The following is a 45,876-nucleotide window of genomic DNA, read 5'->3' on the forward strand; positions in this document are numbered from 1 at the left end:
GCGCCGCCTCGGCCGCGGGCGGCGCGGCGGCCGCCTTCAGGTTCCGGTTGGCGCGGGCGGCCCGGGAGCCGACCAACCCGATCGCCTCGGAGGCGAAGTACACGTCCTTGGCCGTGCCCGCCTTGCCCAGCTCGGTGCTGATCGGATCCAGCGCGTCCTTCAACGCCGCGCCGAAATCGGCCGGACCCGAGGACGCGGAGGACGCCGTCGGCGCCGCCTCGCCCCCGCCGCCGCCTCCACTCGAACAGGCCGCCAGCAGCAGAACCCCGCCGAACGCCAGAGCGGCCTTACCCCTGAACTCCACAACCCCACCCCGAGGAAGATGAACACCTCTTGCGCACGGACCGTGCACACACGGGGAAACATCGTGCCGATCATGCAATGGCATGGTCAAGTGACTATCAGGTGATAGCGGTGATCGCTCCCAGGGCCCGTCCAGGAGCCGCCCAGGTGGTCAACTACCATCGGGCGGGTACTCAGTCTCACCGGCCTTCCCCTCCAGATCATCACCTCGGTCCTCGGCTGCAGCCGACAGGCGCTGAGGAAGACCCCGTCACAGGTTCGGTTCGCCCGAATAGGAAGGCTGACCGAACACACGGGCCACCCAGCCGTCGAGCTGGACGCCGAACTCCCGAGCTGAAGCGATACCCGAGGCCGGAAGGGCGCCAGCATCGTCCATGCCGTCGAAGTAGTCGACGTCGGCCCAGCCGCCACGGAACAGCACCACCGACAGCTCAGCCTCCTCCGGGCCCGAGACGAGCACACCAACGGAGTCGGGATCGTTCACCACCGACCTGTCCGTCTCAAGTCGCTGAGGCCAGGGAGCGGCTCCATCGCGCCAGGTCACCCGACCCACTGTCAGACCGCCAGCCCGCCACCCCGGCGCTCGATCAGCTACTTCTGCAGCCGCCTCATCAAGATCAATAATTCGTTCCATGGACAGATCATGGTCCATGCCCGGCGCGCTGTTCATCCAGAAGTTGAGCCAGAGCCAGGTCTCACCTACGCAGCCAACCAGGGGTCGTCCTCGGGTGGCCCGTTCTTCTCGGCCCGTCGCAGGGCGCGGGCGGTGGGCAGCTCCAGGATGATCGGCCGCCCCTTGGCAGTGCGACGCTGGCGGTCGCAGGCCTGGCGCTCCAGGCGGTCCGGGTGGGCGTTCTCGTCCAGCTCGCGTCCGTACGGGATCCGGGCCGGGAACCTCACCAGGTACGTGGGAACGGCGCAGGACGAGGAAGGTCCAATAGCCGCCGCGGGCCCGTTCCGCCGGTCGGCGGAACGGGCCCTAGAGATGTACTGAGGTCTCAGAAGCCAGAAGCTAGGAACGTGGCGGAGCGGGCAGTACGGCCGTCCGCAGGGTTGGGATGTTCCACTGCTGGTTGGCCTCGTACTTGCAGTCCCACAGTTGGAGCCGGGCACCACTGGTCGCCTGCCCGAATGGAAGGTCGAGGCAGCGGCCGGAGGCCGGGTGGTACAGCGCGTTGTTCGCGAGCGGGATCCACTTCTGCGCTGCGGTGCCGTCGCAGGTGTGGTACTCCAGCTGCGTGCCGCCGGCGGTGGCGGCGTTCACCGGGGCGATGCACCCGCCCTTGACCCGGACGGTGCCGTCGTTTCCGAAGGCGAGCTGCTGTGCGTCGGTCCCGTTGCAGTTCGCCAGCGTAATCGGGTTGCCGTTGGCGGTGCTCGCGTTGATGTCGTCGATGCACATGTTCGAGTCGACGTTCGAGCGGACGACGCTGGTGAGGCCCGGTGCGGTCGGGGCCACCGCGAACGGGTAGACGGCGGTGCTGCCGATGCTTCCGTCGAAGCTCGTGGACGGCTTGGACTGGTACTTGTACCGGCCCAGCGTGAACGGCCCCGAGGACGCCGGGCTGGTGCTCGCCCGGTGGACCTTGGTGCCGGCCAGGACGCCGTCGACGTAGAGCGCCATCGCTCCGGTGTCGGCGTTGTAGGAAGCGGTCAGCCGTGTCCAGACACCGAGCCGGGTCTGGGCGGCGGCGTTCAGTGTGTCGGTGTAGTCGTACGACCAGTTGTCGTCGTCCGCGTACGCCAGGGCGAAGCGCCAGTTCCTGTCCGGGCCGTCGGTGTAGAGCAGGAAGTTGCTGCCGTGCCCGGTCTCCTGGCTGGCGATCACGCCACCGCCCGGACTGGCCTTGACCCAGGTGGAGACGGTGAAGCTCTTGCGGGTGTCGACCACCGGCCCCGTCATGGTGACGTTCGAGCCGGCGCCGGGGGTGAAGGCGCCCACGGTGGCCGTCCGGCCGTCCACGGTGTCCTTGACCCAGCCGACGTTCGTGGCCCACCCGTCGGCGCGCTTCTGGCCGTCCCGGACGGTGTTGGTGCCGTCGGGCGCGGCCAGCCAGTTGCCGGCGGGGCGGTTGAGGTTGCCGAGCGCGACCGGGGTCTTCTCCAGGCCGGTCACCGTCGGGCCGCTGTTGGCGTCGGGCGCCTTGGTGCCGATGCCGGCCCAGGCGACCAGCTGGTTGTTGGTGTCCACGGCCCAGAGGTCCGGGATGCCGTCACCGGTGACGTCGCCGTTGGAGCCGACCTTCGGGTAGAGCTTGGGGTCGATGCCGTCGGCAAACCTGCCCGTGGTGGGGTCGGCAAAGGCGGAAGCGTCGAACTTCCTCGGGGCATTGCCCTTGGCCAGCTGGTAGGCGTGGATCGTTCCGTCACCCTTGGACCGGCCCCAGACCGTGGGGATGTTCGTGCCCTTGGCCGGGCCGGGGGTGATCAGGTCGTAGAAGTCCCAGTTGCGGTCCTGCGACAGCAGATAGGCTGGCCCGTCAAGGGTCTTGGCGCTGGACGATGTCGCGAGCCACAGTTGGCCGGCCTCGACGTAGAGGAGGGACGTGCGGGGAAGCCCGAGCTGGCCCGTACCGGGGTCGCGCGGGTTGTCGTTGTAGGGCGATCCGAAGGCCGCGATCTGGGTGACTCCCGACCAGTCCGGCTGGCCGCATTCGGTCGGGGTGTAGTCGGGGTTGTAGCAGGTGTCGGGCTTCGGGAGCGGTACCCCGCTCTGGTTGTCCAGGGTGGCGGTGTTGCCGTCATTGGCGTACAGGTACAGCTCGGCCGCGCCGGGAACGTGCGCGATCAGGTCATCGACGTTCCTCTCACTGAGGGAACCCCGGTGGGTGATCTGGACGTTGCCCCAGCCGGTGGAGCCGGGGGCGGAGACCGGCTTGGCACTCGGAGCCGTGTACGGGTCGGCGCTCGCGCCGATCATGCGGAGCGCACCGGTGCCGTCCGACAGCAGGACGTCGGCCTTCCGGTCGCCGTCGATGTCGCCCATGATCGGGTCGCCCGCGGCGGGGTTGCTGGGCACGAAGAAGGTGTAGGCGACCGGCTGGGACATGTTGCCGGCGTTGTCCTGGGTCTGCAGGTAGAGGAAGTTGGTCCCCCAGTGCGTGGCGGTGTACTTCAGCTGGAAGCTGCCGTCGCCGTTCATCTTGACGACGTTGCCGCCGTCGTTGCAGTTCCAGCCGGTGGCCGCGGCCTGGATCGGGTCCGTGGTCCAGCGGGCGCAGGCCAGGCCCGAGGAGCGGCCGCCGGTGGCCGGGGCCGGGTCGGTGCCGGTCAGGGTGAAGTAGCCCTCCTCGCCGACGCGCTTCGGGTGCCCGCCCAGGGTGCCCGACTCGGGGAAGTCCGTCGAGGTGATGCGGGCGGTCGGCGGGGTCCGGTCGACGCGCAGGAAGCACATCCGGCTGTTGTCGCTGGGGAGCGTGCCGTCGGTGGTGGAGGCGAACCAGCCGTACTGGTGGCCGTCGATCAGCGACCCGACGCTCGCGTTCTTGCGGCCCGAACTCGCCGCCCAGCCGGTCTCGTAGAGCTTCGAGGAGCCGTTGTCGTCGTCGTCCCAAATCTTGAACGCGGTCCAGAGCTGTTCGCCGGTCGGTGACCAGGTGTCCACGCTCAGGTTGATGTCGGTGTTGATTCCGACCCAGCCCGGGTTGTCCCAGGGGTTGATGGTGCCGGGGGTCTGGCACTGGCTGTACGCCGCGTCACGCGCGAAGCCCGGGGCCGGGCTGGTCGCCGGGTCGCCGACGTGGGGCGTGAAGTCGTAGGTCACGACGACGTGCGGGTTGTTGGCGAACCGCTGGTGGTAGTACTTGTTGCCCTCGTCGTCGGGGGCGAACATGAAGGTCCAGCCGTCCCAGTGCTCGCGGGCGGCCTGCACCATCTGGCTGTAGACGTCGAACTCCTTGCCACCGCCGCCCTTGATCCAGTTCATGCCGACCTTGGCGCAGTTCCACGGCTCGGGACAGGGCTGGGCTTCCCAGCGCGTCCACTGGTTGATCGGGTTGCTGTTGGCCGACCCGGTCGAGTAGAGGCCCATCGGGGTGTCGGTCGAGGGGCTGGACGACTGCGCGACGGTGGCGTAGAGCTTGGCGGTGATGACGGTCGAGTCCCAGAACGCCAAGTTCAAACCCACCTGGAAGTAGGCGCGCTCCTTGCCTTCCTTCACACAGCGGTTGTTCGTGTCGATGTAGCCGCAGTAGCCGGCCGCAGGCGTGTCCTGGCCGTACTGCGTGCCGTTGTACTCCGGCGTGTCCGGGTAGGCCGACTGCACCTGGGCCCAGGCCTGGGTACCGTTGTCGACGCTGGGGTTCCAGCCCGGGTCGATGAACCAGGGGCCGGTGCCCTGTTCGAGGACCGAGCCGTCCGGCACCAGGTCGATGCCGCCGCCGCTGACGGTGGTGGCGACCGGTGCGGTCCGGGCACCGGGGCCGGGAGCCTTGCTGTCGGACCCGGCCGTGGCCGCGGCACCGTCCGCGGCGGACTTGGCCGCGACCGTGGGCTGCGCGGCCGGGGCCGTCGTGGAGGAGTCCCACATGACGGGCGCCGGAGCGGTGAAGCGGGCCTTGCCGGAAGCGTCCTCGGCCGACAGGTTGCCGTTGGCGTCCGCCTTGACGGTCAGTCCGTCGGCGGTGGTGTCGAGGTGCAGTTTCTTGATCGTCGGATCGGCGGCCGCCTGTGCGGTGCGCACGATCAGGACCTGGCGCCAGCCACCGGCGGGGGTGGCGCTTAGCTCCAGGTCGACGTCGGGCAGAACGGAGCGGTAGAGCGCGCTGCTGCCGGTGAGTTCGGGCTTCGGCAGGGTGAACGGCGCCTTGACCGACAGCTTCTTGCCGTCGGCCGTGGCCATGGTGGCCAGCGGGCCGGTGCCGCCGCCGGAGAAGGTGAGCCCGGAGGGCACGGCGGTGGGCGCGACCGTGCCGTCGGGGTTGGTCCGCAGCGTCGCGTCCACGGCGCGCCAGGTGCCGTCGGCGTTCTTGACCCGCTCCACCACGGGGGAGGAGTCGGTGGTCAGCGTGCCGTCCGGATTGGCCGTGGTCTGGCTGCCGCCCGTGGTCATGGAGTCGACCACGACGGGCTTCCCGGTGCTCTTCGCCTTCGCCTGGGCGGCGCGTATCGCCGCGGTCTGTGCCGAGCGGGAGTCGGGCTGCCCCTTGGCCGGAGGTGCCGGCCACGAGGCGTCGGCGGGACCGTGGTTGCGGTCGGCGGGAGCCGCCACCGCGATACCGGGCACCGCCAGCAGCCCGGCGCCCAGGGAGAGAACGGCCGTGCAGGCGAGCGGAAGGAGTCCTGCGCGGACTGTCCGGGATCTCACAGGCCGTCCGGAACCGGATGGAGAGGGAGGATGTGACATCGACATGAAGGCCCTGTCCTCAATGGTGATGTGATCAGGAATCAGGCGCACGCTGCCTTCACGCTTGCTTCGCTGTCAAAGCGTTTTATCGACAAGGTGTCCGACTTGTCGGGGTGGTGGCGCATTGCTCAGCGGGTGATTTTGATCACACATTTCGCTTTCACATCTTTCCCACCTTCGATAGGTCGTGTGCGCCTAGGGTGCCGGAGACCTGCGCCAATGCGGTCGACACGATTCAATCTTTGACAAAGTGTGGGGGGATCAGTTGTCTCGTCCTGTCCGCTTGTTCACCCGTCCGCGAAGTTTGCGGGTGGCCGTGGTGGCGGCTCTGGCCGTCACCATGTCCGGGGTGACGCTCCCTTCGGTCGAGGCGGTCGCCCAAGCGGCGGCCCCGCCCGAGGTGTGGGTGCCACCGAATACGCCGGTACCGGACGCCCAGCCGGTGAAGGGAGCCGACGGCAAGCCCGCCGGCCACACGCCGGACCCGGGCAAGAAGTGGTCGCCGCCGGCCGACTCCAACCCGCCGGCCGGCACGGCCACCGCCGTCCTCGGCGGCGCCGGAGCCGGGGCGGCCATGGCGCCGACGGCGGCTGACGCGACGCCGACCAGCGTGCCCGTCCAGGCCGGTTCACTGCCGGTCTGGATCGCCCCGGCTCCCGGTGCGAAACCGGCCGCCGCCCGAACCGCGCCCGCGGCCAAGGACGTTGCCCCCACCCTCCAGGCCCCGGCACTCCAGATCGAGCTGGCCGACCGGGCCCGGACCGGTGCCGCGGGCGTGAACGGTGCCCTGCTGGGTGTCACCGACACCGGCGAGGGCGCCGGTGCCGGCCGGGTCCAGGTCGGGATCGACATCCAGGCCTGGGCGAAGAACGCCGGCGCCAACTGGGCGTCGCGCGCCAGGATCGTCCAGCTGCCCGGCTGCGCCCTGACGACTCCGGGGGCCGCCGGCTGCAACACGCGCACCCCGGTCCCGTCGCACCGGGACGCCTCGACCGGCCGCCTGGTGGCCGAGGTCGACATCCCGCAGCCGACCACCCCCGCCGCCGCCAAGTCCTTCGCCTCCGGGGCCTCCGGGAGCCCGGCCGGCACCTCTTCGACCGTGGCGCTCGCCGTCGAGGCCGACGCCAAGGGCAGCGGCGGTGACTTCACCGCCTCGCCGATCACCCCGTCCGCCTCCTGGCAGGCCGGCGCCAACGCGGGCAACTTCACCTACGGCTACACCGCCGAGCTGCCCTCCGCGCTGGCCGGTGTGGCCCCCAACGTCTCGCTCGGCTACGACTCCTCCTCGGTGGACGGCAAGACCGCCTCCACCAACGCCCAGCCGTCCTGGATCGGCGAGGGCTGGGAGTGGCACCCGGGCTCCATCGTCCGCGCCTACAAGAGCTGCAAGGACGCCGGGATCGACAAGTCGGGCGACCAGTGCTGGGGCGGCGACCTGCTCCAGCTCTCGCTCGCAGGCCACGCGGGCCAGCTCGTCAAGGACGACAAGTCCTGCGAGTGGCACCTGCAGGGCGAGGACGGCACCAAGGTCGAACGGCTGACCGGCCAGAACAACGGCGCCTGGAACGGCGAAGCCTGGCGGATCACCACCACCGAGGGCACCCAGTACTACTTCGGCGCCAACCACCTGCCCGGCGGCGACGGCACCGACCAGGCCAGCAACTCGGTCTCCACCGCGCCGATCTACTGGCCCGGCGGCCAGGACCCGTGCCTGAAGGACGGATCCCCGGCCACCAACTCCTGGAACCAGATGGGTTGGCAGTGGTCCCTGGACTACGTCGTGGACCCGCACCAGAACCTGATCACCTACCGGTACGACCAGGAGCAGAACTACTACGCCCGGGGCGGCGGTCAGAACAACGGCAACGGCACCCGGACGCAGTACCAGCGGGCGAGCTACCCGACCTGGGTCGGCTACGGCCAGCGCCTGCCCGACCAGATCGCCGCCAAGGGCAAGGCCAACCCGGCCGCCCAGGTGTGGTTCCGCACCGCCGAGCGCTGCCTGCCGGACAAGGACTTCACCTGCGACCCGTCCCTGCGGAACAAGGACAACGCCAAGCGCTGGCCGGACACCCCGATCGACCAGAACTGCGACGCGACCGGTGACTGCACCGTCTACTCGCCGACCTTCTGGACCACCAAGCGCCTGACGAAGATCGACACCGAGGTCTGGGACGGCGCCAAGTACCGCCCGGTCGACTCCTACGCCCTCAACCAGTCCTTCCAGGACCCGGGCGACGGCACCTCGCCGTCGCTCTGGCTGGACTCGGTCCAGCGCACCGGCACGAACAACCGCACGCCGATCACCCTGTCGGCCGTGTACTTCCAGCCGCTGCAGATCGCCAACCGCGTCGCGGGCCAGATCGTCCAGCCGGACGGCACCTCGGCCTCCGTCGAGCCGTACAAGCGTCCGCGCATCCAGAAGATCACCACCGAGACCGGCGGGCTGATCAACGTCGTCTACCGGCCCGCGGAGTGTTCGCGCGAGGCCGGCGGGAAGATGCCGGCGTCCGAGGACAGCAACACGATGGCCTGCATGCCGGTCAAGTGGTACCTGCCCGGGCAGACCGCACCGGATCCGGTCAACGACTGGTTCAACAAGATCATCGTGAAGTCGGTCACCCAGGAGGACTCGGTCGCCGGCGGCCAGCCCGCGGTCGTCACCGACTACGAGTACGGCGGCGGCGCGGCCTGGCACCGCAACGACTCCGAGATGGCCGACGCCAAAACCCGCACCTGGGACCAGTTCCGCGGGTACGCGACGGTCACCACCCGCAGCGGCAGCGGCAGCGACGTCGAAGCGCCCCGCACCAAGTCGGTCGCGACCTTCCTGCGCGGTATGGACGGCGACGTCCTCGCCAACGGGAAGGCCCGCCAGGTGTCCGTGACGGACGCGCACGGCGGCACCATCAAGGACGAGAACGTCCTGGCCGGATTCATCCGCGACTCCGCCAACTACAACGGCGACAACGGCGAACTGCTGTCCACCGTGGTGTCCGACCCGTGGCTCGGTCCGATCACGGCCACCCGCAACCAGTCCGGCGGCATGCCCGCGATCACCGCCCGGGCCGTCAACGCCCTGAAGGTGACCAACCGCGAGAAGCTCGCCAACGGCGGCTGGCGCACCCGTGAGCGCTCCACCACGTACGACTCGACGTCGCTTGCCCGTCCGCTGACGGTCTACGACAACGGGGACACCACCCATCCCGAGCAGCTGCTCTGTACCTCCTTCGAGTACGCCACCGGCCCCGGCGGCGCGCCGACGCAGCTGGCCTCACGCACCCTGGTCCTCAAGGGCGCCTGCGGGCAGACCGCGACCAAGGACAACACGGTCGCCGACACCCGGGCCTACTTCGACAACAAGCCGCTCGGCCAGGCCGACGCCAAGGCCGAGCAGACCTCGACCGAGGTCCTGGAGCGCTACGACGCGGCGGGCAAGCCGGTCTACCGGGCCACCGCCCGGGCGAGCTTCGACGACTACGGCCGGGTCACCAGCACCGTCGACCCGACCCGCACCGACGCCGCCCACCCGTCCGGCGCCGAGACCAAGACCGCCTACTCCCCGGCCACCGGCCAACTGCCCACCCAGGTGACCCACACCAACCCGCTGGGTTGGCAGACCGTCAGCACCCTCGACGTGGGCCGTGGCTCGGCGCTCAAGATCACGGACGAGAACGGCCGGATCAGCGAGCAGGAGTTCGACTCCCTCGGCCGCGCCGTGGCCGGCTGGAGCCCCGGCAACGAGCGGGCCAAGTTCCCGGACCGTCCGAACCGCAAGTTCTCGTACTCGGTGAACGGCTCCGACGCGCCCTCACAGGTCCTCAGCCAGGCGCTGATGAAAGACCTGAAGACGTACACCTCCAGCTTCACCATCTACGACGGCCTCGGCCGGATCCGCCAGACCCAGGCCAGCACCCCCTCGGGGGCCACCGGCCGCATGATCACCGACGCGCTGTTCGACTCGCACGGCTGGCAGATCAAGACCAGCGCCGCCTACTACAACGACCAGGGCCAGCCCAGCGGTCAGCTCTTCCTGCCCAACGGCGGAGTCGAGCCGGACGGCAAGATCCCGTCCCAGAGCGTCCAGAAGTACGACGGCATCGGCCGGGTCACCGACTCGATCTTCCAGTCCCACGGCGTCGAGCAGTGGCGCACCCACACGGACTACCCCGGCGCCGACGAGGTCCGCACCACCCCACCGGCCGGCGGCTACGCCACCGCGACCGTGTCGGACGCCCGCGGCAACACGGTCGCCCTGCGCCAGTACAAGGCCAACACCCCGACCGGCGCGTACGACGAGACCACCTACGGCTACACGCCGGAAGGCAGGGAGGCCTGGCGCAAGGACGCGGCCGGCAACCAGTGGACGTACGAGTACGACCTGCTGGGCCGGCCGGTGAAGTCCACCGACCCGGACTCGGGCACCGGGACGACGGCGTACGACGACAGCAAGAACCTCGTCACCGTCACGGACTCCCGCGGCAAGAGCGCCACCAGCGTCACCGACCTGCTCGGCCGTAACATCGCGGCCTACGAGGGGACGGCGGTCGACTCGACCAAGCAGGTCGCCGCCTGGACCTACGACACTCTGGCCAAGGGCAAGCCGACCTCCTCGACCCGCTACGTGGGCGGAACGCTGGGAGACGCCTACAAGTCGGAGATCACCGGCTACGACATCGGATACCGCGAACTCGGTGCCAAGACCACCATCCCGGCAGTGGAGAAGGAACTCGCCGGCGTCTACCAGACCGACAACACCTATGACAGTGCTGGCCGGTTGAGAAAGACGCTGTTGCCGGACGTGGCCGGCATGGGTCAGGAGGAACTGACCTTCGTCACGGACACCATGGGCCAGTTCGCGGCCCTGTCCAGCTCCTTCGGGGCCGAGTCCACGACGTTCGTGGCCGATGTCCGCTACGACCCGTACGGCCGGCCGTACCGCACCACCGTGGGCCGAGCCGGTGCGCAGGTGGTCGCCACCATGCTGATCGACGACGCCACCGGCAGGGTGACGCGCTCGATCCTCGACAAGCAGACCGCAGAGACCGCCCACATCGACACGGTCGACTACACCTACAACCCCCTCGGCCAGGTCACCTCGGCCCGCAACGCGCAGGACGGCCAGGTCGCCGACCTGCAGTGCTTCACCCACGACTACCTCGGGCGGCTCACCCAGGCCTGGACCGACACCGGCACCCAGACCACCAAGCCGCAGCCGAACGTCCCCGGCGTCGGCGCCTGCACCAACACCGACGGCCCGTCGGTGAGCGGTGGCAAGCCGAGCGTCGGCGGCCCGGCCCCGTACTGGCAGCAGTACGAGTACGACCTCATCGGCAACCGCACCAAGCTGGCCCAGAAGGACGTCACCGGCGACGCCACCAAGGACGTCACCACCACCCAGACCTTCGGCACCGGCCCCAACACCCCGTCCTCCGACCCGAAGACGGGCGGCGGCACGGGCGGTCCGCACGCGCTGATGAAGTCCACCCAGACCGGCCCGGCCGGCACCGCGGTGACCTCGTACACCTACGACGCGGCCGGCAACACCACCGCGATCACCGACACCCCGGGCACCAGAACGCTGACCTGGAACGCCCAGGGCAAGCTCGACCAGATCACCGGCACCGGCCAGAGCGGCGCGACCAGCTACCTGTACGACATCTCGGGTAACCAGCTGATCCGCCGTGACCCCGGCAAGACCACGCTCAACCTGGGCGCGGACCAGATCACCCTGGACACCACCACCAAGGTCGTCACCAACGTCCGCAGCTACGCGGCGCCCAACGGCCTGTCCATCACGCGCACCACGACCAACGGAACGTCCAAGCTGGCGTACCAGGGCGCGGACCCGCACGGCACCAACGGCGTCCAGTTCGACTCGGCGACCCTTGCCCATGTCCGCCGCCCCACCGACCCGTTCGGCAACGAGCGGGGCACCCAGCCTGCTGGGGGCGTTTGGGCCGGAGACAAGGGCTTCGTCGGCGGCACCAAGGAGAAGTCGACCGGCTTCACCCTCCTCGGCGCCCGCGAGTACGACCCCAAGACGGGCCGCTTCATCAGCCCCGACCCCATCACCGACGCCGGCGACCCCCAGCAGTGGAATGCCTACGCGTACGCCAACAACAGCCCCATCAACAAGTCCGACGCCAACGGCCTGAAGGTCGGGTGCGACACGGCGGCGGAGTGCAAGAACAACCAGACGGACCGGATCGACCTCCCGTTCGGCCTCCGCGACACGCCCACGCCTGAAGTGCGGAAGGCGGCTGATGACCTGGACGCCGCGAACAAGGCGGTCAACGAGAACAAGCGCAAGCGCGACGAGCTCGTACACAAGGTGGTCGACATCGTCGGCGACCTGATCGGCTTCAACGACGCCCGCGACTGCTTCACCAAGGGCGACGTGATGGGCTGCATCAACACCGCCCTCAACGTGGTGCCCTGGGGCAAGCTCGCCAAGGTCATCAAGGCCGGCATCAAGACCCTCAAGATCTACCAGGAGCTCGAGAAGGTCTACACCGCCATCCGCTTGGGCGAACGCACGGCCCGGGAAGCCGAAACCGCCTACGTATCCGCCAAGACTGCAGCAGCCGAAGCCCGGGCAGCCGAAAGAGCGGCAGCCAAGGCAGCGGAAGAAAAAGCAGCAAAGGAAGCCGCACCAGATGCGCCCGGCACGGAGCCTATGGCAACCAAGGCTGAGGCGGACGCAACCAAGGTCGAGGGGTGCAACAGCTTCCCGGCCACAACCCTGGTTCTGATGGCGGACGGCAGCACCAAGCCCATCGGCGATGTGCATGATGGCGACGTCGTCATGGCGACCGACCCACAGACCGGCGAAACCCGTCCCGAGACCGTCACCACCACCATCACCACCCCCGACGACAAGGACTTCACCGACCTCACCCTCACCGACGACGCCAGCCCGCGAGGCCCCCCGGCCGCCGACCAGGCGAACATCACCTCCACCTACCACCACCCCTACTGGAGCGAGACCCGCCAGCAGTGGGTCGACGCCGGCGAACTCACCCCCGGCGAACACCTCCGCCAGCCCAACGGCACCACCCTCACCATCCAGTCCGTCCGCAACTACCCCTACTCCGTCACCACCCACAACCTCACTGTCGAACAGCTCCACACGTACTATGTGGTAGCTGGCGGGACTTCAGTACTCGTTCACAACTGCCCCACTGCGGATGAACGGGCGCATGCCAGAGCATCGGAGAATGCCGCATATTCCAGCAGACCGGACGTTGCTACCGGTGGGTACCTTTGGATTAAGGGACATGGAGAGTTTGACCTGTCTTCCGATAAGCTCCATCGGTTGATCAGAGCCAACATGGACGAGATTCCTGCTGCGGCGAGCCCCGGCGGCGGTAAGTTTTTCGGCTCGCATGTTGAGGTTCAGGCTGCCACTATAATGAGGATTCTGGCTAAACAGTCGGGATCCGGGAGTGAGGGTTTGGTTGGTCGGCTGATGGTTTCAAAGCCTGGCGGGCCATGCGGTTTCTGCATGCGAAACGTGGCAGGAATGCTGCCGGCGAACTCATCGCTAGCGGTTCGATCTCAGCGCGGCCAAGTTTTCAGCGAGGTACCCTTCTGAAGATTTGCCAAGGCGCGGTCCCTGTTGCCGCGCCTTGGCTGCTTTCCTGCAGGCCACTATGGTGGCGTTATAAATATGAACGGCGATAATTTGAATCCATACGCGATCGTCAATCTCACCGATTGGGCTAATCTCGAAAATGCTGATGGCTCAGCCTTCCCGGATACTCCGGCCAAGCTTCGCGACTTGGCGTCGGGTGACTTTTCGGCGGTAACGAGTTCACTCAATCACCTTTACAACACTCTCCTCAACGATGGGGTGGTGTATTCTGCAACCGTGCCAGCTTTCAGGTATGTTGCCGCGCTTTTGGGTGACCGGCCAAGTCGAGCCGCACTTGCCCCTCCATGGGAAGTGGGAAAATTCCCACTTCGGGGCAAACTTCTTACATGGCTAGCCAACGTGGCCTTTGATGTCAGCATTGGCCAGGAGCAGCGCATTCGAGAGTGGGGAAAATATTCACCGACCGAGCCATTTCCCAATTTCGTAGATATTAGGAGTATTTATCCGGAAGCTTTTCCGAGCATTGCTTCCTACTTTGATGACTCTGATTCGAGAGTAGTGGAGGCGGCTCTTGTTGTCGCCGTTCGATTTTTGGAGTCCCCGGCATTGGCAATGCATCACAGGAGATTGACTCCTTTGGTGGAGAATATTCTAGCGCAAAGCTCCAGTGAATGGCATAGAAGTTTGGCCTCCGAGGCACTGAATGCTTGGGGGCAAGGGCGCATGTTGATTGAATCGCATACTGATCCGCTCCCCTCCGGGGAGTATGGGAGGGTTCATAATTCGCAGGAAAATCGGGGATCAGTTGACGAGCCGCCTTTTTAGTAGGTGGGGAGTTGATTGGCCGGTTCTTTCTGCGGCCGAGGCAGAATGTGAGAGCCCACACCGGTAGTCGGGTCGCCCCGGAAAAATCTCACGTCCGGGAGATCCGGCTACCGGCGACCTTGAACTTCAAGGGGTATGCGCACTTCAAGGACGAGTACGGGCTACGCATTTTTGGCGCTCTCGCTCAGCAAGCTATGCAGTAGCAAATCAGAAGCCCTGCCAGGTGCGTCTTGACGCGGTCTTGGCGGGGCTTCTACGTGGGGTGACGGCTGTACACCGTCGGACTATACGGCCCCGACCCGTTGCCCCATCAAGTCGCTCCGAAACCTGATAGCCCACCAGATTCCCCCGGCTGTCGGCGGAGCCCTATCCCTCCCCTCTGGCACCAGCCCCAAGCCGGGAAGGCCACAACAGCTCCCCTTCCTTCCCGCCCGTCAACCGTCCTACGACCCCGCCGGCCACCCACAGTCGACGAGGTCCAGCAGCGGCTGCGCAGTGTCCGGGCCCGCTACGGCGGCGGCGCGCGGCACGTATGGTTCTGGGCGACGGACCCGGCAGCCGCAGGCCGGCTCGCCGACCTCCAGGTCGCACCGCAGGGCCGCGGCGGCCTGCTGGTCGACCACATGACGATCGCACCAACCGAGCAACAGCTCACGGTCATCGCCACGGGCGGCGGCGTGTACTTCCTGGACGGTGCCAAGGTCCTGGTCCCCTACGGAGTCCACGACTTCACCCACCCGGCCAGGCCCGGAGAGGACTGGAACTTCACCGGCGGCCGCCGGAACTGGCGCTACGACTGGCGGATCAGCCACCCGGTGCCCGCCCCAGACGCGTCCCGCTGGGGCCTTGCCCCGACCTCGTTCGACGAGCTCACCCGTACTCGCGGCGTGTTCACCCTCACCGCCGTCCGGGACCTGATGCACACCTTGGAACGGGTCCAGACCGGGCGGTGGAACGCTCGGCGACGGGCAGCCGCCGCGCTCTACCAGGAACGCCACCAGCCGCCCCTGCCAACGGCACCCACTCCCGTCGTCGCACCCTGCCCGGAGCCGCCGGCGTCACCCCTGGCCACCGGGCAAGTCGAACCCGCCCCGGCCCCGGCCGAACACCACGATGTTCCGACAACGCCGGATCCCACCACCGGCCCCGTTCCTTCGGCGTCCCGCACCGCGCCGACAACCACGACGGCGCAGCCCCCTCTGGAAGTCGCGCAGGCGGTCGACCGCGTCAGGTCCGACGACGACTACCTCCTCGCCCCGCCCGCACCCACCGGCTCCCCGGCTCGGCAGGCCCGGATCCCTCCCCCGCCAGCGTACCCGCCCACCGTCCACCTGCCCGGCCACCATACCGCCGGGCGCTGGCCTCCACGGCTGACGCCCGACACCATCGACCGCCCCCACGACGCCCAGCCCCTGCCGGGCATGCAGGCGACGCTGCCCTCAGCGCTCGTCCGGCTCGCCCAAGCTCCAGCCACTGACCGCCGCGATCGGCCCACGCCAGGCCGGCAGCCTCCGGGCAGTCCGGCCCGAGCGGACCGTGACATCCTTCAGGTGCAGAAAGCGCGGGTCAGGCGCTCGGCGGCGGCGCCCGTCCTCGGCGGCCTGGTCCAGGTGCCCGATCACCTCCCGCACGACTTTCCGCAGTCCGTAGTAGTCGGCCTCTCCGACCTGACGGAAGTACAGGTCCTCCCACGCCGAAGCCGAGATCACGGTCCCCGTGACGAGCACCCCGTCCATCACCAGCGTCACGACGACGGCTTCGGCGACCTCCCGGTGCTCCACCCCGACGCGCAGCAGCTCCAGGTAGGGGTCCGGGTAGGCCTCCCCCTGCAGCATCACCCGCAACGCCGGCTGTACCGCATCTCGCCACGACACCGTGTCGGTCTCCTTCCTGGGTGTGGGTCCGGGGGGACTATGCCCTGGCGGAGGTGTCGGTATCCGGCCCGGCAGCAGACGGGTCGCGCGCTCCGGGGTGGTGTGATGGGACCAAAGACGTGACCTAGTAATGTTTGGTCTAATGAGCAGCCCTACGGCCGGTTTGAAGCGAGAGAAGCTAATTACTTCTCTTCCGCCGCAGTTGAGACGTCAGTTGAAGATCCGCGCATTTGAGCATGGTTTGGACATCCAGGACGCAGCCGAGTACGCGATCCGGGATTGGTACGAGTCCTCGGAGCTTCCGACGGTGAACACCGACGGCGCGAAGACGTGGGGGACGTTTTTGCCCGTCGGCGAGGCCGACCGGTTCAAGGGCGCGCGCAACGATCGCGAGATCACCTACGTGCAGGGGCTGGCCCAGGCGCTGACGCTGTGGCTGGAGAAGCACCCCTCGCCGTCCGCGCCGCTGGTCGCCCAGCCCGTCGTTCGCGTCATAGTGGCCAACCAGAAGGGCGGGGTGGGCAAGACCTTCATCTCGTCCGGCATGGCCCAGGCGCTGGCGGAGGCCGGACGTCGCGTTCTCCTGGTCGACTACGACCCTCAGGGGCACCTCACGGCGGAGCTGGGCTTCGAGGACCTCATGTACGAGGACGGCGTCGAGACGCTGATGATGCACATGGACGGGACCGCGCGTGGTGACATCCGCGACCTGTTGGTGTCCCTCGACGGCGCCCGATTCGGCGAGCGGCTGCATCTGCTGCCTGCTTCGGACGATGCGTTCCTGCGCGACATCGCGCTGTCGAAGGTCAGCTTCAGCGAGGCCGCGCTGGAGCCCGCTCTGGAGCCGTTGGAGGCGGACTACGACGTCATCATCATCGACGGGCCGCCCAGCCTCGGGCTCAACATGGACACCGCGCTCTACTACGTGCGCCGTCGTGAGGGCGAGCTCGCCGACCGGTCCGGGGTCATCACCCCGGTCTGGGCGAACAAGGCCTCCCATCGGGCGTTCCGGCTGCTCAAGTCCCAGATGGACGACCTGTGCCGCAAGGGGCGTATCCAGGTCGACTACCTCGGGCTGATCATCAACGCGTACGACAGCCGTCGCGGCAAGCTCGTGAAGGAGAACAAGGACCAGTGGGAGAAGAGCAGCTCGCCTGCGGTTCTAGCCGTCATCGGTGACTTGAAGGAAGGTCGCGAGGCCGCAGACGGCGAGATCCCGCTGCTGGAGTACGCGCCGGACAGCGAACACGCGCAGGTGATGCGCGACTTGGCGAAGGAGCTTGCCGTATGACCTCTACTCAGCGGGTCACCCGTGGCTTCAGCATCGGTGACGGCGGCCAGGACGATTCTCCGGGGCCCCGTCGCGTCCGGACGCGCCAGCAGATCATGAACGGCGAGGGCCGGCGTCCTCCGACGTCGGTCGAGCTGAAGCTGCTTGCCCACAATCCCTTCAACCCGCGCGACGAGCTCACCGAGCTTGAGGAGACCGCCGAGTCGCTCAGGCAGAAGGGGCAGATCCAGCGCGTCGCCGTGGTCCGGCGGGCAGCGTTCCTGGCCTCTCACCCGGGTCTTGAGGAGAAGCTGGGCGAGGCCGAGTACGTCGTCATCGACGGCAACCGCCGCCTGGCCGCAGCGCACCTCGCGGAGCTCGCAGAGCTGCGGATCGACGTCAACGACGACCTCGCGGCAAGCGCGGCAGACCTGCTGGAAAGCGCGCTGATCGCCAATGTGCACCGGGTGGACGTTCCCCCGCTGGACCAGGCGAAGGCCATCCAGGAGCTCGTGACGGTTCACGGCTCGCAAGGGCAGGTGGCGAAGCGTCTGGGCAAGACGCCGGCCTGGGTCTCCCAGCGTCTCGCGCTCCTGGAACTCACACCCGACCTTCAGGAGAAGGTGGAGTCCGGAGAGCTGAGGGTGGAGCCGGCGCGCCGCATTGGCCGGATGCCCAAGAAGCAGCAGGCGCCGGCCGCAGCGGAGGCTATTAACGCCGTTAATACCCCTCGGCAGCGGGCTCCTCGCCGAGAGCTTGCCAGACGGGAGTCGGCTCCGGCCGTTAACGCCGTTAATACCCCTTCGGCAGACAACGAGGCCGGGGGAGCAGGGTCCTCCACCGTTAACGCCGTTAACGGTCCGGCCGAAGCGGCGTCCCAGCCGCAGGCGGCACCGGTCGTGGCGTGGGACGACCCGGCATCGGTCTACAGGCTGCTTCGGGACCACATGCCGGCTGAGCAGCGGACCGCCCTGGCAGGCCTCCTGATCGATGACCTGGAGCCAGCGCAGAACGTAAACGAATAGTTCCCGCACGACGAAGGCCCGTACCCCAGCTTGGGTTCTAACGGTCCTCGCAACACCCGCGATCTGTGGGAGTTGCGAGGACCGTGGGCGTTGGGCGTAATGATCTTGCTGGGTTGCGGGAGCGCTTCCTCGCACGGCTGGATGTCGTAGGCAGCGTGACCGTGGCGGCGCACGACAGGCTGGATGAAGTCCTGGACACAGGACCCTTCGTGTCAACGCGGCAACCTCGCTTCTGCGCAACCCCGGCACACGCCGCCGCGCCGACAGCCTTTCGCCTCGACCTGGCGTTCGAGCAGGGCCGACAGGACGCGGGCAGGGAAGAGCGTGGATGTGAACGTTCAGCAAAACCGGCGCCAGCCATGAGAGAGGACCGTACTCTCGCGGCATGAATCGTGTGACCCTCACCGGCAACGATCTGGACCATTTAGGCGAGGTGCCGAACCATGCCACCACCGCCATGACCCTCACGCCACAGTGCGTGTCTGCACCGGCTGCTGGCGAGTCGCCGCGGCCAAGGCACATCACTCGCCGCTCAGCGTTGCGGCTCGGACTCGGCGCCGCTGCCGCAGTCGGTGCCAGCATCACCGCCGTCGGCTGCAGTGGCGGCGGGACTGCCGAGCGGCCACGTTCCAGTGGCAGCGCGGCTGCCGAGCGGCCACGTTCTTGGTACCACGCCACCGGCCGCTGGGTGGCGTCGTCGCCGACGGTGGTTGGTGGTGTGGTGTACGTCGGCAGCAACGACATGAACGTATATGCCCTGGACGCGGCCACCGGCACCAAAAAATGGGCTTTCACCACCAGCTCAAATGTCACCTCGTCGCCTGCAGTGGTTGGTGGTGTGGTGTACGTCGGCAGCGACGACATGAACGTGTATGCCCTGGACGCGGCCACCGGCACCAAGAGGTGGGCCTCCACGACGGGGGGCTGCGTGGAGTCGTCGCCTGCGGTGGTTGACGGTGTGGTGTACGTCGGCAGCGACGACAAGAAGGTGTATGCCCTGAACGCGGCCACCGGCACCAAAAAATGGGTCTTCACCACCGGCGGCAACTGGGGGGTGATCTCGTCACCGGTAGTGGTCGGTGGTGTGGTGTATATCGGCAGCGACGACAAGAAGGTGTATGCCCTGGACGCGGCCACCGGCACCAAAAAATGGGCTTTCACCACCGGAAGCTCAGTGGCGTCGTCGCCTGCGGTGGTTGAAGGCGTGGTGTACGTCGGCAGCAACGACAACAACGTGTATGCCCTGGACGCGGCCACCGGCGCCAAGAAATGGGCTTTCACCGCCGGCGAATCAGTGAGATCGTCGCCTGCCGTGGGCGGTGGTGTGGTGTACGTCGGCAGCGAAGACCGGAGCGTATACGCCCTGGACGCGGCCACCGGCACCAAAAAATGGGCTTTCGTCACCGGAAGCTCAGTGAGATCGTCGCCTGCGCTGGTTGACGGCGTGGTGTACGTCGGCAGCTTCGACAGCAACATGTATGCCTTGGATGCGGCCACCGGCGCCAAGAAATGGGTCTTCACCACCGGCGGCTGGGTGCTGTCATCTCCTGCCGTGGTTGACGGTGTGATGTACGTCGGCAGCAACGACAACAACGTGTATGCCCTGGACGCGGCCACCGGGGCAGGCCCGGTGCTCTTTCCGACCCAAACCGCGACCCGCACCGCGACCCCTGGATCGGCGTAGCCTTCCAGGCTCGCCTGCCGGGTTGTGAGCGCTCACCGGAGCGGCCGGTTTGCGTTCTCCCATGAATGACGATTCCGGAGAAATCCATGGCTGCGACTCCACCCGTTCCACCACCGTCTTCGGGCGCGGGTGGAACGGATCCCGATGAAGGCGCCACAGCTCCAGTCTCCGCAACGCCGGCCGACCCGGCCCACAACGGTGAATCGCAGCCCGCTCCGGTCCCCTCCGCCCCGCAACCCGGACCGACCGCTTGGCGAATCTTGGCTGACGCACGCCTGCCCGGACTGCGCCTGCTCCCCCTGAAGCACCGGGCGCTGTACATGGCGGCCGCAGCAGTCATCGCTCTAGGTGGTCTCGCGTTCGCCTACTATGCGAACTACGTGTTGGACCGAAGTACGGCCACTGACCGAGCTCGCTCGGACAAGAAAGCCGAGAAGGCCGTCGATGGCGAGCAGCCCGCTTTCGTCTCCACCGTCACCCCTCGTGACTACCAACAGGACATGCCCGAGTCCATCGTCGTGCTGTTGGACCGGCCACTGACCGAGAGCGAACAGGCCACCCTCACAGCGATGAAAGGCAACGCGTCGCAGGTCTGGACTTTTATGAAGCCTCTCGGTGGCCGGGTCGTTGAGTACACGCCAAACCTTGAGAAACCTCTGGAGGATCGCCGTCAACGGGCCAGTGGCATGGCGCAGACGTTCAACCTGAATCTGAACAGCGACCGCGGCGCCGGCCTCACGATCAACGGCATGACTGCCGTGAAGGACGCGTGCAGCGCAACCACCGCGCAGACCGTGGTCGCTATACCGCCGAGCGGCTCCGCGCTCCGGCAGGGCCTTATGTGGGACCTAGCGGGAGGAATGGCGGACCAGCCGCATGGACCGTACGTTCTCGACGAGGGTGAGTCCCAAGGGAAGTTGTACTTCCGTCACAACGCGATCGATCTGGGTAACGGCCAGGCAAACATGGCCTTGCGTGTCCAGTCAGAGGTGTCCACCGAGACGTGTCAGTGGCACATCACCGCCTCATACACCGACACATCCGGCTCCCACACGCAACGCATCCCGAGCGGTACCGGCACCTTCACCGCCGAGGCCGTACCGCAACAGCCCGTCCAGTACTTCGCGTATGTCCCAACCACCGGGTGGGGTTGCATCGGCCAAATGAGCCAGAGGGGCTGCCCGGCCACCAGTTCACTTGAGCAGGCGCAGCCCAGGCGGTGAGCCTGGGCTGTTTCTAACCGTCGGCCACGGCGGATTGGAGGACCGAGGCGGCAGGGGCGCGGTGGCCGCACACCCCCGGTACGTTCGGTGTCATCTCCTCTCTCTCCATCATGCTCCCGGTGCGCACGTTACGGTCACCGAGCTTCAGTCGGGGCGGTTCGGGAATGTTCGACCAGCTGCACGGCCGGCCCGTCAGGCCGCGGCAAGGAGCGCAGCTCCGGCGAGGACAGCCAGGACGGCGTGGTGACGTCCGGCGGTGTGCAAAATTCGCCTTCATCGCATCCTCCTGGCGGGCGAGGGCCAGGTCCCGAATGAGCCCCTGCTTCGTACCCCACGCCTTCGCATGGTGCGTCCACTCCCGCGGGTATCTCGCCTCCCACTCCAGGAAGAGCAACGCATAGGGCAGCCCCGGCCAAGTCGCCAGATCCCCAGTTGCAGGGCGACCCCACAGCCCATCAGGCAGCGAACGCCTCCGGGCTTGGTGATACATCCGACGGGGCCTGCAGAAAGGCCGGCTCCCGGTACTGCTCTTGCGTTCCCAAGGGCAACGTCAGCCGCCACATCTCGTTGGACCGACCGAGCGCGTCTGCGACCTTCTTCCGGGCCTCAGCCAGACGAACCAGCGCTGCAACCCTCTCAGCCGGATCATCCGCTATCAAACCGAATGCCCAGCCCAGTCGCTCATCCCATGCACGAGCGTCGTCCGCACCTGCAACCGCTTCCTCAGCCACGCAGGAGATCATCCCCCAGCGCGGTCGGCTCGCTCCACCCGACGGTGTGGAGAGACACAACGGCTCCGAGGACAACGCCCGTGATCAGGAACCGTCCGCTCGCCCTCCTCAAGCTCACATGATCACGAAACGGACATCACCCGACTTTGCCGAAGCCCTGGGCTCTGGAGCCGGGTTGGAAAGGAAAATCGCCGAACGGAAGGCTGGGACAATCCGCAGGTGAACGACGTGAACGAGACCTCCCGCCAGACCCTGCTCCGCCGCGGCTTCGCCCTCGAATACGCCACCTTGGGCTGGAACGTGATCGGCATCGTGGTGCTCGCGATCGCCGCGATCAGCGCCCGCTCGGTCGCGCTGGCCGGGTTCGGCCTGGACTCCCTGATCGAGATCGGCGCCTCCACCGTGGTGATCTGGGAGCTCTCCGACACCGGCGAGGAGCGGCAGAAGCGGGCGATGAGGCTAATCGGTACCGGCTTCGGGATGCTCGGCCTCTACCTGCTCACGCAGTCCACAATCGTCCTGGTCAACGGCTTCCGCCCGCACCACTCGCCGCTCGGCATCACCTGGACCGCCGTCACCGCCGCCGTGATGTTCGCCCTCGCCTTCGGCAAAGCCCGCACCGGCGCCGCCCTGGACAACCCCGTCCTCAAGACGGAGGGCCGGGTCACCCTGATCGACGGCCTACTCGCCGCCGCGGTCCTGCTCGGCCTGGTCCTCAACAGCACCCTCGGCTGGTGGTGGGCCGACCCGGCGGCCGGCTATGTGCTGGTCTACTACGCCGCCCGCGAGGTCCGCGAGATCTTCTTCGGCAAGCACTGATCACGCTCAGGACGGGCGGTCGTCAAACTTCGACGAGACAGACCGCTGCCAGTCCTGGATGGGTGGTCGCAGCCCTCGCAGTGGCCTTGCTGGCCGGCTTCGTGGTCTGGCAGCGCCGGGCGGCGCAGCCGCTGGTCCCTCCGGCGGTGTGGAAGCGGCCGAACCTCGCCGCGGCCCTGGCGGTCGCCGTCTTCATGTACGCGGGTTGGGTCGGGGCTAACTACTTCCGCTGGCCATCGGCGGCACGGTCCTGCCCCTGGTCGCAGGGCGCCTGGTCCCGCGGGTGGGTGCGCGCCGGCTCATGCTGTTCGGCCTGACCTTCTACACGATCGGCCTCGCCCTGTTCTCCCTGGTCGGCCCTGGAGCAAACTACTGGGCCGTCATCCTGCCGCTCCTGGTCATCCTCATCATCGGTCTCTCGCAGACCTTCGTGCCGGCGAACATCACCGCGCTGTCAGGTGCGGGAACCGACGAGCAGGCGCTGGCCGGCGCCATGTTCAACACCGCGCTCCAGATCGGGGGGCGGACTCGGCCTCGCGGTCCTGTCCACCGTAGCCGCCGCGGCCGGTGGCGACGTGCTGGGCGGCTACCGGGCAGCCTTCCTCACCGCCGCCGGCCTCTCGCTCGCAGGGCTGCTCACCGTCGTCGCCGGTATCCGCAGCCCCCGCAGCCTGAACGGCTGACAGTCGCAGCAGCTGGGCGCCCCGCGGCGCAGGCACCGCAGAGGGCCGCGAAACCGCGAAACGGATCGCAGCCCTCTGCCTCTAATCCGGAAAGACCATTCATGCATCACCGCAATTCACCCTGTCCTTCGAAGGACGCAGGCGCCTCGTGGAGCGCTGCCAGACTCGTCCGATCTCACACGTCGCCGCCGAGATGGGCATTTCCCGGGCGTGTGCGTCGAAGTGGGTGAACCGCTACCGCCGCTACGGCGAGCTCGGCTTGTACGACCGGTCCTCGGACCCGCACCGTCAGCCGACAGCCATCCGGAACGAAGTGGTTACCCAGATTGAGAGACGCCGGCGCACCCACAAATGGTCAGCAGCCAGGATCGCGTTCGAACTCACCAGCGCCGGAACACCGATCAGCCGTCGGACCGTCACCCGATACCTTGCCCAGCTCGGCCTAAACCGGCGACGCTACATCGACCCGAACGGTGAGTCCAACCGGAGACCCAGCGGATCATCGCCCGGCCCTCTCTGTCAGCCGACGCGGCAGACTGGCTCTGACCGGAGTTCCGAGAAGTTTTGATCATGTGCAGTGGACGTTCGACAGGGGGATCTGTCAGCGAGGACGTGCAAAATGCGGCCATGAGTTACGACCTGGCTGTGTGGGAAGGCGAGCGTCCTGACAGCGACGCTGCGGCGCGTGTGATGTTCACGGATCTCTACGGCGAGTTCATGGGCGGTCGGGGCGTCGAGCCGACAGCGCGTATCAGGCAGTACGTCGAGGCGTTGGTGGCACGGTGGCCTGACTTGAGCCCGGACGACGAGGACGAGGACGCGAGCCCCTGGTCGGATGGACCGCTGATCAGGAACGCGAGCGGCCCGCTGTTCTACTTCGGGATGGTGTTCAGCAAGTACCAGGAGACCGCCCCGTACGCCGTCGATGTCGCGCGGTCCTCGGGGCTCGTCTGCTTCGATCCGCAGGGCGGACGCCTGCTGACCTGAGCCACGTCCGCCTTGGCGTTCACGACCGCGTGAGGATCCGGATGCGAAGGAGTCGGAACGAGGCTCGGCCGTACATGGCGTGCTTGAGCGTTTTGATCCGGTTTACGTTGCCTTCGACCGTGCCTGAGCTCCATGGCGCACAGCTTCCCAGTCGCCGCCGACACCACGCGGGGCGGGGTCACCACCAGGCCGGTTCGACGTCGGCGGCCAGGTCGTCGTCCTGGCCGCGGTCGGCGCGGTGGCCGGCCTCCAGTGCCTGGGTCTCGTCGCGGAGCAGCTCGGTGATCCAGTCGGCGGCGCCGGTGGGGAGGCGGACGGTGTGTTGTTCAACAGCCGGGAGAAAGGCATCCGCTGGGGCGGACGGCCACTGGCCATAGCCGCATAGCCCGGGCAAAGCGGCGCGGTGTTCTCCCGCTACCTTTCTGGCATGGGTAGCAAGCGGAAACCGTACTGGTGGACCTTCGGAACTCCGACGACGCTCGTTCTGTACCGGACGCCGGAGCGGTGGCGGTACGCCGTCTACTTCACCGGACCGAAAGGCGTCGCCGACGGGGCACTCGACCATCCCGCTGCCTCCGGCGAGCCCGAGAGCGCACAGGCAGCCATGCACCGCAAAGCCGAAGAGCTCACCCGCCGCGAACTCGAGGTCACCTGGCAGGAAACCGATCAACCAGGATGGTGGACCGGCGTCGTCACCAACGCTGGCCCAGTTCCTGCCGCCTGACGACTGGGCTCACCTCGGGCGCATTCGATGGACCCGGCGAACGTTGTCGCTCACAGCAGTAGCACCACCAGACGGGGCCCATCAGGCCGTGTTCGGCCAGTTTGTCGGGCGAGGCGACCAAGACCGGGACGGCGTCGGCGCAGTCCCGCTACCAGTCGTCCGGGTACTGGGTGCGGTGGCGCTGCCCACGCCAGAACTCGGCGGCCAGGTCGCCGGCTGGAGCAGTCGGTCTGGCCCGCCCCGGGCCGGATGCTCGGCGCGATGCTGGCGAACGCCGGCTCCGGGCCGACCGTCGCCGCGGTGCTGTTCCTGGCCCAGCATGTCCGAGGTCGTCTGGCACTGACACCTCGGCTGGGGACCGGTCCGCTACCCGCTCGGGGGTTCGGGCGCGGACCGGTCCTCCCAGTGTGTGCGGACGGGCGCAACGGGGCCCCTGGGGTTGCTCCGGGGTGGTGTCAGGGGGTGTCCCCCTGCCAGCTCCAGCGGCGCGGGTCCACGAGCCAATTTCCCTATGAGGAGCCTCCCTACGGGATCACCTGGTGGCAGAAGCCCTGGAACGGTGTCCTCGTCAGGGTGGACCAGATCCCCTTCAAGGCTGGAGACGAGCTCACCTTCAACGTCACGGTCTGCAGCGACTTCCACGGGCAGACCTCGGCCGCGACGATCCAGGGCGTTGTGAGCATCACCGCTGACACCACCACGGTCGACTACACCATCCCCTGGAACGGCGTCCTGGACGCCGTCACCGAGGGTTCCATCACGGTCTTCTACACCCTGACCCCCTCCGACGGCAGCGAGCCAACGACCTCGGAGGGCACCATAGTCCAGTACTCCCGCCGGCAGCCCGGCGGTGCCGTCTGCGGCCCGGACAGCTGAACAACCACCAGCCGGCACGTCGATGAGCAGCCACCATCCGTGCCGGCCTTCGCCGTGACTGACAGCTAAAGCAACGGCATTGGCCGCACAGCCCCCTGGAACCCATGGCTCACCTGCTCGATCGAGTGCTTCGACCGCGACCGCGGCACGGTGGAGGAACAGCAGGCCATGATCGACAGCGCTCCGGAGGCGATCGCCTACTTCCTCGGCCTCAACCCGGGCACCCCCACGGACGACACCGGGTAGCACGACCACCGGACCCGGCATCCGTGAGAGCGGGCCCGCCGCCGGACTGCCCGTAGAGTCCGAACGTGGCCAGCCCCTGCTGGTGAGAAACGGGCGCTCCCAGACCGCTTCGAACGCGCCGGAGCGGAGCTTGGCGACAACTGGGTCCTCGCACACCTCCGGGCCACCGGAGATTCCGTCGCCGGTGAAGTGCCCGAGTGAAGCGCCCAGTCACACTCCGGTGTGGAGAAAAAGGGGGGTGGGGACACGGATACCAATCCAGTCCCGAGCTGGATACCGGGGACCTTCTCACCCACCCCCCATGGCCGCGAGTCCCTCACGATCTCCGTCCGGCCCAACAAGCCGCACCGTATCCGGCAGCACCGACAACTGCGGGCTGCGGGCAAACGACCACTCACTCAGGTGTCCAACCCGACCGCTCACTGACCAACGAAGCACTCAGTCACATCCGGCGTCATGGGGCCGCCGGCGGGAAGCGCTGCAGCTCGACGTCCACCCAGGCGATGTCGTTGAGTTCGACGTCGAGGCCGGTAACGTGGCGGCCGCCGACCTTGAAGTGGTGCTCTCCCCTGGAGCCCTGCGCAGCATCAGCGCTCGGCTGCGCCGTCCCATGGGCATGACGGCCCGCCAGTCCTGGCTCGCCGTCAACGCGGCGTGCCGCGCCTGCCGACGTCGCCGTTCCTCGTTGGTCCGCTTGGCCTGGTGTGCGCGGTCGGTCGCGGCGAACGCCGCCGCCTGCTCGATGTACGTGGGCGCGGCAACTTCTGTGGTCGGCCACGGTGAGTGATCGACTTTGCCGTGGCATCCGTGCGCGTCGGCTACCAGATCTGCACTCCGCCGCGGATCTGAGATGCCCGCCGGGCGGCGTCGAGGATGTTCTTCAGACGATCGGCGATCTCGCTGGCGCGCTGAGTCACGGGCTTGGGTGACTCCATGCCTGCGGCGATGGACTCGATGTTGCTCTGGAGCAGAAGGACTTCCTCGATGAACCCCGGAACGTCTTCTGGGGCAACACGGAGCTCGTCCCCGGCCAGCTGGGGGAAGAACCGTGCGCCGAGCGAGCGGACGGTGTCCGATCCCCAGGCCGTGGTGCGCCAGCTCTCGAAACCGGCAAGATCCGACGACCCTTCAGGGACATCGAGGAAGCGGGACTCGCCGCTCTCGTCAGCGGTGAACACATCGACCAACAGGCTCATGCGCGAAGTGGACCACGCCCTTGGCCGGGCGGGCCACGTCTTTCCTATTTGGCCCCACAAGAACTGGCCGAGTCATGGTCACAGGGCGAGCAGGACTCGCTTCCGCAGCAACCTGGGTTCTGGCTCAACTTCCCCGCTCCGATCCCGCCGGTGACCTGGCCGCCGAGCAGGCCCAGCGTCGGCTCGCCGCTCAGCGGACCCTGCGGCCCTGATGCCGTGGGGCCGAGGCGCGGCGGCTGACCGGAGAGCTGCGCGAGTCGGTCGAGCAGGTGCGCACCGCCGTCCGGGTGCTGGCCGAGCGGGTACGCGCCGCGCACCGCGGCCAGGTGTGGATCGCCCTGGGCTATCCGTCGTGGGGCGCGTACGCGGCCGGGGAACTCGACGTCTCCCGGTCGACGGCGTACCGGCTGCTGGACCTGGTAGCCGTCGCCGAGCGATCGAGGACGTCGTCGGCCGCCAGGCCGGGCCGGGGCTGTCCCACGCGTGGGACACCGGGCTGGTGCTGCGGGTGCGGGCGGTGGTCGAGATCCGCGGGCGCTTGGCGGAGCTCGCGGACCTGGTCGCCGAACAGCGGTGTGCCGGTCGGGCTCCGCGGCCCCGGTTCCACGGCTGGCCGGTGCAGCCGGGGGCGGCGCACAGTGGGGTGGTGCCGGTCTCGTCGGCGAACAGCAGACCGTCTTCGCGCAGGCGGTTCGCCCGGCCTCATCCGGCCCACGGCTCTGTGCTGCGGCCGACCAGGACGGCCAGGTGCAGCACTTCGGCGCGGCCACCGACGGCGGGCGCGTACACGCGCTGACCGTCGACCCGGTGCAGCGAACTCAGCACGACCTCCGGGGAGTTGGGGGAAGGCGTCGAGGCCTGCTGGCCTTCGCCGCTTTCGTTCTCACCTATGCGGCCAGCACCCAGTTCGTTCATGGTCCAGGGCGGGAGGCCGGTTGTCGCAGGTGCTCCCCTCGCAGTACCTTCGCCCCGTCGAGTCGGTCACGGAGGTGAGCGACAGCTCTCTGCGGCTCACCGCGCCGGACGAGACGTTCCGCGAGTGCGATGGCGCCGTGCACCGTCCCGGAGCGGAGAAGCTCCTCGTCAGATCCGGCGAACGCGGCCAGCTCCGCTTCGGCTTCCATGGCACGGCCGCACAGCTTCATGACCTCGGCCCGCATGAGTGCCTGTTCATGGCGGGTCCCGCCGTGGCGGGCGAAGTAATCGTCGACATAGGCAAGGGCGTCGTCGGCCTGCCCCGTATCGACCAGGATGCGGCAGAGCAGATGGATGATCCAGTCGCAGTCGCCGCCGGCCGTCTCCGCGACCGCGCGCAGCACCTCAACCGCCTCGCTGTGGCGGCCGTGGCGGGCGAGGAGCTCAGCGAGGCCGAAGGCCGCATGGGGATTCCCGGTCCGGGCAGACTGCCGCAGCAGGGCAACCGCGTCCGGAATCCGGTCCTGCTTTTCCAGCAGGTCGGCAAGGGCGGCCAGGGCGTACTCCTCGCCGTCTTCGACCGGGAAGGCGCGCAGCTCGGCCTCACGTCCGTGGCGGGCCAGGAGATGGGCAAGCTGCTCGGCGTGGTCTGCGTAGACGACACCTTCGATGCGGACGTGCTTGGCCAGCAGCAGGATCGCCTCGTCGATCCGTCCTTGGCGTTCCAGGAACGTGGCGTGCAGGGGGACGGTGTCCAAGGCATCCGAGCCCCAGGGGTCGAACGGGTCCGCCGGGCCGGCCCCGACCTCGGGAAGCAGTTCGGCGATCTCGGCGTCGCGGCCGTGGCCCACGGCGAGCTTGACCAGTTCCTCGGCGAGCAGGAGGTCTGCGGCACGTGGGCCAAGCAGGGTGACGACCTGGTCGAGGTGGCCCTGTCGGGCGAGTAGGCGCGCCAAGTCGCGTAGGGCGTGCCGGTGGCCCGTGTCGGCGAGCGGACGCAGCAACACGATGGCCTCGTCGACCCGCTCCCAGTCGGTGAGCAGCCCGGCGACGGTGCTGACAGCAGGCCACCAGCCGGTGGCTGCGAACGGCTGCAGCATTGCCAGCGCTGTCGCCTGACCGTCCGGGCCATACACGGAAGCGGCCTCGGCGAGTCGGCGGGCGCAGAACCAGTCACCGTGGGCGGCTGCGTCGCGCAGGATGCTGTGGTGGCCGTGCTCGTGAAGGAGTGCGACGACGGTGGGCGGTATCCAGCCGTCGTAAGGAGGCTAGTTCCGCGCTGCCCTCCACCGCCGCGGCCATCGCGACCGCCGCGGTGCCGGCCTCAAGGCTTTGGCGCTGCCCGCGCTGTCGGTGCGGATGAGGATCGGGGTGCCGTGGCGGTAGGCATCGGGGATCTGCGCGAGGGCGTGGTCGAGGACGGTGATGTGGTCGGCTGCGGTGTTCGCTCCGGCGTTTCCCGGCCGTAGGAGACCGGCGAGGGCCTCGCCGGTGTTGTCGAGGAAGCAGAGCATCGGGTGGTAGCCGAAGCCGCGTTTGTAGGTGGCGGTGGCCTGTTCCTTCTCGGAGTGGCAGGTGACGAGGGTGGCGTCGATGTCCAGGACCAGGCCCGGCAGTTCACGCCCACCGGCATGCGAGGGAGGTATCGGGCGTCCGGTCTCGTCTGCTTGCAGCCAGGCGACCTCGCGGGCCCTTGACCGGGCTGCCCGCACCGCGCTCAGGGCTGCGGTGTCGATGCTGGCCAGCATCCGCCAGGCGGTCGGGGCGGAGGCGACGGGGCCGAACACGTCGTGCTGGTCGCGCAGCACGGCCAGGTCCCGGATCGCCTCGCCGCCGTCGGCGAGCATCACCGCCAGGTCCACCACGACCCGGCCGGGATCGTGCCCGGTCCCGCGCGGCCGTAGTCGGCACAGAGCGTCCGAGAGAACGTTGGTCAGCGTGGTGGCATCGGCCAGATCCGCGAGCAGGCGCGAGCCGGCGTGGTTGACGACCCCGTGCCCGTCGGCGCTGACGACGAGTTTGGGGCGTGAGCGGGTAGGGTGCACGCAGAAAGTGCCTTCCTGCTGGTACGACTGGGACCTTAGACAAGCCTCATCGTTGCAGCTCAGAAGGCATTTTCGCTTTTCCGATCATGATCCGGACACGACCCCAGATGAAACGCGCAGGCTAGACAACTTGGCGCAGGGTGAGTACGAGGTCGAATGCCCCTACTGCGGCGTCAACTTGTTCATCGTGATCGGCGAGGAGGGCTTCTTCTCGTGCAGCGATGACTATGCGCTGGGGGATGTCGAGAAGTCGCTGCTGCGGGCAGCCGATCCGGCAGAGTTGGAGGGCCTGGCCGAGCGGCTGCACGACCAAGCCCTCGCCGACGGACAGCCGGTCGTCGCCGAGAGGCTCTTGTATCTGTTCGGGCAGTCGTCCTGCACTGACTGCGGAACGGGGTTCTCCGTGGCGGACCGCGTGATTGCGAACGCGATGCCCACCTGGTGAGTGCCGGCTACGTGGCCACCTTGACGCGCTGTCGGGCCTAAGGGCTGTCCCGTAATGACGAACGCACGCGGACTCACCTCCGCCCTGAGGGGCGAGTCCATGCACGTCGGATTTCGGTGGCCTGGGCGAGTGCAGCATGAGAGCCTCGCGACCGTGGCCACTGAAACAGAGGTAGGAGCGCTGCTGCATCAGCGCGGTTGGCGGACAGCGTTCACGATCGCTGACCGGGTGAGCGCGTGGGCCGCCCTGGTGAGCTCCATCGAGCGCGGCTACAGCGAGGACATCTACGAGTACACCAACGACCTCTACTGCAGAACCTGGCTGCACGAGGCCTGGCTCCTGCTGGACGACTACCTGGTCCAGCTCTGGACCCTACAGATCAAAGCCCTGGATGAGCGGTACAAGGCCGCGACCATCGACGACGACGGCCAGGCACTCGACCAGTTCCATAGGGTGCCGGGCCCTGACCTGTGGTGGTGGCGGCGACACCCCCGCATCCTCACCGGCGAGCTTGGGCGTTCGCTTCGCTCGGCCGGCGCCATCGGCATCGACCCAGAAGCAGCGTGACGCTAAGCCTGACTGGGTTACGGGACGGCCCTTAGGCACCGGCCCGCGCCGCCTCGGCCCACCTCTTCGCGTTGGAGAAGGTGAAGAACAGCTGGCCACTGTCTCTGAGACATACCTCAGTCTGGAGAAGGACGGTGCGCGGTGCGTCGCGTAGGTGCCCGAGGCCGCGCCGGTGCGGCTGCCTCGCAGCACCGAGGTCCGGTTCGTACGGCCCGAGCTCCACGCCGAGGTCGAGTTCCTGGAACTGACCGACAACGGCCGGCTCCGGCAGCCAGTGTTTTTACCGGGGTTGTGAGAGCCACGGCTTCGGTGTGAACGGAAGCCGGGTCTAGGCCGTTCGTGGCGGCGGTGTACTCGTCCATGGCGGGTGTTCTTCGGTGAGTTCGGGAGCCACTCCGGCGAGTTTGGGAGCCACTGATCGGGTGACCCCCCGGGTCCGGGCGGAGTGTCCGCAGGAGGTTGGGCCGGGGCGCCGATAGCTTGTGGTCGCGGGCCCGGGCAGCCTCCCTGACAAGACGCGGCCAGGGCCCGCCTCGACGTGCTGACGACGCTCTTTGAATTCGGCTCTCGCCGCAGTTGCGTGAATGATCTTCGAGACACCGTCCGACCCATCGAGTAGTCTCCCGATGTGACTGGGACCGAGCCGACGAATCCTCAGGTCGAGGCCGACCGCGGGCGCATCGCGCTGTGGCTGGACCCGGCCGATCTGGCCTGGCTGGCCAAGCATTGCGGCTGCGGGGTCGATGCAACCGAGGAGGAGAAGGACCGCTGCGGGCGAGTCCGCTTCCGCGCGAGTGCCGCGCTGCACAAGCACGGCCATTCTGGCTGACATCCGGTCAACCGAAGATCATTCCTGGCCGCAGGACAGGCGCTGCCGGCCGGAAGCAGCGTCATCGTGCAACGCGGGGACCTGCGGCTGCGCTACACCACCCCTGCCGCCGAGGACGCCCCGCCGCTCGCCGACCACCCCGGGATGGCCCAGTACGCCGAGCAGCACCGCCAGGCCGGGGTGAACCTGGCGACCCTCACGCTCCAGGCGCTCCGAGCTCCCTGGGCGGTCGAGAGGGCCCTTCAAGCGCCCTGCCCGCGGCTGAAAGCGCTGCTCACCGCGATCGGGGACACGCCTTACGAGCCGGATCCGCAGAAGAACCTCGTGTTCCAGTTCCCGGACGGCCCGCTGGGGCTCGACGAGGTCCCGCTGCCGGCGGACGTCCCGGCCGCCCTCGGGTAGATCCGCCCCGCAGCGCCCGCCGGAGCCGGGCCTACCGGCCCGACGCGCCCCCGCGGGCAGGGCGCAACGGTGACCCGGACAGGCCTGGTGCCCTGGGCCCAGGACAACGCGCACCCGCAAGGCGGGTCACCGGGTTCAACCGGTCGGGCCCGGCCCTCCGTCGACTCGGTCTGTTGGCTGGGCGCCAGCCGGCGCCAACGCGTCGATCCGAAACCCGCGCGGAAAGCCGTGCGGGTTTCCGGAGTGCGGGGGCTGAAGGTAGCCGAGCTGCATCGCGGCGCCGTCCACCGCCTGGTTCCAGGTGAGATCCGCGTGGGCGGCGTAGAGGTCCTGGGCATGCTGGAGCAGATCCACCTCGCGGTCGAGCAGGCGCAGAAGCTGATGTCGCTCGTGATCACCGCCGGACAGCGGAGTGACCCCCCGCAGTTCCAAGTGGTCCTGGGGCGCAATCCGTGTGCCGCGCCTCGGCCCGGGACGACCGCGCACCCGGCCGAACAAGGTCCGCGCCGACAAGGCGTACGGCTCCAGCGCGAACCGCATCTACCTGCGCCGACGCGGCATCGGCTGCACGATCCCGGAAAAGCGCGACCAGATCGCCAACCGCAAGAAGCGAGGCTCCCACGGAGGCCGACCGCCCAAGTTCGACAAGGACGACTACCGCGAGCGCCACGCAGTGGAGTGCGGCATCAACCGCCTCAAGCGCCACCGCGCGGTTGCCGCGAGATACGACAAACTCGCCGTCCGCTACGAAGCAATGGTGCTGGTCGCAGCCATAAACGAGTGGCTGTGAGACGCCATCCGCTGCGATCATGCGGCAGTGAACGCAGGACTTCCCACCGGGTGGACGATCGAGCGGGTGCGCTCCGCATCAGGGGACCCCGAAGCGGCCCTGCTATCCCTCGAACGACTCGTCGTTGTCGAGGAGTACGGCCATGCTGACTACATCCCCCTCCAGCCTGACGTCATCCTCTCCTTCCACGACCTGTGCCTCGTGCGAGCCAAGGACGACTGGTTCATGGGTCAGCTCGACGATGACGGCTCAGTCATCTGCTGGGCCTCCTACGGCTCTGATCTGGATGAAGCCATCCGAGGGTTGTGAGCTGTCAGGCAGTTGTCCTGATCACTTTCGAAACAGACCCTAGGCTTGTTCTTTATGGTCCGGCCTCGAACGTCGGCTCGAACGTGATCACCCGGATGGGTATTCGCCGGACGTGAAGGCGGCCTTCGGCTGATCCTGTGCTCCGACCAAGGACGCACTCGATCAGCACAAAGGCCGTAGGGATGAGTCTGCTGCATCACGATGTCCGGCGGGAAGCGTTCGCGGAAGCGTCACGCTTCCGGGGTAACTTCTACGCATGCCTGACCGGTCGGCGCGACGCGTTGTTCGAGCTGACCGACGCGTTGTTGTGTGCGGATGGGCCGGTGACGTCACCAGTGGACCTGACACTGCTGGCCGAGCACCGGCGCGGCCACGGCGCGCTGTACGACGCGCTCAACCGGGGACGGGTCGACGCGGTGCGGCTGCGGCGGACGCTGGCTGCGTTGCCCCAGCCCACGGCCGGCGACGGCCGGCTCGTGCTGGCTGTGGACGTGAGCAACTGGCTGCGGCCGGACGCCGAGTGCAGCGCGGAGAGGCTGTTCTGCCACACCTACGGCCGCGGCCGGGACCAGCACCTGATGATCCCCGGCTGGCCGTACTCGTTCGTGGTCGCGCTGGAGACGGGCCGCACGTCCTGGTGCCAGCTGCTGGACGCCGTCCGGCTCGGTCCCGAGGACGACGTCGCCGACGTCACCGCCCGCCAGGTCCGCCGGGTCGTGGAGAACCTGATCGCCGGCGGGCGGTGGCGTGAGGGCGACCGGGACATCCTGGTCGTGTTCGACGCCGGCTACGACGCCCCGCGCCTGGCCTACCTGCTGGAGGGCCTGCCGGTTGAGGTGCTGGGCCAGCTGCGGTCGGACCGGGTGATGCGCAAGCCCGTCCCCCGTCTGTGGATCTCACCGCCCCAGGGCGGGCGCCCGCCCAAGCACGGCAAGGAGTTCCGCCTCGCCAACCCAGAGACCTCGGGCGAGCCGGACGCGGCGACCGTTCAGGTCACCGACCGCTATGGCACCGCCTGCGTGATGGCGTGGGACCGCATCCACCCCCGACTCACCACCCGCTCCGCATGGATCGACCACAACGGCGAACTCCCTTTGATCGAAGGGACGTTGATCCGCCTGGAGGTTGACCACCTGCCAGGCGGCGGAGACCCGTTGCCGGTCTGGCTTTGGTCGTCCAGGACCGGCATGTCCGGCGCCGAGGTCGACGTGCGCTGGCAGGCGTTCCTGCGAAGGTTCGACCTGGAGCACACGTTCCGCATGATCAAGCAGACGCTCGGCTGGACCCGCCCGAAGCTCCGCACCCCCGAGGCGGCCGACCGCTGGACCTGGCTGATCATCACCGCGCACACCCATCTGCGGCTCACCCGCCCGCTCGCCGAAGACATCCGCCGACCCTGGGAGAGGCCCGTGGAACCGAACAGACTCACCCCCGCCCGAGTCCGCCGCGGGTTCAGGAACCTCCGCCCGGCCCTGGCCTGCCCGGCCCGTGCGCCCAAACCCACCAGGCCCGGCCCCGGCAGACCGATCGGCTCGAAGAACAAGCAGCCCGCCACCCGCTTTGACGTGGGCAAAACCGTCCGGCGCCCCGAAACCATCATCGAACGCGACCGGATCAGACCATAAAGAACAAGCTAATGGGGAGCGGTCTGACGGCACCCCTTGACCAGACCCCTTGTCCTGCCCGATTTGCCCTGGTCAAGGGCCTTGTCCTCCCGGTTTGTCCGTGAGCGGGGTCACGGACCGGCCTCGTCTTGCCTACAGGGACTGACCGGACTGGATCCAGGTCAGGTCGAGGGCGACGTCACGCAGCGTCTCCGGTGCCGCCACGGCGATGGTCTGGTTGCCGAGCTCGAGCATGGCCGCGAAGAAGCCGTCCCGGGTCGCCGTACGGACGGTGTGCTCCTGGCCGTCGAGGCGCAGCAGGGCTTCGCCGGTGGTCGTGAGGCCGGGGTTGTGGAGGGCTTGGGCCGAGGCGGTGGGGTCGGGGTCGTTTTCGTCGGTGAAGTTGGCGATCGTGTTGTTGAGGACGTCGTCCAGGCGCATGTGGGACTTGACCCTGAAGTGCGCCGGCACCGGGCGGCTGGTGCGCACGCGCACGCGGTAGGTGTGTTGGTGGGCGTATTGGAGGTCGATGTCGGTCAGGTAGTCGTCGATTCCCTCGCGGCCGAGCAGAACCGTCCAGGTGGGCTCGGGGCGGGCCAGCGCGGCGACGGGCCGGGCGAATTCCCGCAGCGTCTCCTCGGGGGTGGGGATGGCGGGCCCGGGCCGGCCGGCTCCTGGCGGGATACGGAACACGGTGTTGTCCTTCCTCGCGCGTGGGGCTTGTCCTGGCAGCCTGCCAGGACAAGCCCCACGCGGGCGGCGGTTTGCCGGATCAGAAGATGGCGTAGTGGACGATCACCGCGCCCGGGGCCGGGGAGCAGCTCGACCCGTCGGTGAGGGTGGCGTAGCTGGCGCTCTCCACCCGGGCATAGCCGTTGCTCGGCGACAAGCCCGGGACGTGCCTGTCACCCTTCCAGGCCTGGCGCGCCAGCAGGCCGAGCGGCCCCACGTCTGGCGGCTGGAACCGCCGGAGTCGGAGAGAGTGACCTCCCAGTAGTAGAAGATCGCCCGCTGGTCGGGGTTCAGGGTGAAACCGGTGGAGAGGTCGACACTGAGGTTGCCCACCGCGTTGCCGGACAGCCACGCGGTGCCGCACTGCGGGTTGTAGTAGTCGCTGTAGTCGTCCGCGACGTCGTGGCCTGGCTTGGCGGCCGGCTTGATGCCCCACCGCGCGGCGGCGAGCTGCTGGGCCGCGGCGTCCTCGGCCTCGGTCGCGTTCTTCTTGACGGAGTACTCGAAGCCCTGCGGGCTGGTCTTGACGGTGTAGCCGTTCGCGTCGGCGACCGCCTTGTCATAGCCCTTGAAGAGCATCCCGATCTCGATGCGGTCGGCGGTCGGCTGAGGCGTGGCGGTGTCGGCGGCCGCCACTGGCGCGGTCGCGGCCAGTGCGGACGCGGCGAGTACCGTGGCGGCCGCGGCCGTCGCGACGCCACCGGCCCTACTGGCGGCGCTGCTGACCGGCGAAGGGCTGCCCGCGGCTGCGTCCTGCCTGGTCTGCGACCGCAAGACGACCCCTTTCGTCCACGACCCGCACTGTCCGGAGCCCGACTGCGGCCTGCCGCCGGGAGCCGCCTGCGACAGCTCCCACGAGTGGGCCGTGCACGACATCCAGCAAGCGGCCCTGCGCAACCCGGCCACCCCCGCAGCCGCCGCCGCGCTCTTCGCCGACCACCCCTCGGTGCTGCTGCGCCAGGAACTGGCCGCCCGCCCCGACCTGCCGCCACAGGTGTACGCGCGGCTCGCCGAGGATCCCGTCCCCTGGGTCCGGGCCCAGCTCGCGGACAATCCCGCGATCGACGAGCCTCTGATCCGCACTTTGGCCACCAACCTCGGCCACGACGTCCAGCGCCGGCTCGCACACCACCCGCGCCTGCCGCTCGACGTCCTCGCCCACCTCGCCGGCGCCACCCGGCTCGGCTCGCCCCTGCTGCCGCGCATCGCCACGGCCTTCCCGGCCGAGGTCGAAGAGCTGGCCGCCTCACCCGATGCGACCATGCGGATGCTCCTGGCCCAACGCCGCGACCTGCCGGCCGACATCCGCGACACACTGGCCCGCGACCCCGACGCCAAAGTGGTCAAGTCCATCGCGCCACACCCAGGACTGCCCGAAACCCGGTTGCGGGCAATGGTCGAACGGCACGGTGCGCGAGTCGTCGCGAAGGTGGCAGCCAACCCCGACGCGACACCTGCTCTCCTGGAACACCTGGCCCGACACCGGCCGCCGGTGCAGAAAACGTTCCGCGAAATCGCCCGCCACCGCCACGCGACGGCCCCGGCCCTGCTCGCGTGCCTGACCAACCGGCAGGCCAGGCCCATCGCCGCCGGCCATCCGGCCCTACCGCCTGCGGCCATCGTCGAACTGCTCACCGACGACAACTACCGCGGCTGTCCGCGCCGACGACGGCGTCCGCCTTGACCGACTGCGAGTCGATCACGCCCGCGCTCGGCTCGGCGTCCCGACCCGCCTGGATGCGGACCCTTCCACGCAGCCGGTCGTGTAGCTCCTTGACCAGGCCTTGGTCGCGCCAGCGGCGGAAGAACGCGTACACCCGGTCCCACGGAGGGAAGTCCGCGGGCATCGCCCGCCACTTGATGCCGTTGTCGACCAGGTAGCGGATTGCGTCCAGCATTGCCCGGTGGCAGTACGCCTCCGGCTGCCCGCCCCTGCCTTCCAGCCACCCAGGCGTGGGCAGCGCAAGGCGAACCTGGACCCACTCGGCGTGGGTCATGTCCGACGGATAGCGTCGCACACGCTCACCATGGTCGGCCGCATTCCCGTACACGTGAGCGAGGCAATCACACGATGAAACGCGGGAGTTGGACGCAACGGGCGCGAGCGCGACAGACTGGGACAACAGGGCCTCTCTGTTGCTCGGTAGGACTTCGACAACCCCCGAACTGTGCAGGAGGCCCTGCCTCTATGCATCCACCGGCCCGCGATCACCCGATCGAGGCTCCCGTTCGATCGGCGAGCGCCCTGATCAGTGGGGCTGCGGCCCTGATGATCGGACTACTGGGCTTCTGGCTGCAACCAGCAGCCGACTCGAATCATGGTCCCAGCCGGAACCGGTGTCGCCGCGCCAGCTTCGACGGGCGTCGACGCCGGGGTGCCGTGCAATCCCAGAATTGAACGCGCTCAAAACATGTGGCAGGCTAACTCCGGCTGACAGGCGTACAGAGGCTGTGAGGAGCTGGCTCACAGCCGGCCGGCGCATAGGGGGTAGGGCATGGACCTCGGTCACAACTGCCAGCGGCGCGCCGGTATCGCCTCACCGACCCATGCCTGCCGAACACCACCTCCCACATCGGCAGGTGTTCTCCTGGGCAGAGACGGACGGTGAGTGATCCTCGGGTGCTCGACCGCGTCCTCAGCAAGCCGACCAGATGGGCCGGCTTGCTGATCCTGGTGGCCAGCTACCTGGCGGTGCTGGTCGTGATATTCCCCGCGGGCTCCAGTCATGCGGAGCTCGTCGCGGACCTCCGATCCCACCGCGCGTCGGTCGTCCAGGTGGACACCGACGGCGCACAGGTGTTCGCCCAGTGGACGACCGGCGTGTTCGTGCATAAAGCGGAGACCTATCAGTTCCCCTATAGGAACCCTGGTTCCGCCGGCGCGATCAACGCGTTTGAGCAGGTGGTCGAGCAGCAGGTCGCGGGCAGCGGCGCCATCGTCCGGTTCCACCCCTTCGATCCGAGCTACGGCTTTGGCGGGCTCAGCCTGCTGGTGGCGGTGCTCTATCCGAGCATCCTGGGCTGGTCGCCGCTGGGCGTCGGCGCCTACGTCACCGGCCTGCTGATCGTCGGTTACATCCTGTTCGCCAATAGGAATAAGGGGGACCAGGGTGCGGCCTGGCTGTGGATCTGCCTGCTGACCGGATTCGGCTTCTTCGCCCACCTCTGGGCGGAGCCGAGCCCGCTGCTGGCCTTCTCGGCGAAGCGTCGCCGAGAAGGCCGGGGTCGGCCCATGGGTGTTCCCGGGGCGCTGGGAGCAACCGCAGTGGCCTTTGCGGGGGGATCGCCTTCGTTCAGTCGATCCACGCAGCTTCGCACTGATCCACGCCCTGCACTAGACACCCACCGAACTACTACGAGGCCCTGTTCCCATGCCCGGCGCGGCCCACGATCATCCGATCAAGACTCCCGTTCGACGGACACTACTCAAGATCGGAAAGACAACAGCTCTCAGCGACCCCCACGACGAAGCTGTCGCCTGGAACAACCTCGGCGCAGCGCTGCGAGAGTTGGGTGAGGTCGAGCGGGCGGTGGAGGCTGGTGAGCGGGCCGTCGCCTTGTTTGAGGATTTGGGTGACCGGTATCGGCTGGGGGAGGCGTTGGATGAGCTCGCCGACTCTCTGCTCGCAGGCGGCTGTCCGGCGGCCGTGGTGCGGGCTAGGCGTGAGGCGTCGGTAGCGGCGTATCGCAGGGCTGGCGCGGAGGAGGAAGCGGTGAAGGTGCTGGAGAAGATGGACGAGTAGTGGTCGGCGGCGCGCAGTCGGTGTGGCGGATCGGTGCCGTGGTCACCGCTGCGGCCTGCGTGCTGGCCGCCGAGCGAGAGCGTGTGGGAAACCGCAAGGATCACAAATCGACGCTGGAGGTAAACGGGGCCCAGTGCCAGCTCGCTCGACGTTTCCATTCACGGGATCAATAGCAAGTTGAGAATTTTCGGCGTAGACGACACCATAAAGATCAACATCAGCCCCAAGGGTTACGTTCAGGCAGCTCGAAAGGGTGGCCCTTATTCCGACATGGCGGTAGTGCAGTACCGTCGGGGGCGGAGCCCCAACATGATCGCACGGGACAATATGGCTGACAACATAGTTGACCCGGAGGGTTGAACGCGGCTCCGCTGATTGGAAAAAAAAGATCAATCGAACCTTTGAAGAAGGACGGTGCATCTCCGGATGCTGAAGAAAGTAGCAGCTTCGTGGCCTGGATGGCTTTTTCATGCCACGCTGCGGTATCTGGCTGTTTGCGCGGCGCCGGTATATCTGATTCTTCTGCTGATGGCACTCTCTGAGCCCGGCGGCCACGATGCGGACGGCCACGCGCGGCTGAGTCCTGAGGATGACTTCTGGTTCATGTGGCAGGTATTTGTCTTCATCACCGCCCCGGGGATGGTATCGCTGATGCTGCTCTCCACAGTGGCAGCGTGGGGGAAAGACGTCCGCATCGCTGCCGCATGCCTGCTGTCACTGCCCGCCCTGCTCTTCGTTAGCGCAGGATTCTGGCAGTTCGGGCTGTTCATCGCACTCGGCATCACTTACGCTTGCACCGTCATGCCGAGAACGGTTCGTAAACTCGCAGCCTAATTTGAGCGCGGGACCCGATGCGCATCTTCGCTTCGGGCCCCGGAATTTCAAGGCGCCCGATGATCGTCGCTTGGCTTTCACTTGCTCGGCATGCGAATCTGCACAACGATGACACACGCCGACCTACGGAAACGTCACGAACCGTCACTGCGAAAACCGCACTAGGTTGTCACCACTCAGCAGTCCGGATCGGAATGTCCGCAGCTCACCGGCTCGACGACAGCAACCCGAGCGCGAGTGTCACCCGTGCGGATTCCAGGTGACACTCACACGCAGATTCGCACTGGCGTGCCGAAGGCCCCGACGTAGCGGTTCGCCGCCCCCCGGTCGAGAGTGATGTTGTAGGTGAGCAAATACCCACCACGGTGGTACCCCCGTGAGTCCTTACATCGTTAGCTCCGGTGGAGTGACGGACACATTGATAATCTGCGCGATCGCTTCCAAGCTCCAAGGGCCGGCAATTTTGACCCAGGCCATCTCGCACTCCAGGTCGGCCCCGCCCCACTTGCCTTTCCAACTCCGAAGCGCGTACATGCGCGCCTCGGCCGGCCAGTCGGATCGTCGGGCGGGCAGCAATGAGACTTGGATGCCGTCAATAAAGGATGGCCCCATCTCCCGAAAATCCTCCATTCGGAGGTAGCGGATCCGCGCAAGGTGCAGCCACACCGGCGCCGCATACGGCCCCTCCTCCCCCACGAGACCGAGTGTCAGGTCCCCCTCGGGCCAAGTCGCATCCATTTGGCAGACCACTGCCTGAATGCAGTAGTCAGCCCATCGGGCAGTGATGCCTGAAATCGTATTAATCTTCCGGGCAAACGAACTGCCCGCGTCGGCTTCATCGAAGCCATTCAACATTTGCCTACCTTCATGGCAGTTTCTGAGACCGCGTTTGAGATCTCCCGTTCCTCCAGCCTGGAGCGCTTGTCGGACCTCTCGTGAGCGGTGCTGAAGGTGGGTATCCGTCGGATCTGACGGATCAACAGTGGGCCCTGGTGGAGCCTACGAATCTGCACAACGATGACACACGCCGGCCCGCGAAAACGTCACGGACCATCACCGCGGAAACGGCACCAGGTTGTCACCGCCCAGCAGTCCGGATCGGAATGTCCGCAGCTCACCGGCTCGACGGCAGCAACCCGAGCGCGAGTGTCACCCTGTGCGGATCCAGGTGACACTCGCGCGCAGATTCGCACCAGGTCTGGCGTTGGTGGTGGACGACGGGTCGGAGGTAGCCGGCTCCGAGGGGCAGGGTGTCGAGGGTGTGGAGCAGGCTGCGCAGGATCTGCGGGCGGGGCTGATGGGGGCGCCGGTGTCCTGGTCGATGGTGACGATGCCGACCAGGCGTTGGCCCAGGCTCTGGCCGGTCCGTCCTCGGAGCGGGCTGCCCGGTGGGGGGGTGAACGAGGAGCTGCGCGCGATGCGGGCCGCTCTGGAGGCCTTGCAGGCCCGGTACGGCAGGCTCACCGGCGGCGGCCTGGCCCCGCTGGACGCGGCGGACGCCGACCGGGAGGCCGCGCAGGTCCGGGCGCTGGGTCGGTGGTTCGCCCGGCACGGCACCACGCCGGTGGACGACGTCCTGGACGCGGAGATCGTCCAGGACTGAGCCACGGCGGCACCGCCCCGCGGCGCGCTCGTTGACCGGGGCACGGACACCACCGCCTCCGACGAGCAGCCCACCAACACCACCGGACCTCACCCACCCGCCCCGACGGCTGAGCGACCCGAGGACCACCTCGCGGCGCTGCGCCCGGTGAGCGTCCCGAACGGGGCGGTGAGAGCCGCGCTGCTGCTGCGCGACGACATCGGGGCCCAGTCCGGCCAGAGCATGCGAATGAGGGCGAACGCCCGCGACGTCCACGACGTCCTCGCCCCCGCTCTCCACGCGCCGCCGGCCGTACGGCCGGCGGCCGCGGTGCCCGCCCCGGCCTCGGCGGAGGTGCCCGCGCCAGCGGCCGGGGACGGCGACTGGGTGCAGTGGAACACGTACCTGCCCTCCGACCTTCGCCGCCGCCGAGGCCCTGGAGGCGTGGCTCACCGCCCGGGACCGCGCCCAGTCACACTGAGTGCCCGGACGGGGTACCTGTCGCGCTGTCACGCCCGCCGCACACCCCGGCCCCGCCGCTGTACACAGCCACCACCAAGCGCAACAGCGCGATACCCACGAAAGCCCTACAGACACCCAGCGTCACCTTGATAACCGGCCCACGCGGGGTATCAAGGTTTCCGACGGAGACCTTTATACCCGCCCGAGCACCACCAAGGTTTCCGACGGAAACCTTGGTGACCGCCCCTGGCCGAGTTGCCGCCTCGCGCCTGCGCCACCAAGGTTGGCGGTACACCTCGATGCCCCGGTTACAGACCCGGTGGCCACCGGCCCCGGCGTGTCGAGGTGGGATCCGCTCCTGGAAGGATCGGAAGGCGGTGCGCGCCACATCCCATTGCCCGTGGCGCGCACCGCCCACGCGACCGATCGACGCGGGCGGCTCCCTGACCGGCGGGGCGGAACCGGCGGAGCCAATCGCCAGCCGATCGGGAGCCGATCACGGCGGCGCCGTGTGCGGGCCGTCCGGCAGGTTTGTCTGGGATGGTGGCGCCTGCCTGGGTTGTCTGGCACCCGAGGCCCTCGGCATCCAGGCCCTGGCGGTCCCGTACGACGCCCGACCACCCCAGACAACCCGGCACCCCAGACAACCCAGACAGGGGCCCCGCAGCGACCCAAGAGCGGATGTGCGGAAATCGATCCGTTTCCGCAGGTCACAATCCGTCCGCTGATCCGTCACCTGGGACGGATCAGCGGGCGGCGGCCACGCCCTGGTCGTCGTCGAGCACCGGGGCGTCGCCGGCGAAGTGCCGGAGCGCGGCTGCGCCCTCCTCACCGCCGCCAGGAGCTGCCCGGCGGCGGGCGGGCGCTACCGGCCGCCGGGGGTCGGCCAGGCGCCGGCGGCCCGGCTCGGCGGGCGGCGTGTGGGCGGGCGGCTCCGGAACCGGGGCCGGGTCCGTGACGGTGTGGACGGTCGAGTAATTCCCCAAGGGCTGTGGTCAGGTAATTCCCCAGGTCCTGGCCGTGTGAGGCACTAGGTTGGTGATCGTGGAGACCCGGGGGCGGATGTATCGGTATGTGGGTCCGGCCGAGCTGAAGGAGCTCGTCCGGGCGGGTGGTGAGGGCCGTAGCATGCGATCGGCGGTGGACTTCGGTGTGTGGGCCTCCGAGCTGACCCCGGATGAGCTGGCTGAGCCGTTCACGTTCGTCGTCGATGCCGGCGGGGTGTTGCGACTGGCTCCGCGCCGCAGCGAGCACGTGGTGTGCGCTGGCGGCGAAGAGGTGCTGAGCGCCGGCGAGATGAGCTTCCATGAGGAGTCCGGGCGGTGGGAGGTCGAGGAGGTCAGCAACCAGTCGACCGGATACTGCCCGGACGTCCTCTCGTGGCCGGCCGTGGCCGAGGCCTTGGACCGGATCGGGATCCAGCGCCCGTCCGGCTTCACCCGTGAGGTGGTCTTCCGCCGCTGTCGCTCCTGCCGGGAGTTGAACATCGTGCGGGAGGAGGACTTCGTCTGCGTCTTCTGCGGCGAGGACCTGCCTCGGGAGTGGAACGTTTCCGAGGCGGATCGCTAGGCGGTCGGAGGCTTGTCGACGGGGTTCTTGGGGCGCTTGTTCGGCCGGTAGCTGGGGCCGTTCATGATCACCTGGTGGCTGGTGTTGATCAGCCGGTCCAGCAGCGACTCGGCGACGACGGGGTTGGGGAAGAGCGGATACCAGTCGCTGGGAGCCCGGTTGCTGGTGATGATCAGTGAGCGCCCCTGCCGCTCGGAGACCAGTTCGTAGAGGTCGTCGGCCTGGGCCGCGCTCAGCTGCCGCATGGCGAAGTCGTCCAGGATCAGGACGTCGGGTCGGATCAGCTCGCGCATGCGCTTGTCCCAGGTGCGGTCCGCGTGGCCACCGGCGAGTTCGGCCAGGACCCGGCTGGTCTTCGTGAAGCGGACGTTCGCGCCCTGGCGGACGGCGAGGTGACCCAGGGCCTGGGCGACGTGTGTCTTGCCCACGCCGACCGGCCCGAACAAGATCACCGACTCGCCGACGTGGAGCCAGCGCAGGGCGGCCAGGTCGCGGATCTGGGCCGCGGGCAGCTTCGGGGCGGCGGTGAAGTCGAACTCCTCCAGGGTGACCTGCTGCTCGAACTTCGCCTTCTGCAGGCGCCGTTGGAAGGCGACCGTTTCGCGGCGGGTGATCTCGTCCTGGCAGAGGACCTGCAGGAAGTCCAAGTGGCCGAGTTCACCGCCGTGGGCCTGGATCAGCCGTGCGTCCAGGGTCTCCAGCATCCCGGACAGCCGAAGCGCCTTCAGCGACTCGCGCAGGGCGGTGTCCATCACGCTCATCGGGCGGCCTCCTCGGCGTCGTCAGCGTCAGCGCGGCCCGGGGTGCCCTCAAGCTCGCCGGAGGTCTGGGAGGGGATGCTCGCCACCGGCGATGTAGAGCTCGAAGTCGCGGACGGCAGCGGCTATGCCCTGGTCTGCCCAGGCATCGCTCTCATCCCACTTACTGATCGTTTCAGAATGCCGTTCTGCGGAGACGGTGGCGGCCCGTGGAACAATTCCTTCGGCCGCAGGATCAGGGGGATGACGCCGTATGGAACGGGTTGGGACTGCGCGGGACCTCGTGCTTGGTTACGTCGACGCTCTGAACGCGGTTGACGAGGCCATGAGGGCGGCGATCCCCTCGCTCGAGCGACTCGCAGATGTCCTCGGGCTGGTCCGTTCGCACCGGATCATCGGCCGGAGCGGGCGGGTCGGCGCCTATTCCTACGCGGTTCATGGGGCAGGGTGCCGTTTCGTGTGCGACGACGGCGCTGAGGTTGATGTGGACTTCGCAGCCGACGGGAGTGAAGTCTTCGACGTCTGGCGACTGCGCTGTTACGGGCTGAGCCTGCCGGAGCCTCTTGACGTCACCGATGAGGATCTGCGAGCTGCGGTGCAGTCGCTGCAACCGCTTCTGGCCGAGGTGCGGCCGGGATGGTTCAGCGTCGCCAACTGATCGCTTCAGGACGAAGTCCTCAGGCGGCGCAGACATATGAGGCTGCAGGCCAGTTCGAGCAGGCCTTGGTGCAGATCGGCGCGTCGTTCGTATCGGGTGCGGAGCCGTTTGAACTGGTGCAGCCAGGCGGGTTGGGTCGGCCGCGCGGCGAGGTACCTGCCCGTGGCAGGTCCTTTTCCGCGCGGCCTCCCGCCGAACCGGACATGACGGTTTCCCTGTCATCCG

General features: G+C 68.0%; 40 protein-coding genes and 6 pseudogenes. 27 read left to right on the top strand and 19 right to left on the bottom strand.

Annotation, left to right across the window (positions count from 1 at the left end):
* The 4 genes and pseudogenes from ACIRRH_RS39490 to ACIRRH_RS39505 all read right to left on the bottom strand — a co-directional run.
* A pseudogene (locus ACIRRH_RS39490) lies at positions 1–304 on the bottom strand (hypothetical protein); the annotation flags it as partial.
* 249 nt (positions 305–553) lie between these two features.
* Positions 554–787, bottom strand: coding sequence for a hypothetical protein (locus tag ACIRRH_RS39495; protein ID WP_403077531.1), 234 nt, complete (start codon positions 785–787; stop codon positions 554–556).
* A 215-nt stretch (positions 788–1,002) separates the two neighbouring features.
* A complete protein-coding gene (locus ACIRRH_RS39500; protein ID WP_403077534.1) occupies positions 1,003–1,203 on the bottom strand; it encodes a hypothetical protein in 201 nt (66 codons plus the stop codon).
* A 112-nt stretch (positions 1,204–1,315) separates the two neighbouring features.
* The gene (locus tag ACIRRH_RS39505) at positions 1,316–5,608 is read right to left on the bottom strand and encodes a ricin-type beta-trefoil lectin domain protein (RefSeq protein WP_403077537.1); all 4,293 of its coding nucleotides are present in this window, start codon (positions 5,606–5,608) and stop codon (positions 1,316–1,318) included.
* 388 nt (positions 5,609–5,996) lie between these two features.
* Here ACIRRH_RS39505 and ACIRRH_RS39510 point away from each other — a divergent pair, with 388 nt between their 5' ends.
* Both ACIRRH_RS39510 and ACIRRH_RS39515 read left to right on the top strand, forming a co-directional pair.
* The gene (locus tag ACIRRH_RS39510; RefSeq protein WP_403077540.1) at positions 5,997–13,244 is read left to right on the top strand and encodes an RHS repeat-associated core domain-containing protein; all 7,248 of its coding nucleotides are present in this window, start codon (positions 5,997–5,999) and stop codon (positions 13,242–13,244) included.
* 75 nt (positions 13,245–13,319) lie between these two features.
* A complete protein-coding gene (locus tag ACIRRH_RS39515) occupies positions 13,320–14,069 on the top strand; it encodes a hypothetical protein (RefSeq protein WP_403077543.1) in 750 nt (249 codons plus the stop codon).
* Positions 14,070–15,508: 1,439 nt separating this feature from the next.
* Here the strand turns inward: ACIRRH_RS39515 and ACIRRH_RS39520 are convergent.
* Positions 15,509–15,913 (bottom strand): hypothetical protein, encoded by a 405-nt coding sequence (locus tag ACIRRH_RS39520; protein WP_403077546.1) that lies wholly within the window; start codon positions 15,911–15,913, stop codon positions 15,509–15,511.
* 244 nt (positions 15,914–16,157) lie between these two features.
* Here ACIRRH_RS39520 and ACIRRH_RS39525 point away from each other — a divergent pair, with 244 nt between their 5' ends.
* The 4 genes from ACIRRH_RS39525 to ACIRRH_RS39540 all read left to right on the top strand — a co-directional run bounded on the left by ACIRRH_RS39525 (position 16,158) and on the right by ACIRRH_RS39540 (position 21,145).
* Positions 16,158–17,234 carry a ParA family protein gene (locus ACIRRH_RS39525; RefSeq protein ID WP_403077549.1) on the top strand — a complete coding sequence of 359 codons (1,077 nt, stop codon included), beginning with the start codon at positions 16,158–16,160 and terminating at the stop codon, positions 17,232–17,234.
* Positions 17,231–18,238, top strand: a complete 1,008-nt coding sequence (locus tag ACIRRH_RS39530; RefSeq protein WP_403077552.1) for a ParB/RepB/Spo0J family partition protein — start codon at positions 17,231–17,233, stop codon at positions 18,236–18,238. The genes ACIRRH_RS39525 and ACIRRH_RS39530 overlap by 4 nt, the downstream gene beginning before the upstream one ends.
* Before the next feature lie 385 nt (positions 18,239–18,623).
* On the top strand, positions 18,624–19,922 hold the full coding sequence (locus ACIRRH_RS39535) for a PQQ-binding-like beta-propeller repeat protein (RefSeq protein WP_403077554.1): 1,299 nt from the start codon (positions 18,624–18,626) through the stop codon (positions 19,920–19,922).
* Between the two features lie 260 nt (positions 19,923–20,182).
* Positions 20,183–21,145: a hypothetical protein gene (locus ACIRRH_RS39540; protein WP_403077557.1), complete on the top strand. Its 963-nt coding sequence runs from the start codon at positions 20,183–20,185 to the stop codon at positions 21,143–21,145.
* Positions 21,146–21,600: 455 nt separating this feature from the next.
* Here the strand turns inward: ACIRRH_RS39540 and ACIRRH_RS39545 are convergent, their stop codons facing one another.
* A complete protein-coding gene (locus ACIRRH_RS39545) occupies positions 21,601–21,876 on the bottom strand; it encodes a hypothetical protein (RefSeq protein ID WP_403077559.1) in 276 nt (91 codons plus the stop codon).
* Between the two features lie 219 nt (positions 21,877–22,095).
* On the opposite strand from ACIRRH_RS39545, the gene ACIRRH_RS39550 reads away from it, so the two are divergent.
* From ACIRRH_RS39550 to ACIRRH_RS39565, 4 genes and pseudogenes are all read left to right on the top strand, one after another.
* Positions 22,096–22,695, top strand: a complete 600-nt coding sequence (locus ACIRRH_RS39550) for a cation transporter (protein ID WP_403077561.1) — start codon at positions 22,096–22,098, stop codon at positions 22,693–22,695.
* Between the two features lie 235 nt (positions 22,696–22,930).
* Positions 22,931–23,206: pseudogene (locus tag ACIRRH_RS39555) on the top strand (hypothetical protein); the annotation flags it as partial.
* A 273-nt stretch (positions 23,207–23,479) separates the two neighbouring features.
* Positions 23,480–23,871 (top strand): annotated as a pseudogene (locus ACIRRH_RS39560) (helix-turn-helix domain-containing protein); the annotation flags it as partial.
* Between the two features lie 134 nt (positions 23,872–24,005).
* On the top strand, positions 24,006–24,365 hold the full coding sequence (locus ACIRRH_RS39565; RefSeq protein WP_403077563.1) for a hypothetical protein: 360 nt from the start codon (positions 24,006–24,008) through the stop codon (positions 24,363–24,365).
* Positions 24,366–24,543: 178 nt separating this feature from the next.
* Here the strand turns inward: ACIRRH_RS39565 and ACIRRH_RS39570 are convergent, their stop codons facing one another.
* Positions 24,544–24,759 (bottom strand): hypothetical protein, encoded by a 216-nt coding sequence (locus ACIRRH_RS39570; RefSeq protein ID WP_403077566.1) that lies wholly within the window; start codon positions 24,757–24,759, stop codon positions 24,544–24,546.
* Between the two features lie 33 nt (positions 24,760–24,792).
* Here ACIRRH_RS39570 and ACIRRH_RS39575 point away from each other — a divergent pair, with 33 nt between their 5' ends.
* Both ACIRRH_RS39575 and ACIRRH_RS39580 read left to right on the top strand, forming a co-directional pair.
* The gene (locus ACIRRH_RS39575) at positions 24,793–25,089 is read left to right on the top strand and encodes a hypothetical protein (protein WP_403077568.1); all 297 of its coding nucleotides are present in this window, start codon (positions 24,793–24,795) and stop codon (positions 25,087–25,089) included.
* A gap of 573 nt (positions 25,090–25,662) precedes the next feature.
* Positions 25,663–25,965 (top strand): hypothetical protein, encoded by a 303-nt coding sequence (locus tag ACIRRH_RS39580; RefSeq protein ID WP_403077570.1) that lies wholly within the window; start codon positions 25,663–25,665, stop codon positions 25,963–25,965.
* A 1,064-nt stretch (positions 25,966–27,029) separates the two neighbouring features.
* Here ACIRRH_RS39580 and ACIRRH_RS39585 read toward each other — a convergent pair.
* The 4 genes and pseudogenes from ACIRRH_RS39585 to ACIRRH_RS39600 form a co-directional block, all read right to left on the bottom strand.
* Positions 27,030–27,407, bottom strand: coding sequence for a hypothetical protein (locus ACIRRH_RS39585; protein WP_403077572.1), 378 nt, complete (start codon positions 27,405–27,407; stop codon positions 27,030–27,032).
* A gap of 702 nt (positions 27,408–28,109) precedes the next feature.
* Positions 28,110–28,322 carry a hypothetical protein gene (locus ACIRRH_RS39590; RefSeq protein ID WP_403077574.1) on the bottom strand — a complete coding sequence of 71 codons (213 nt, stop codon included), beginning with the start codon at positions 28,320–28,322 and terminating at the stop codon, positions 28,110–28,112.
* Positions 28,319–29,422 carry a tetratricopeptide repeat protein gene (locus tag ACIRRH_RS39595; RefSeq protein ID WP_403077577.1) on the bottom strand — a complete coding sequence of 368 codons (1,104 nt, stop codon included), beginning with the start codon at positions 29,420–29,422 and terminating at the stop codon, positions 28,319–28,321. Before ACIRRH_RS39595 ends, ACIRRH_RS39590 begins: the two co-directional genes overlap by 4 nt.
* 234 nt (positions 29,423–29,656) lie before the next feature.
* Positions 29,657–30,430 (bottom strand): annotated as a pseudogene (locus ACIRRH_RS39600) (transposase); the annotation flags it as partial.
* 67 nt (positions 30,431–30,497) lie between these two features.
* Here ACIRRH_RS39600 and ACIRRH_RS39605 point away from each other — a divergent pair.
* The 5 genes from ACIRRH_RS39605 (at position 30,498) to ACIRRH_RS39625 (ending at position 32,610) form a co-directional block, all read left to right on the top strand.
* Complete coding sequence (locus ACIRRH_RS39605; protein ID WP_403077579.1) at positions 30,498–30,812, top strand: hypothetical protein; 315 nt, start codon at positions 30,498–30,500, stop codon at positions 30,810–30,812.
* A 153-nt stretch (positions 30,813–30,965) separates the two neighbouring features.
* On the top strand, positions 30,966–31,379 hold the full coding sequence (locus ACIRRH_RS39610; RefSeq protein WP_403077581.1) for a hypothetical protein: 414 nt from the start codon (positions 30,966–30,968) through the stop codon (positions 31,377–31,379).
* 172 nt (positions 31,380–31,551) lie between these two features.
* The gene (locus ACIRRH_RS39615; protein ID WP_403077628.1) at positions 31,552–31,674 is read left to right on the top strand and encodes a hypothetical protein; all 123 of its coding nucleotides are present in this window, start codon (positions 31,552–31,554) and stop codon (positions 31,672–31,674) included.
* A 333-nt stretch (positions 31,675–32,007) separates the two neighbouring features.
* The gene (locus ACIRRH_RS39620) at positions 32,008–32,208 is read left to right on the top strand and encodes a hypothetical protein (protein ID WP_403077583.1); all 201 of its coding nucleotides are present in this window, start codon (positions 32,008–32,010) and stop codon (positions 32,206–32,208) included.
* A gap of 66 nt (positions 32,209–32,274) precedes the next feature.
* Positions 32,275–32,610 (top strand): hypothetical protein, encoded by a 336-nt coding sequence (locus ACIRRH_RS39625; protein WP_403077586.1) that lies wholly within the window; start codon positions 32,275–32,277, stop codon positions 32,608–32,610.
* 135 nt (positions 32,611–32,745) lie between these two features.
* Here ACIRRH_RS39625 and ACIRRH_RS39630 read toward each other — a convergent pair whose 3' ends face one another.
* Positions 32,746–33,042: a hypothetical protein gene (locus ACIRRH_RS39630; protein WP_403077588.1), complete on the bottom strand. Its 297-nt coding sequence runs from the start codon at positions 33,040–33,042 to the stop codon at positions 32,746–32,748.
* Positions 33,043–33,064: 22 nt separating this feature from the next.
* Here ACIRRH_RS39630 and ACIRRH_RS39635 point away from each other — a divergent pair, with 22 nt between their 5' ends.
* The 3 genes from ACIRRH_RS39635 to ACIRRH_RS39645 all read left to right on the top strand — a co-directional run bounded on the left by ACIRRH_RS39635 (position 33,065) and on the right by ACIRRH_RS39645 (position 35,334).
* Positions 33,065–33,400 (top strand): transposase, encoded by a 336-nt coding sequence (locus ACIRRH_RS39635; protein ID WP_403077591.1) that lies wholly within the window; start codon positions 33,065–33,067, stop codon positions 33,398–33,400.
* Between the two features lie 27 nt (positions 33,401–33,427).
* The gene (locus tag ACIRRH_RS39640) at positions 33,428–33,709 is read left to right on the top strand and encodes a hypothetical protein (protein WP_403077594.1); all 282 of its coding nucleotides are present in this window, start codon (positions 33,428–33,430) and stop codon (positions 33,707–33,709) included.
* Positions 33,710–33,891: 182 nt separating this feature from the next.
* Entirely contained in the window at positions 33,892–35,334 is a 1,443-nt protein-coding gene (locus ACIRRH_RS39645) for an NF041680 family putative transposase (protein ID WP_403077596.1), read from the top strand.
* A 132-nt stretch (positions 35,335–35,466) separates the two neighbouring features.
* Here the strand turns inward: ACIRRH_RS39645 and ACIRRH_RS39650 are convergent, their stop codons facing one another.
* Together ACIRRH_RS39650 and ACIRRH_RS39655 are read right to left on the bottom strand one after the other, a co-directional pair.
* Entirely contained in the window at positions 35,467–36,006 is a 540-nt protein-coding gene (locus ACIRRH_RS39650; RefSeq protein WP_403077598.1) for a hypothetical protein, read from the bottom strand.
* Positions 36,007–36,108: 102 nt separating this feature from the next.
* Positions 36,109–36,681: a hypothetical protein gene (locus tag ACIRRH_RS39655; RefSeq protein ID WP_403077600.1), complete on the bottom strand. Its 573-nt coding sequence runs from the start codon at positions 36,679–36,681 to the stop codon at positions 36,109–36,111.
* A 43-nt stretch (positions 36,682–36,724) separates the two neighbouring features.
* Here ACIRRH_RS39655 and ACIRRH_RS39660 point away from each other — a divergent pair.
* Positions 36,725–37,696, top strand: a pseudogene (locus ACIRRH_RS39660) (hypothetical protein); the annotation flags it as partial.
* Here the strand turns inward: ACIRRH_RS39660 and ACIRRH_RS39665 are convergent.
* Positions 37,677–38,042, bottom strand: coding sequence for a transposase (locus ACIRRH_RS39665; RefSeq protein WP_403077603.1), 366 nt, complete (start codon positions 38,040–38,042; stop codon positions 37,677–37,679). The pseudogene ACIRRH_RS39660 and the gene ACIRRH_RS39665 sit on opposite strands and share 20 nt — an antisense overlap.
* 623 nt (positions 38,043–38,665) lie before the next feature.
* Between ACIRRH_RS39665 and ACIRRH_RS39670 the strand changes: the two genes are divergently transcribed.
* The 3 genes from ACIRRH_RS39670 to ACIRRH_RS39680 all read left to right on the top strand — a co-directional run bounded on the left by ACIRRH_RS39670 (position 38,666) and on the right by ACIRRH_RS39680 (position 40,622).
* On the top strand, positions 38,666–39,562 hold the full coding sequence (locus tag ACIRRH_RS39670) for a hypothetical protein (RefSeq protein WP_403077606.1): 897 nt from the start codon (positions 38,666–38,668) through the stop codon (positions 39,560–39,562).
* Entirely contained in the window at positions 39,555–39,788 is a 234-nt protein-coding gene (locus ACIRRH_RS39675; RefSeq protein WP_403077609.1) for a hypothetical protein, read from the top strand. Before ACIRRH_RS39670 ends, ACIRRH_RS39675 begins: the two co-directional genes overlap by 8 nt.
* 426 nt (positions 39,789–40,214) lie before the next feature.
* Complete coding sequence (locus ACIRRH_RS39680) at positions 40,215–40,622, top strand: hypothetical protein (protein ID WP_403077611.1); 408 nt, start codon at positions 40,215–40,217, stop codon at positions 40,620–40,622.
* A 384-nt stretch (positions 40,623–41,006) separates the two neighbouring features.
* On the opposite strand, the gene ACIRRH_RS39685 is transcribed toward ACIRRH_RS39680, so the two are convergent.
* Positions 41,007–41,477: a hypothetical protein gene (locus ACIRRH_RS39685; RefSeq protein WP_403077614.1), complete on the bottom strand. Its 471-nt coding sequence runs from the start codon at positions 41,475–41,477 to the stop codon at positions 41,007–41,009.
* 406 nt (positions 41,478–41,883) lie between these two features.
* Between ACIRRH_RS39685 and ACIRRH_RS39690 the strand changes: the two genes are divergently transcribed.
* On the top strand, positions 41,884–42,225 hold the full coding sequence (locus ACIRRH_RS39690; RefSeq protein ID WP_403077617.1) for a hypothetical protein: 342 nt from the start codon (positions 41,884–41,886) through the stop codon (positions 42,223–42,225).
* Positions 42,226–43,412: 1,187 nt separating this feature from the next.
* On the opposite strand, the gene ACIRRH_RS39695 is transcribed toward ACIRRH_RS39690, so the two are convergent.
* Positions 43,413–43,652: a hypothetical protein gene (locus tag ACIRRH_RS39695; RefSeq protein WP_403077620.1), complete on the bottom strand. Its 240-nt coding sequence runs from the start codon at positions 43,650–43,652 to the stop codon at positions 43,413–43,415.
* 76 nt (positions 43,653–43,728) lie between these two features.
* On the opposite strand from ACIRRH_RS39695, the gene ACIRRH_RS39700 reads away from it, so the two are divergent.
* The gene (locus ACIRRH_RS39700) at positions 43,729–44,235 is read left to right on the top strand and encodes a hypothetical protein (RefSeq protein WP_403077631.1); all 507 of its coding nucleotides are present in this window, start codon (positions 43,729–43,731) and stop codon (positions 44,233–44,235) included.
* Here the strand turns inward: ACIRRH_RS39700 and istB are convergent.
* Entirely contained in the window at positions 44,232–44,996 is a 765-nt protein-coding gene (gene istB / locus ACIRRH_RS39705; protein WP_403077623.1) for an IS21-like element helper ATPase IstB, read from the bottom strand. The genes ACIRRH_RS39700 and istB overlap by 4 nt on opposite strands.
* 250 nt (positions 44,997–45,246) lie before the next feature.
* On the opposite strand from istB, the gene ACIRRH_RS39710 reads away from it, so the two are divergent.
* Entirely contained in the window at positions 45,247–45,651 is a 405-nt protein-coding gene (locus tag ACIRRH_RS39710) for a DUF6896 domain-containing protein (RefSeq protein WP_403077626.1), read from the top strand.
* A 5-nt stretch (positions 45,652–45,656) separates the two neighbouring features.
* On the opposite strand, the pseudogene ACIRRH_RS39715 reads toward ACIRRH_RS39710, so the two are convergent.
* Positions 45,657–45,779: pseudogene (locus ACIRRH_RS39715) on the bottom strand (IS5/IS1182 family transposase); the annotation flags it as partial.
* Positions 45,780–45,876 lie beyond the last annotated feature (97 nt).

Origin of the sequence: Kitasatospora sp. NPDC101235, assembly GCF_044767505.1 — a bacterium.
Lineage (GTDB): Bacteria > Actinomycetota > Actinomycetes > Streptomycetales > Streptomycetaceae > Kitasatospora.

What these genes read in the sequence shown, in the direction of transcription:
- ACIRRH_RS39515 (WP_403077543.1), top strand. Translation starts at nt 13,320, where the DNA reads ATGAACGGCGATAATTTGAATCCATACGCGATCGTCAATCTCACCGAT.
- ACIRRH_RS39530 (WP_403077552.1), top strand. Translation starts at nt 17,231, where the DNA reads ATGACCTCTACTCAGCGGGTCACCCGTGGCTTCAGCATCGGTGACGGC.
- ACIRRH_RS39535 (WP_403077554.1), top strand. Translation starts at nt 18,624, where the DNA reads ATGAATCGTGTGACCCTCACCGGCAACGATCTGGACCATTTAGGCGAG.
- ACIRRH_RS39565 (WP_403077563.1), top strand. Translation starts at nt 24,006, where the DNA reads ATGAGTTACGACCTGGCTGTGTGGGAAGGCGAGCGTCCTGACAGCGAC.
- ACIRRH_RS39575 (WP_403077568.1), top strand. Translation starts at nt 24,793, where the DNA reads ATGGGTAGCAAGCGGAAACCGTACTGGTGGACCTTCGGAACTCCGACG.
- ACIRRH_RS39585 (WP_403077572.1), bottom strand. Translation starts at nt 27,407, where the DNA reads ATGAGCCTGTTGGTCGATGTGTTCACCGCTGACGAGAGCGGCGAGTCC.
- ACIRRH_RS39590 (WP_403077574.1), bottom strand. Translation starts at nt 28,322, where the DNA reads ATGAACGAACTGGGTGCTGGCCGCATAGGTGAGAACGAAAGCGGCGAA.
- ACIRRH_RS39595 (WP_403077577.1), bottom strand. Translation starts at nt 29,422, where the DNA reads ATGCTGCAGCCGTTCGCAGCCACCGGCTGGTGGCCTGCTGTCAGCACC.
- ACIRRH_RS39645 (WP_403077596.1), top strand. Translation starts at nt 33,892, where the DNA reads ATGAGTCTGCTGCATCACGATGTCCGGCGGGAAGCGTTCGCGGAAGCG.
- ACIRRH_RS39665 (WP_403077603.1), bottom strand. Translation starts at nt 38,042, where the DNA reads ATGACCCACGCCGAGTGGGTCCAGGTTCGCCTTGCGCTGCCCACGCCT.
- ACIRRH_RS39680 (WP_403077611.1), top strand. Translation starts at nt 40,215, where the DNA reads ATGCTGAAGAAAGTAGCAGCTTCGTGGCCTGGATGGCTTTTTCATGCC.
- ACIRRH_RS39685 (WP_403077614.1), bottom strand. Translation starts at nt 41,477, where the DNA reads ATGTTGAATGGCTTCGATGAAGCCGACGCGGGCAGTTCGTTTGCCCGG.
- ACIRRH_RS39700 (WP_403077631.1), top strand. Translation starts at nt 43,729, where the DNA reads ATGTATCGGTATGTGGGTCCGGCCGAGCTGAAGGAGCTCGTCCGGGCG.
- istB (WP_403077623.1), bottom strand. Translation starts at nt 44,996, where the DNA reads ATGAGCGTGATGGACACCGCCCTGCGCGAGTCGCTGAAGGCGCTTCGG.
- ACIRRH_RS39710 (WP_403077626.1), top strand. Translation starts at nt 45,247, where the DNA reads ATGGAACGGGTTGGGACTGCGCGGGACCTCGTGCTTGGTTACGTCGAC.